Raw genomic sequence first — 57,442 nt, forward strand, 5'->3', positions numbered from 1 at the left:
CCGGAAGGGAACGGGTTCTCCGTGGGGGATCACGGCGCCCGATTGATTCCCAAGCGCTTGAGGGATCGCGCCGCGAGCCGACTGGTCGATCGGCTGTCAGATCCGGCCGATCGGCGCGCGAACTCGGCGCGGTGCCAAGGCATCGCGCCGGAGCGTTCGCTTCGAATGGATCCAACACGCGATCACGAAATTCATCGGTCGGGATCAATCGATCGGTCGGCCTGACCCGCCCGTTGAAGCGGTCGCCCTGCAGCGGCCAAGGGTGCATCGGGTTCCGTCTTCGTCTTCGGCCCGGTACACGAGTTCCGAAGCCGGAACCCGTGCCACCCGCTCACCTTTCGGAATGCCTGCATCGTCCTTCCGGGATGCATGCCGACACCTTCAACGGGCTCGTCGGCCTGGCCTTGTCTGGCTCAGCGCTGACGGATCAGGAGGCCAAGGGTCACGCCGACGAGCACACCGATGCCGAAGGCGGTGCCGACGGACTGCATGGGGTTGCTGCGGACGAGTTCCTCGGCTTCGCCGTACTGGTCGTAGAACGAGGCTCGGGCGTTTTCGTAGCCGCTGCGGAGCTGCTCGCCAGCGTAGTGGGAGGCGTGCTGGAAGCGTTCGGCGGCGGCGGAGAGGCCGGCGGCACCCTGGTTGATCAGGTTGTCGAGGTGCCTCTCGATGGCCTCGCGCGACTCGCCGGTCTTGCGCTGGATGTTGCCGATCAGTTGATCGACGTTCCCCTCGGCGAATTCGAGATCCTGGTCGCTGAGCTGACCCCACTTTGACTTAAGCTGTCCTTTGATCTCGTTCCAGTGTCCCTGAAGCGTTTGAGCATTCATTGTCGTGTCTCCTTCACGTTCGCGGTGCGACGGGTTGGCAGGCTCGTGTTGAGAAACCCGATCGGATCGGGGTCCGGGGCGATTTGTGTCGAGAACGGCCCGGGAGCACTCGGCCTCGGACCGGATCGAAACGTCCCGGCGGCAGACCCGATCGGTCATGGCCGCCGGGCTGACCGTGAGGATTTCGCTGCAACTGGAATGCCGAACCCGATCGCTGCGATGATTGCGGAGTCGGCATCTGACTTGCAAGATCAGTTCGTGTGTGTCGCTTCGACCAGGCGGTTCTGTCTGGCCGAGGGGTGTTCAGGTCTCGGCAACGACGGGACCTTCGCAACGAGCGTTGCGGAAAGACGAGACGACGCACTCGATCACAAGGCATCTGGGAGAGAGGAAGACCATCATGGCGACCCGCAAGAAAGGCTCGTCGACGAATGGACGCAATGTCCAGCAGCGAGCCCGAAACGAGCAGGAACAACTGGCCGAGCGGCTCTCGGAGCGGTCCGCCGAACTGGCCGAACAGGCCGAGTCGCTCGCCCAGCACGCACAGGAGATGGCCATGCACGCCGATCAACGCTTCCGCCGTACGGTCGAACGCCGGCCGATGACCGCCGTTTGGACGAGCTTCGGCCTGGGCGTGGGGCTAGGCCTGGCACTGGTCGCGCTGGTGCCGGCGCGCTCTCGGCACGCAGGGGGCGGTGGCTGGTCGCTGAATGACCTGTCTGGTTCACTGGGAGACCTGGGCCGCCGCGCCGAGCAGATGGGCCGGTCGGCTGCGCATCAGGCGTCGGACTACGCCCACGACCTGGGTCACTCGGTCTCGCGCCGTGCTCGGGACGCGGCCGGTTCGCTGGGCTTCTAATCGTCGGACCGACCGACCGACCGAGACGAGACAGAGACAGAGAGGAAGGCCGACCGTGGCATCGCCCCAAACCACACGACCCGATCAGGCTGAGGTCGAGCAACTGCGTCGCGAGATGGCGCGGATTCGCCGAGAAATTCACGCCGACGTGAACGTCGCGGCCGAACATCTGGAAGCGACCCTAAACTGGCGAGGCTACGTGCGCAGCGCCCCCTGGCCGGCGGCCGGAGCGGCCTTTGGTGTCGGATTCCTTGCCGCCTGGTTGCTGGTCCCTCGCCGCCGGATTCGGGTCGTCGAGCGCGAACAAGCCGCCTCGTCAGGTCGATCCCCCCGCTTCGAGAAGCCCGAGACGGAGCAGGTTCCGAGCAAGGGGGTGATGTCGATGGCGCTGGGCTTCCTGGCTCCGATTGCCTTGCGGGCGGCTCAGAATTACGCGATCCAATTCGTCGAAGATCGGCTGCTGGCCCCGTCTGCTGGGATGGGTCCGACGCCGGAGGAGGAAGCACGCCGTGTTCAACCGGATCACCCAACACCTGGGCGTCCCTTCTGACGCCCCCACCTCGGAACAGGCCCGAGAGGCCGCCGCGGAACTTTCGGCGAGGGCCCAGGAAGGGTACAGCCAGGCCCGCGAAGGGTTGGAATCGTTACTGGCCACGACCCGAGAACAGATCGTCCGCCACCCGGCGCGATCGCTGGCCGCGGCCATGGCCATGGGAGTTTTGATCGGATGGTTCATCAAAAGACGTTGACCTTTTTTGGCGTTGAGGTGCCCGACAGCCTGCACGGCAGCCTTTCCGAGTTGGGCCACGACATGCTGACGCTGGCCGACCTTCAGGTTCGGCTGGCGAAGACCGACCTCTCCGAGACGGTTCGAGAGGCCTGGTGGCCCGCGATCGGCCTGATTGTCGGTCTGGTCGTGCTGGCCACCTCCGTGCCGATCGGTCTGGTCGGCTTGGCCGAGCTGATTGTCTGGGCCGAGTGGCTCCCCCGGTTCGGTGCGTATCTGGCCGTGGCCGGAGGGGCGGCCGTGCTTTCCGGGCTGCTCGCGTGGCTCTGCCTCCGATCCCTCTCCCGAAGCGGCCACGCCTTCGAGCGATCGCGGCAAGAACTGCGTCGCAACGCCAACTGGATTGCCAAGGTCATCAGCGAAGGCGGCAGCTTCCGCCTCCGCCAGCCGCAGTATTGGAGCCGGTTCCGCTGAGAAGGGTGGGGGGCCGCTCGCGGACCCCCACGAGGCTCCAACGCTAAACAAATCCCTGGTCCTTGTAGCTCTCGAAGCCGCGCTTCGTCAGATCTGAAAGCTCCTGGAACAGGGGAGGATCGACCGAAGCAAAATTGAAGCAGGACTTGCCCTGCATGCGAGCCTTGAGGCGAGGCGAGAGAGATTCGAGCAGGCTCGGCGTGAGGTAGACGGGCATCAGGTAGAAGCCGACGTACGCCTTCTTGATCTGAACCGCGCCGAAGAAGAGCGGTTTCTTGCTTTATTGAAGATAATGGGTGCCGATGTATAGCTCCGTTTCGTTGTCTCGTTTCACATCGAGCGTCGCCGCGTAAGCTGCCAGGATCTTGCGAAGCTCGACGAAGACAGGATGAAGATCATTCATCGGATCATCCGGGTGAGTGGTGGTGGTTGCAGGGCTTGAGCTTCCCCGAGCGGCGGTCGCGACGCGCCCTGACCCGCAAGGTCGGCAGGATTGTGGCGACGATCGGATCACGGCGAACAGCAGTTTGGGGCGGTGGTGCGCGACCGCGAATTCACCCTCGGAACCCGCCGAACGCGCGAATCCTGGGCAGAGCCGAACGCGCAAATCAGAAAATTATTTGCGAAATTCATTCATTTCTTCCTGGAGATCGGTCCTCATGGGTGCTAGGGTCCCACAGATGACCGGATGCATTCAAGCGACAGGCAGGACGCCTCGTGAGATCCCATTTTCAGGAGTGATGATGATTGGAAACGGAAAGACCATCGTCTCGGCCTTGGTCTGGCTGGTGCTGGCCTCGGGCAATGCGTCGGCCCAGGAGGCGAAGGCCCTGAGCGAGTCTGAGTTTCAGGCGAACCAGGCCAATGGCGTGTATTCCTTTCAGATCCGAGTGTTCACGGCCAACGACGAGCGGGTCAGCGTTGGACCGAACAAAAATGAGATCCTGCGCTGGGGGAGAGACAATGCCTATCAGGAGCAGGAATGGATCTTCATCCCTGATGGGGATCGGTTCCAGATTCTCTCGAACAAGAGGGATCTGGAGGATCACTACATTGGCCTGAGCGGCCCGATGATCTCGCTCGACGGCAACGCCGGGGTCTGGTTCTTCTACATGCTGCCCAAGCAGGGGAGCCGGTTCAAGCTGGAGTGGCTCGGTTCGGATCGCACGCATTTGCGGCTCATCGAAGACTCAAAAAACGAGTATTTCACGGGTCATAATTTCGGGTTCAACAAGTGGTTGTTCTCTCGTTGGGGAAACATGCCCGGCCGGGACGTCGCGGGCGGAGCGAAGGCCCAGGTGTACCAGCTTGTGAGTCCTCGCAGGTTGCAGGTCAGCACCATCGCCCTGAATCCCCTGGATGTGATCCACAAGCCGGGAGAGATTGGCCCTCCCCCCGCGCTGGCCCAGCAATACCTGGACAACCAGCAGTCGTATCCGAAGAAGACCGATCCGATCGCGGTCGGGCAGAAAGTCGTGTCGGCCTTGCCGATGGGGCTGCTCGGCTACTCGACCAAGCACGCGCAGATTGAGGGAAGCCCGTACTACAAGATCACCCACTTCCAGTACTGGGACCGGACCGAGGCGACCTCGAAGGATCAAGCGTCTCGGGGTGGCCTGCATCGCCACTTCAAGGGGAAGTCCTCGACGAAGTTGATCCGGACGGCGATCGGCATCTCGAAGACGGACTACACGACGTTTACCGAGTCGTTCGAGATTGGCGCGGATCTTGGCGCCGAGTTCCTGTCCTCGACCCTGGGGCTGAGCGCGAAGGCCTCATGGGCCAGGGAGACCGGCACGTCCGAGACGAACTCGAGGGAGCGGGAAGTGGTCGACATGCAGGAGATTCCGGCCGAGACGCCCGACACCCTTTACGCCGACTGGAGCCTGGTCGATCGCTGGGAGATTGTCGACAGCTTCGGTGTCCAACAGGCGAGCTTCGAGGCCGTCAGTGAGGTCGTCCCGCTGCGGTATCCCGCGCTCGAGAAACGGTAAACCCGACGAGCCATCAGACGCATTTTTGTTTCTTGGTGAAGAATCCGGACCGTGAGCCGCCTCTGGGCTCACGGTCGATTTGCCTCACATCCCCTCGTCGAGACGGGGGGAGGAGGCTGAAGGATCAAGGTGGACGTGGGTCGCGCCGTTGCCACCGAGGGGGGAGCGAAGCTCGATGACACGATCGGCGCGGCTCTGGGTGAGGAAGGCGGTGAGATCGACGCCGAGGTCTCGGAGCGAGGCGAGGTGGTCGCGGCGGTGGGCGTCGTCGAGGGCGAGGGCGGCGCGGCTCTGGTCGGCGTCGAGGCGGGCGGCCTCGCGGAGCGCGGCGCGGCGGGCGTCTTCGGCCTTCAGCGCAGAGTCGAGGCGCTGGGCGTCGAGTTCGAGTTCGTGGGAGACCTCGGCGGCCTGCTCGACGCGGCGCTTGCCAGCGCGGGCGAGCTGGCTGTCGAGCTTGAAGTTTTCCAGGTCCTGGGCCTGTTGCTCGGTGGCGCGGTCGAGTTGCAATCGGGTGCGGGCCTCGATGGCCTGGTCGTGCATTTGCTGGAGGCGTTCGGCGGCGCCGTAGCCTCGGTAAACAACCTTGTTGATCCGATAGCCGCACTGAGCGGCCCGGCCGGTGAGCTGGCGGTAGGTGTCCAGTTCGTTGAGGCGCTCGGTGTTGCGCTTGAACGACTCGAAGTCGTGGCGGCCGGTGAAGTCGACGACGTCGCTGGAGGCGGCGTTGACGAAGTCGCCGATCGGGTCGTGGGTGGCGTCGAGCATCCGGTCGATGTCGATCAATTCGAAGAAGATCATCAAGCGAATGCGCAAGACGGCGTCGTCGGACGTGCGGACGTCGGAGACGTCGTGGTACATCTGGTCGGGCATCAACCAGAGCTTCTGGAAGATAAGGCCGTTGGGGATCTTGACGACCCCCTCGGAGCCGCCTTTCGAGGCGTGCCAGGAGAAGGTGTGCAGCCATTCGCCGGGCCGGGGCATGAACAGGGCCGGGCCGTACTCGATCCGGCGCTGGACGTTGGCGGTCCCTTCCTTCTGGCTGTAGACGACGACGGCCTCCTTGGCGGCGATCTGGAGGGCCTCGCGGACCTCGACCGACTCGTGCGATCGGGGGTCGAACCAGACCTCGGCGGGGCCGGGCAGGTGTTCCTGGCGGCCGTCTCGGAAGCGCACGATCAGGTAGTCGCCGGGGTGGGCGACGTGGTGGTGCATGGCCCGGAACTGATTCCGCCCCCGCCAGACCCGCTTCGGGCCGACGACGACGTCCATCGTGCCGTTCGACCGTCGCATCAAGACGCGCTGGCCTTCTTCAACCACGAAGGTGAACATGCCGGTCGAGCCTCCCGAATTGCCACTTGTATCCACCGTGTCGGAGTCGGAACGCGCGTTGAAGAAGGAGCCCTGGGCGGGGCCAGCCATCATCAACCGTAACGAGGGGCGATCTTGCGCCAATTCCCAGCGAGGAGGAGAGTCGCTCGGGAACTCTTGCAGCATGGAATCAACGAAGTCTTCGTCGTCGCTCGCGGCGACCGGGTGGGCAGCGGCGAGGGCGAAGGATTTCCGAGCCCTGGCGCGTTCCGGTTGATAAAGACGTGCCTGGTGTCGGGAGAGCGATTGTCGGTCGATTTGCTGGAGCCGGACCGGTCGGGCGAGGATGGATGTGAGCCGGTCGGCCTTGGCGATGTTCTCCGGGTCGAGGGCGCCGAGAAGGATGGTTTCTCCGTTCAGAGAAAGCGGGACGACCTCGTGTCGGAGGGCGACCTCCGAGGGAACGAGCATGGCCAGGATTTTGGGGTCGTGCTGGACGGCGGAGGCGATGGTGTGCACCGTCGCGGGGTCACGCTTCCGGGCGGACGTGGCCCCCCTGGATGGCGCCGGGGGGGCCGGCCCCTGCCCTCGGGTGGGCGATTCGTTGAGGGAGCCTCGGGTGGCGAGGTACTCATAGTGCATGAGGCGGTTCCCCCGTCTTGCCGACCGATCGTGGACCAGGCAAGGAGGCGTCTACGTCGTAATTTCCGACGGTTGTCTTTGACTTCAAACGATCCTATGTCAAAACGCAGCGCATGCGATGCTCAAAAGGACCAGCGAGTGTTGCACCACACTTGACCCATCATTCGCATTCAAGGTTCGGGGGGTCAAGCCTCCGGTGGGGGAGCGTCGGCGTTGGCGGATCGAATCAAGGCATCGGCCCATGCCTGATCCTCGTCCGAGAGCGGGGGGATGCAGGGGCGATCGTAGGCGATGCGCTCGCGGTACGATCCGGCGTTGTACGTATGTTCCAGAACCGGCTGGAGCGGCACGCGGAGGTCGGGATCGCCGTTGGCAAGCGGGACGGAGATGGTCGGCAAGGAGCGGCGGAGCGATCGGGGGTAGAGCTCGAACTCGTTGCGAGGGCGTTTGGCGCGGCTGACGCAGATGAGGTAATCGTAGGGGCCCTTGGGCTGGGCGAGACCTTTGGGCACGGCGACCGTGTGGCGGCCAGTGCGGAGTAAGTCGATTTCGATCAGATGGGTATCACTTCGCAAGACCTCACGCTGCTTGCTTCGATACGCCCTGCGGCCTGCTCCTCCTCGCTTGTTTGAAGGGCCGAGGAATTCGATCACCGCCACGATTTTCTGACCGGCAGAGTGATCAAGAATGGTGATGTACGCTTCCGAACTCTCGATGGGATCGGCTCGGACAATGAGGGGTGCGTCGTCACCGGCCACCGCGATCGTTCCGTGATGACCCCGTGACGTGGGAGTGCCTGTGCGCCGGACGAAGGCATCGGGGACGATGACACGGTCTCCTCCTTCGGTGAAGACGCGGGTTTCGGTCGCTGCGAGGTATCGAGGACCGAGAGCGGGTTGGATCTGGTCTCGGAGATAAACGATGAACTCGTTGTGAAAGCCCGGCCAGAGGCTCGGCTGTTCCAGGTACGGGTCCATGCCGGGAAAGATCATGGCCATGATTGGGAGGCTCGTCGATCGGGTGATCGGTCGCGCGGCGGTTCGAGAGTCATTGTAACGTAACGGTCAAAGCGGATCGGGTCATCTCTACCGGCGTTGTGCAACGGATGTTAAGCTGGCGGCAGCGACTCCCCGATCGACCCAGGCCCGAGGGCCGGAGGTCGAGTTGGGGAATCGATCGAACTTCACACTCTGATCGGCCCGAGGGAGCCCCCCTGATGCGCAACGGCAGCAAGTCCAACCGCCGAATCTTTCTGATGAACTCGGCCGCCGCCGCAGGAGCGGCATCGACGGTCAGCCTGACGAACGTCGCTCACGCCGCGGGCAGCGATACGATCCGGGTCGGTGTGGTCGGTTGCGGCGGCCGAGGGACCGGGGCCGCCGAGCAGACCTTGACGGCCGACGAAGGCTGCCGTCTGGTGGCCATGGCCGAACTGTTCGACGATCGCCTGGAATCAAGCCTGCAGACCTTGAAGGTCTCTCGCGTGGGTGACCGCGTGGACGTGACCGATGACTCGAAGTTCGTCGGCTTCGACGCCTACAAGGCGGTGATCGACTCGTCGGACGTCGTCTTGCTGACCACCACGCCCCACTTCCGGCCGATCCACGCGGCCTACGCCGTCGAAAAGAACAAGCACGTCTTCGTTGAGAAGCCGATGGCCGTCGACGGGCCGGGGCTCCGGATGTATCTGCAAGCCGTCCGCGACGCCGCCGAAAAAGGGCTGTCGATGGTCCACGGCTTCTGCTGGCGCTACCACTACCCCCGACGCGCCACCATGGAGCAGGTCTTCGGCGGCGCGATTGGCGACATCCGGACCATTGAAACCACCTACAATAGCCAGGGGGTCTGGGACCCGCGCAAAACCCGAGAGGAATGCGGCAGTGACATGGAGTACCAGCAGCGCAACTGGTACTACTACACTTGGCTCTCGGGCGATCACATCGTCGAGCAGGCCGTGCACGGCATCGACACCATGAACTGGGCCATGCGCAACGCACAGCCCGAGCGCGTTTGGGCGGTTGGCGGTCGGCAGGTCCGAACCGCTGAACGATATGGGAATATCTACGATCACTTCTCGGTCGTCTACGAGTATCCCGAGAACGTTCGCGGCTACCACCACTGCCGCCACTGGCCGAACACGGCGAACCAGGTGAAGGACTACATCCTCGGATCGACCGGCACCTGCGACGTCTTCGGCAACCGGATCGAAGGCGCAACCCGCTGGCGATACCGAGGGGAAAGCAACAACATGTATCAGACCGAGCACGACGAGATGTACGAAGCGCTTCGTGCCGGTCGGCCGATCAACAACGGCGAGGAAGCCGCCACCTCGACCCTACTGGCGATCATGGGCCGCATGGCCGCCTACACGGGCCGGGTCATTACCCCGGACGAGGCCTTGAACAGCAAGGAACGCCTCGGCCCCGAGTCGTACGAGTGGGGCGACGCCCCGAACTACCCGATCCCGATTCCAGGCGTGACCGACATCGCCTGATCGTCGGGTGTGGTCATCGTCCGGGGGAGGAGGGATCCGCTCCCGGACGTATTCAGGGATGCGAGCGCGAACTGCGCGCGATTCGAAACGGATCTCGACGGATTGCGATGAGGCGATCGTGAGCACACATCTCGCGCGCCGGGCCGGCCGAGTGACGGGGAGACTGCGCCGGGCCGTGACGCGGAGGCCCCTGCTGCTGGTCCCCCTGGTGCTGGGGGTGGTGCTGGCGGCATTGCTGGGCCCAGACCTGTTTCGTGTCATCCCGTGGCCGGTCCGGCGCATGGTGGGCATGGTCGTGTTTCTCGGGGTGGTTGGACTGGGGGCCGTCCGGTTGCTGACGATCCGGCCGGGGGATCGCTGGGTGTCGTCCCGCGTCGAGGGAGGCTCGCCCGGGTGGGTCGAGCGTCTCCTGCCCTGGGTGTTGGCGGGGGGGACGGCGACCCTGGTCTGGCCGTTGCTCTCGCGGCAGGGGTTGGGATACGGCGACTGGGATTTTTACTTGCAAACGTATGAGGCGGTCCGAAAGACCGTGCTCGAATCCGGTCAATTCCCCTGGTGGAACCCCTGGAACCGGGGAGGGTTTCCGCTGGCGGCCGACCCGCAGTGCAGCCTCGTACCGCTGGCAACCCCACTGGTGTTGCTGCTGGGGACCGGACCAGGTCTGAGGCTGGCGGCGGTCATTTGCCTGATGATCGCCGTCGAGGGAGCGAGGCGATTGGCCCGGCTCTGGATCGGCGATCCGTGGGCATCGTGTGCCGCGGGGCTCGTGTTCGGTCTGCACGGCGGGATGATCGTGTACACGGTTGCGGGCTTGTACATCCCGATGACCTTTTGCGCGATGCCCTGGATGATCCTCCACACCTGCCGGCTGGCCAATCGACCGGCCGAGGGGCTGGCGCTGGGGGGGTGGTCGGCGTTCAACGTGTTGAGCGGGATTTCGTATCCGACAATTTATGCGTTTTTGATCGTCGGGGCGTTTGCCGTGCGAGGTCTTCGGGTGGAACCCGGAGCGCGTCGGGTGCGGTTCCTTCGGCATGGGCTGATGGCGGTCGGCCTGATGCTCCTGCTCGCCGGCTGGCGGCTCGGGCCAATGGTTTCGGTGCTGGGAGACTTCCCGAGGACCGGGGGCATGATGATCGACCTGCGGCCGATCGCGTACCTGGAGGAGATGCTCCAGCGGCCGTCGATCGAGGCGCTGGGTTCGGTGTCGATCCCGATCTTCTGGGAGTCGAACTGTTTTATCGGCGTGATCGGCGTCATGTTCCTCTGCGTAAGCCTGGCCGGGAACTGGCGATGGTGGCACTGGCTGGCCCTGATTGCCTTCGCCCTGGGGCTGGGGTCGCATCGGATCACCCAGCCAAGTTACTGGCTGGCCGACTGGCCCATCTTCAAAACGATGCATGTGGTCACACGCTGGCGTATTGCCGCGATGCTCGGCGTGGGCTTGGCCGTGGCCGAGGGCGTGGCCCGAGTGCGAGCCGACACCCGACGCTGGCCGGGGCGGGTGGCGGCGGTGCTGGTCGTGCTGATGGGGGCGGATCTGATTGCCTACGGCCATCGGGCCTTGCCCGTGGGGCTGGGGCCGGTCCCCGAGGAATCGCGGTTCCCCGGCCCGCCGATCACCCGGCCGATCCAGGTGCAACACGGCCCGGCGTTTCCGAACACGCTGCGGGGGTATGGCACGATCCGGGGGATTCAGCCCATCATGGGGTACGACACCAACGGATCAACCGCTCGCAAATGGCCGAGGCACCCCGAGTATGCAGGAGAGTTCACGTCGGGAAACGTGCTGATTGAGCCGGAATCGTGGAGCCCGAACCGGTTGGTCTTTCGGGTCGAACCGTATCAGGAAATCGAGATCAATCAGAATCCTGGATCATGGTGGTGGGTCAACGGTCGGCAGGCCTTTCCCGAATGGCGGTGTGCCGAATGGGAGCGGTCGTTCGTGGTTCAAGCGGATGACCAGGGACGACTTGACCTTCAGATCGTTCCCGTCGGGCTGAAGCGAGGGTTGATGATGCAGGTCGCGGGTGCCTTGCTGCTGGTCTCGGCGTGGGGCATTCGGCGGCGTTCGCACCAAGGATAACGACACGGTCGACCGGGGCATTTGATTGGCAAACGCCCGGAGATCAATTGAAGGATTGCCGAGATGAGTACTTCGAAACAAACGATCGTGATTGTTGGCGGCGTGGCTGGAGGCGCTTCGGCGGCGGCCAGGGCCAGGCGAATCGACGAGCATGCCCAGATCATTCTGTTCGAGAAAGATGAGCATGTCTCCTTTGCCAATTGCGGCTTGCCCTACTACATCGGTGGTGAGATTGCCGAGCGGAAGAAGCTGCTGGTCGCCCCTCGGGAGATGCTGGCCGCGCGGTTCCATCTCGATGTGAGGACCCGGCAGGAGGTGCTGAGCATCGACCGCCAGGCAAAGTCGGTCACGGTGCGCGATCAAAACTCAGGAAATGAATATCAGCAATCGTATGATGCGCTAATCCTTGCTCCCGGCGCCGCCCCGCTGGTGCCGCCGATTGAGGGGGCGACCGCACCGGGCGTCTTTACGCTGCGGAACCTGGAAGACACGGATCGGATCAAGGCGGCGGTTGATGCCTCGGGCGAGAAGCGGGCTGTGGTGGTCGGGGCCGGTTACATCGGCCTGGAGATGGTCGAACAACTGGTGCATCGCGGGTTCCAGGTCGCATTGGCGGAGCTGCAACCGCAAATCTTACCGCTGTTCGACCCGGAGATGGTCCAACCAATCGAACAGGACCTCCGCGACCGAGGGGTCGCGCTGCACCTGGGAGACGGGATCGAGGCGATTCTGACCGGCCCCGACGGCAAGGCGCGCGGCATCCGGCTCAAGAGCGGCACGGAGCTGGAGGCCGGGGTGGTGATTCTTGGCATCGGCGTCCGGCCCTTGCTGGACCTGGCACGCGGGGCAGGAATCGAGATCGGCCCTGGCGGCGGGATCGGCACAGATGAGTTCATGCGCACGAATGATCCGTCGATCTACGCCGTCGGCGATGCGGCCGAGTATCGTTATGGGCCGACCGCTTCGCAAATGCGGATTGCCCTGGCCGGGCCGGCGAATCGTTCGGGAAGGATCGCGGGAGAGCATGCCGCCTCGGGCAAGAGCCGGCCGATGGCCGACGTCTTCGGCACGGCGATTGTCCGGGTCTTCGACCGGGTCGCCGCCATGACCGGCCTGACGATGACCCTCGCCCGACGGCTCGATCGACCGGCCCGGAGCGTCGTCGTCGTGGCCAACAACCACGCCGGATACTACCCCGGGGCCGAGCCGATCACCTTGAAGCTTGTGTATGATCCGGAGACGGGCCGGGTGCTTGGAGCGCAGGGCATGGGGGGCGAGGGAGTCGATAAGCGGATCGACGTGATCGCCACCGCCATGCATTTCGGTGGCACCGTGGCCGATCTGGCCGGGCTCGACCTGGCCTATGCCCCTCCCTTCGGCGCGGCCAAGGACCCGGTGCACATGGCCGCCTTTGCCGCCTGCAACCAGCTCGATGGGCTGACCGACTTCATCGAGCCCGACGCCGATCTGTCCGACGTGCCCCAGTTCGTCGATGTGCGGACGACGCAGGAAGTGGCTGAGGTGCCGTTCCCGGGAGTTGATGAGATCATCAACATTCCGCTCGATGAGCTGCGCGACCGGGTCGGAGAGCTCGATCGATCGGCCGAGACGGTCGTCTCGTGTCGGACGGGAGTGCGGTCGCACGTGGCCTTGCGGATGCTTCGGCAGCTCGGGTTCGAGAAGGTCAAGGCCGTCTCGGGAGGGGTCATGATTCGGCAGCGGGCCTGGCGCGAGCAGCACTGACCGCCTCACTTGCCTCCGTGATCGTCCCGTCCGACTGGGCGATCAGGCGGCGGCTCAAGGTTGGGCTTCGACCTCGGTTGGTCGAGGACCGGGAGCGAGCTGCGCCAGGCGATCACAGAGGGAGCCAAAATCAAGGGGCTTGGCCAGGTGCTCGTCGAACCCGGATTGAAGTGCTCGGTCGCGGTCGTCGGGCCTGGCGTAGCCGGTCATGGCGATCAAGAGGGCCGACGACGTGGTCGGGTCGGCTCGTAGGGCCCTGGCCAGTCCGTAGCCGTCGATCGGGCCGGGCAGGCCGATGTCGGAGAGGATCACCTCAGGGCGTTCGCGACGGGCGATTTCCAAAGCCTGCTCGGCATTGGAGGCCACGGAGACGTGATGCCCTTGATTCCCGAGTAAACGGCTGAGCATGTGAGCCATATCGCGCCGATCATCGACGACCAGTAATCGGAGCGTGGGAGGCAACGAGGCCGAGGAGGGATTGGGAGCGTTGGCGACCATGACGGAGGACTCCTCGATTGCGTCATCCGCGGCGTGCCGGAGCGGTAGGACGAGTCGGAAGGTGCTGCCCTGCCCTTCGCCTGCGCTGGCGGCCTCGACCCGGCCGCCTTGCAATTTCATCAGGTTCTTGACCAGGGCCAGGCCCAGCCCAAGGCCCCCCTGGCTGCGGTTCCGGCTGGCGTCGGCCTGCCAGTAGGCGTGAAAGAGGGTGGGGAGGACCTCGGGCGCGATGCCGATGCCCGTGTCGGTGATCTCCACAAACGCAGATTCATTGTCGCTTCCGACGCAAACCGTCACCGAGCCGCTGGGCTCGGTGAACTTCGAGGCGTTGTGCAGCAGGTTGCTGACGCACTGCGCCAGGCGGGTCGGATCGGCCTCGACTGGCAGGGCCGTTTCGGGCAGATCGACGCGAAGCTCCAGGCGATGCTCGCGGAAGGGCTCCACGACGGTGTCGAGGGTTTGCGAGACCAGCTCGGAAAGGTTCAGCGGCTCGGGACGGACGAGAATCTTTCCGTGGTTGATTCGGGAGATGTCGAGCAAGTCCTCGATCAGCCGAGCCATGTGGTGCGCCTGCCGCTCGATGATCGCCGACAGCGTGCCGTCGGCATCGTCGCTGCCGGCCTGCAGGGCCTGGGCCGCGGCAAGGATCGGGCCGAGCGGGTTGCGCAACTCGTGGGCGAGCACGGCGAGGAACTCGGTCTTCATCCGGTCGGCCTCGCGGAGTGCCTGCTCGGAACTGCGGCGATCGGAGATGTCAATCGTCGAGCCGACGACCCGGACCAGGCGTCCCTGATCGTCTCGAAGGCAGACACCCTTGTCCCAGACGTCAAGGTAATGACCGTCTCGGTGTCGGACGCGATACTCAAGGCTGTAATGCCGGCGGTGCGGGTCGGCCTTGAGCCGATCCATGTCCGCGACGACCTGAGGGCGGTCGTCGGGGTGGATCCGATCGCGCCACCAGAGGTTGGTCGGCTCGGCCTCCTCGGGAGTGATTCCGAGCAAGCGGAGCAAGCCCGACGAGCGTTGCACGAGGCTGGTTTCCACCCGCCAGTCGTAGATCAGGCCATCGACCGCCTCGGAGGAGAGGCGGTACAGCTCCTCGACATCCTGGAGTTCGCGGAGGCGGGCTCGGGCGTCGGTCACGTCTCGGGCGATCAGCCCCAGACCGTGGCCGAGGGGAACTGCCCGCACGTCGAGCCAGCGATCGGCTTGACGCGAGACGATCTCGAACTGGACTGGCTGGCGATTCTGCCGAGCACGGCGGAGCGAGGCCCTGGCCGGGGGATCGGCCAGCTCCGGAATTACGGTTTCGAGCCGCTGCCCGAGCATCGCGTCGCGAGGCAGGCCCAGCAGGGCCTCTGCCGGGGCATTCACCGACACGCAGCGGTCGTCCTGATCGACGACGAGGCACACATCGCCGAGCGCTTCGATCAGCGTGGCCAGGCTCGACGACGCGTCGTCCGAGGGATTCGACGAGGAGATTTCGTGGGAGGGCTCGGCCCGAGTCCCCTTCTCCGATTCGACCGGTTCAAGGACCCCGAAGATGCGATCCGGGTCGCCCATCGACTGGGTCATGGCCGTCAAGACGCGGTCTCGGACGAGGAGGGTCGAGCCATCGGAACGAGTCAAGCGGTAGGCAACGGTGACGGGTGTTCCCGAGGCTCGTCTGGCGTAGGCGTCGGCCACGTTGGGGCGGTCGTCCGGGTGGGCGAGATCGACCCACGAGCAAGGCCGGCCGGTCAGCTCGACGACCGATCGCCCCAGCCATCGCTCGCAAGACGGACTGACGGAGGTCAGTCGCTGGTCTGTGACCGAGGCGATCCAGAAGATTGCGAAGTCGTCGTCGCGAGTGGTCGGATCGGTGGGAGTGTCGCCGGAGGAGTGCGAGGGATCGGCTGACGGGACTTCGGGCACGTCGGGGTCGAGCATGGCCAGACCGTTCCAGGCGATCGGGCGTCCTTCCACGTTTGAGACAGGTTCGACACGGGCGATCACGGCTCGGGAACGGCCGTCGAGCCCCGGGCCGACCCGGAAACGTGTCGAAAAGGGGGTCCCCGAAGCGAGGGCCGCCTGCCAGTCCGATCGAATCCGAGCGGTCTCGTCCGGATGCAGGGCATCGAGCCAGCCGAGGCCGAGGGACTCGGCCGGGGTCTGTCCGGTCCAGGCGTGCCATCGTCCGCCGACGACGTCCATCAGGCCGTCGGGGCCGGTGGTCCAGGACAGGCCAGGGAGCCGGTCCGAGGAATGACTCCATTCAGACCCGGTGGTCCGGGCCGGTCGCCTGGACTGCTGCTCCTGGGAGGGTGTCATGGTCACGTCGCACATCATTTCGAACAAGTCGACAACCGCACGACGCACCGTCGTGGGCCATCACCAGAGCATGATGAAGTGGTTGGTCGCCCTGGGATGCGGAGCGGAACGACACACCAACACGGGCCAGAGTTTGACAGGCCCAAAATTCACGGCGACGGGAAGATCATGTTTGAGGAAGCCATTCGTCTTCAAAGAATCGCACAAGACGATCCTAAAGAAGATCGGCTCCGCCTCGCAAGGGAAACTCGTGTGAATTCCAGAGGAATCGGTGGCCAGGCGAGCCAGGGGATGGTGCCGCGCGTCCCGTCCCGGCGGTACTGCGTGGTCGAGCCGAGCCGTGCGGTTTTAGTAGGAGCTGATCATGTCAATATGAACGATGCCGTCGTACAAAAACGGCGAGGAGATCGGCCGGAAGCCGAATCCTTCGTAAAACTGTTGCAGATAACTTTGAGCGCGAAGATGAATGGTCTTGCCCGGAGCGATCTGCCGACAGCGATCGATCGCCTCGGCCATCAAGGAGCGGCCGACCCCCCTGCCCCGGACGGAACGATCGACCACGACCCGGCCAATCGAGGCCTCGGCCTCGGCTCCCGGACGGCGATCGAAGACGCGAGCCGCGGCAATGAGCCGACGCGCGTTCGCATCGTCTTGCCAGCCCAGCAGGTGCCAGGCGATCGGGTCGAGCCCATCGGCGTCGAGATAGGGACAGGATTGCTCCACGACGAACACTCGCTGGCGTAGGGCCATCGCCTCGTACAGGTGCTCGACCGATAGCCCCGAGAAGGGGGACCATTGCCAGGAGATGGCCTCGGGTGTCATTGAACAGGGCTCCGCGGGGGAAAGGTCGGCCGAGGGACGTGACGTATCGTTGCTCCGGCCCGTTTCTGCCCGTAAGATGGCCAGCGTGCAAGGCAAAGTACAAGCGATTCGGACCCGATGCCGGCCGATTGCATTGCGACGACCCTATTTTTCGACCGACGGGGAGCCCCCGACCCGATGGCGACCACCAGCTATTATCTGGCCCTCGACCTCGGCGCCGAGAGCGGCCGAGGATTGCTCGGACGCTTCGATGGCCGGCACCTGACGCTTGAGGAGATCCACCGCTTTCCGAACGGCCCGGTCCGGATGCTCAACACCCTGCACTGGGACCTCCCTCGGCTGTTTGACGAGATCAAGGTCGCCCTGCGCAAGGCGGCCTCGGGCGGCGCGAAGCCCGAGGGAATCGGCCTCGATACCTGGGGCGTTGACTTCGGCCTGATCGGTCGAGGGGACACGATCCTTGGCAACCCGGTCCACTACCGGGACGCTCGGACCGAGGGGATGATCGAGCTGGCCTGCTCGATGATCCCCCGGGAGCGGATCTACGAAATCACCGGCCTGCAGTTTCTGCCGATCAACACGGCGATTCAACTGCTGGCGATGAAGCAAGCCGGCTCCCCCCTGCTCGACGTGGCCGAGACAATGCTGATGATGCCCGACCTGCTCGGCTGGCTCCTGACCGGCCGCCGCGCGGGAGAGTTCACGGATGCCTCGACCACCCAGTTGCTCGACGCAAACGCGGGGACCTGGTCGGACGAGCTGTGTCATGGCCTCGGTCTGCCTCGGCAGATTCTCCCTGAATTGATCGCGCCGGGAAGCGTGCTGGGGACCGTCCGTCGCGACGTGGCGGACGAGACCGGTCTGGACCCCAACACCTCGGTCATCGTTCCCGCAACGCACGACACCGGAAGCGCCGTCGTGGCCGTGCCCGCCGCCGGCAAGGGGCCGGGATCGCCCCCCGACTGGTGCTACCTCAGCTCGGGAACGTGGTCGCTCATGGGGGTCGAGATCGCCCGGCCGATCATCACGCAAGAGACGTATCGGTATAATTTTACCAATGAGGGTGGGGTCGACGGCACCTTCCGATTGCTTAAAAACATCATGGGCCTGTGGCTCGTGCAGGAATGCCGGCGGACCTGGGCGCGATCGGGCCGAGAATACTCGTATGAAGACCTGATTCCGCAGGCCGAGGCTGCGCCGGCGTTCCGGTCGCTGGTGAACCCCGATCACCCGATGTTCCTTCCTCCCGGCGACATGCCTGCCCGGATTGCCGCCTTCTGCCGGGACACCGGCCAGCCAGTCCCCGAGGATGAAGGGGCCTTCGTCCGATGTGCGCTGGAGAGCCTGGCGTTGACGTATCGCTGGGTCATCGAGCGGCTGGAGGAGATCACCGGCACGCCGATCAAGACGATCCACATCGTCGGCGGCGGCGCCCGCAATGCGTTGCTCAACCAGTTCACGGCCGATGCGACCGGCCGCCCGGTGCTGGCCGGGCCGGTCGAGGCCACGGCGATTGGCAACCTCTTGATGCAGGCCCGCGCCCGAGGGCGGATCGGCTCGCTGGCCGACCTGCGCGAGGTCGTCGCCGGGTCGTTCCCCGTGACCACCTACGAGCCGAGCGACTCGGCCGCCTGGACCGACGCCATCGGCCGCTTCAACGAACTCCGAGGCCGATCCTGAGCCGAGGCGGCCTTCAGGCAAACAGGGAGCGAACGGGTCGGCCGGTGGCGAGCGGGTGGGGTCGGTCGGTCGTGTCGTGCAGTTCGAGGCTCGGGTCGAAGCCGAATCGCCAGTAGATGGTGGCGGCCAGGTCGGCCGGGGTGACGGGGTCGGAGGCGGGATAGGCCCCCAGGCGGTCGCTCGAACCCAGGACAAAGCCCCCCTTGACCCCGCCCCCGGCGAGGACGGCGCTGTAGCAGTCGGGCCAGTGGTCGCGGCCGGCGTCGTTGTTGATGCGGGGGGTGCGGCCGAACTCGCCGAGGGCGACGACGAGGGTCGAGTCGAGCAGGCCTCGGGCGTCGAGATCCTCGATCAAGGCGGCCAGGGACTGATCGGCCACCGGCACGAGGTGGTCGCGGTGCTGGTCGAAGACCTTGAAGTGGGCGTCCCAGTTCTGGCCTTGCTGACGGAAGTCGTACACGTTGACGAAGGGCACCCCGGCCTCGACCAGGCGACGCGCCATCAAAAGGTTTTGCCCGCGCATCTCTCGGGCGATGCCCAGCTCGGCCCCGTTGCCGCCGCCACCACCCGCGCCGACGCTCGCCGGGGGATGGTCGTAGCCGTAGCGGTCGCGGACCTTCGGGTCTTCCCGGTCGATCTCCAGAGCCTTGCGGACGTGCTCGGAGGCAAGCAATCGATAGGCCCGGTCGTACGAATCGGCCAGGGCGAGCGGCTCGCCGCGGAGGGTTGCTCCTTCCATCGCGTCGAGCAAGGCCCGGCGACGCCCTCGACGCGTCGGGGGAAGGTCGGCCGGAGTTCTGAGCAAGGCGGCCTGATACGACCGATCGGCCATGTCCACGAGGACCTGGAACGGGTCGTAAGCCGAGCCAAGAAAGCCGCCCCCCTGGCACGGCACATCGACCACGTTGTGAAAAACGAACGGCAAGGCGGCATGCGGAACGGCGAGCCCTTCGCTGCGTCGCAAGTAGCTCAGGGCGCCGCCGAAGCTGGGATAGAACTGCGGCTCGGGGGAGAAGAGTTCCTGATCTCCTTGCGGGGCGGGTCGGCCGGTGAGGGTTTCCATTGAGGCCGAATCGTGCAGGCGGTTGCCGTGGGTCATGCTTCGAATCAGGGCAACCTTGTGCATGACCGTCGCCATCTTCGGCTGAAGCTCGGAGACGAACACGCCGGGGGCCGAGGTGGCGATCGGCCGGAATTCGCCCCGGACTTCGAGCGGGGCCTCGGGCTTCGGGTCGAAGGTTTCGAAGTGGCTTGGGCCGCCGTAGTAGAAGACCAGGATGCAGGCCCGGATCGGCGGCGGATCGCCCGGCGCGGTCGATCGACCGCCCGACGCCTGAGCCGCCCGCATCAGGCCGAGCAGTCCCAGGCCGCCCAGGCCCCCCGTGCGCAGCAAGGCCCGCCGCGAGATTCGAGGGCCGGGGCACCGGACTTGGGGCTCCGATCGTGTGGTCATCGGCGCTTCTCGTCTTGATCCGATTGAGGCGGGGCGAAGGCGTCGATCACGCTTCTCACTTCGGTCACGGTAATGAGCAGGATCGCTCGTTGCCAAGCACATTTTGAACAAACGTGGGAGAAAAAAGGATTGCCTGGGACCCTGGGCAAGGGTCTGGGATCGTGCCCTGGGGCGTTGGATCGGGGCCGAGGCGTTCATGGGCTCGGCGGATTGACGTTCTGCTCGGACATCGACCTCCAGCATTCGGCCGTCAGGCGGTAGAGGACGTGAGGAAGGTCGGCGTACTCGGTGTCGCATTCAAAGGTGAACCCGGCCTTTTCCATGACGCGTCGCGAGGCGAGGTTCGTCGGCTGGGTGAAGCAGACGAGGGACGGGAGGGTGAGGGTTTCGAAGCCGACCTCGACGCAGCGGCGAGCCAGCTCGGTGGCCAGGCCGCGCCCCCAGTACGAGGGGAGGAAGGCGTAGCCGATCTCGACCTCATCGAGCCCGGCGATGACGACGTGCCGCAAGCCCCCTCGGCCGATGAATCGGCCCGAGGAGCGGTCTCGGATCGTGTACCAGCCGAAGCCGAAGTGATTCCAGTGGTCCATCAGGCGCCCGAAGATCGCCTCGGTCTCCTCTCGCGATCGTACGCCCTTGAGCGTGGCCATGACGACGGGATCGGCATTCATGCGGACATAATCATCCAAATCGGCCCAGGAAGGGCGTCCGAGGCGAAGCCGAGCCGTGACGATCGGAGCGATGGCGGGATCGATCATGACGTGCCTCGCTTGGGCCTGCGTCAACACGAACGGAGCCCCGCGACGGCACATCCGCCGGGGGCTCCGAAACCTCGAACCAGGACGAGGGGCAGCTTACGGGGTCGCGTCGCCTGCAACGCGGTCGAAGATCAGGCCCGGATCGTTCGGCGGAGCGCCGATCGGCCGGAAGGTAAAGCGGTCGGGCCCCCCGGAGATGGCCTGGCCGATGAGGTCGCCTTGCTCCTCGCTGCGGAGGATCAAGGTGTCTCCGTCGATTCCGTAGGGGCCGGTCAGAGTGGTGGCTTCGCCCTCCTTCGGCGTCACGACCCAGGAGAAATTCCCTTCCTCGTCGATGGTCAGCTCGAAGCGAACCTGATCGTTCGGCTCGGCCCGCCATTGGCCGACGAGGTCAGTGGCGGGGGCGTCGGCGTCGGCGTCGGCCTCGGCATTGGCCTCGGCATTGGCCTCGGCCTCGGCATTGGCTGGGGCGGCCGGGGCGGGAGCGGGTTCGGCGACCGGCGCGGGGGCTGCGGCCTGGGCGTCGGCCGGGGCGGGGGTGCTGCTCGCGGGAGGCTCGGCAGGGCCGGTCAGGGCTTCGAGCATCCGAGAGGCGACCACGTCTTCCGGCTGCTGGGTGGTGACGACCTCAAGGGCCCGGACTGCCGAGTCGTCGTGGCCGAGAATCAGGTAGTGATAGGCCAGGACGAAGTGCGAGGCCGGGTCGTTGGGGTTCTGTCGGCAATAGGACTCAAGGTTGCGAAGCTGATCGGTGTAGTACGTCGTGTTCTTGTAAAGGCTGCTCATGGTGGTCCAGTCCCAGCCGGGAGCGACCGCGAGCAGGGCGTTCAGCACGGCAGCGGCGTTGCGGTAGTCGCCCAGGGCAAAGAGGCAGAGGGCGCGGAACTCGTGCATGATCGGGTCGCCGGGCGTCAGCCGGAGAGCCTCTTCAATCTGAGAGAGCGCCCGGCCGTTGTCGTTGTTGGCGAAGGCGGCGCGGGCCTGGTCAAAGAGCTGATAGGCCTGCTGCTGTTCGGGCGTCAGTTGCGGTTCGGCCGGGGCGGCGTCGGCGTTGGCGGGGGCCTGGCCGGGATCAGCCGTCAGGTAGGTTTGCACGACGATCGGCTGGGAGTAGTCGTAGACCGGAACGGTGGCGACCGGCGCGACATAGTACGGGTTCAGATACGAAGCGCTGTAGTAGCCGGAGGTCCACGACGACAGGCTGTTCAAGGCCCAAATGCTGGTGCCGAAGGCCAGGGGGATCGACCAGGCATTGGCCCACGAGTTGTTCCAGCAGCCGTGATACCAGCCGTGGTAGACCGGCGGGACATAGCGGTTGTACCAGGCCCCGGCCCACTGGTTCGCGCCCCATCCCCATCCGGGTCTTCCCCAGCCGCCGCCGCTCCATCCCCAACCGGGGCTTCCCCAACCACCGCCGCCTCCCCATCCCCATCCGGGACGGTTGACGTTGATGTTTGTGTTATTCCAGTTGATGTTGTTTTGATTGAGCCAGTTTTGGTTGTTATTGATGATGTTGTTGATGTTTCCCGAACCAATATTCGGTCGGTTGCCTCCCCCGATGATCGGTCGATCGCCGCCGCCGAAGATGGGGCGATCGCCACCGCCGATGTATTCGGGCAAGGTCGTAATGCCGCCACCGGGCCGTCCCGGTCGGTTTCCCCCGATGATGGGTCGATCGCCACCGCCGGGCCGTCCCGGCAGGGTGGTAGGCCGATCGAAGCCGGGCCGTCCGGGAAGCGTGGTGGGTCGATCGCCACCGCCGGGCCGTCCCGGCAAGGTGGGTCGATCGCCGCCGCCGGGTCGTCCCGGCAGGGTGGTGGGTCGATCGCCGCCGCCGGGTCGTCCCGGCAGGGTGGTGGGTCGATCGCCGCCACCAGGGCGTCCGGGAAGCGTGGTGGGTCGATCGCCACCGCCAGGGCGTCCGGGAAGCGTGGTGGGTCGATCGCCACCGCCTGGCCGTCCCGGCAAGGTGGGTCGATCGCCGCCGCCGGGTCGTCCCGGCAGGGTGGTGGGCCGATCGCCGCCGCCAGGGCGTCCGGGCAGGCCGGGAGTAGGTCGGGTGGTGCCGATGCCTGAGCCGGGGCGGTTACCTCCGGGGCGACTGGGGAGGGTGGTGGGCCGATCGCCACCGCCAGGTCGACCAGGGAGGGTGGTAATGCCGCCTCCGGGACGACTGGGGAGGGTGGTGGGGCGATCGCCTCCAGAGATGTTGGGGAGCGAGGGACGGGTGGCGCCCCCGACGCCAGGTCGATCGCCGCCGCCCAGACCGGGAATCGACGGCCGAGTGCTGCCGCCAGGACGACCCGGAAGCGTCGTCGGAGGGGTGAATCCCCCGCCTCCGGGGCGATTCCCTGGGCTGGGGCGATTCCCACCCCCTGCGAGGTTCGGCAGCGAGGGACGGGTCGTCGCTCCCCCGGCGCCGGGAGAGGTCGGACGGTTCAGGTTCGGCAACGAAGGTCGGGTGGCACCGCCGCCCGCGCCTGGGGCTGAGGGCCGCGACAAGTTCGGGGCCGAGGGTCGCGACAGGTTCGGGGTGGAGGGGCGGGTGGAACCGATCCCCCCGCTCGGCCGGTTCAGGTTCGGCGTGGACGGTCGGTTCTGAATCGAGCCGGGCCGTGTTGTGGGCAGGTTTGGTCGCGTTGTGGGCAGATTTGGTCGCGCGCTGGGCGTGCTCGGGCGGGTGGTCGGACGCGCTGCGGAGAAGTTGGGACGTGCGCCGCCGGCAGCACCCATTGAGGGGCGCGCACCGCCCCCGGGACGCGAAGCGCCCAACGAGGGGCGGGCGCCTCCGGTGGGGCGGCCGGCGCCCATTGAGGGCCGCGCACCGCCCCCTGGGCGACCGGCCCCGATGGAAGGGCGTCCGCCTCCGCCGCCGCGACGCTGGGCAAAGGCCAGAGAATCGGGCCAGAAGGCCATGAGCGTGGCGAGGATCGCGATGGCCACGGCCGGGAACCGTCGGGGAGTGGTGGTCATGGGTGCGTCGTCCGAATTATCGAGGGGCCGTGGGAGAGATCACGTCGTCCGCCTGAGTGCTGAGTTGAGGAGTCGAGCAGCAATCCGTTGATGAAATCGGTGTTGATGGAAATCGGTCTCGAAGGTCAGCCTCCCCGGCTGTCCGGTCACGCTCGGAACAGCCGGAGCGGCAAAGGCTTCGTCTGGAATCGGAACCGGTAAACCAAACCGGTTCCGATTCGCATTCCGCCATGTCTTATTCCTTGGGGGCGGGAGGTTGTCGCACGATGGTCACCTCAACATCCGGTTGCACGACCCCGGCAATCACGCGGTCGAGCGAGCTCCAGAGGAAGCGGTTCTCATCGATGGGAGTTAGGTAAAAGGTTGCCGATCCGGTGACACCTTCGGGCAAGACGATCTCGCTCTTGACGACCCAGGCTGAGCCGTCGGTCGACCATCGCCCTTCGGAAAATCCGCCGTCGCTGTCGAAGTTCCACGAGCGGATGACCCCCTGTGCGGCGTCCCAGCCGATCCGCTGATTGGTCTTGATGAGGTTTTCGCCGTCTTGCTCGATCGTGTAGCCGCCGACGAGGAAGTTGCCGTCGTCGGACCAGGCGAACGAGACCGAGACGTTCTGATCGGCTCCTTCGCTGACCCAGTCGCCGACGAGCCAGGAGATCGGTTCGAGAAAGTCGCGAGCGGTCGGCAAGGGCTCCTCGGCGGTTTGCCTCATGCTGGCGATCTTCCAGCCGTCGCCCGTCTTGATGAGCACGGCAAGGTAGCGGTTGCGGGCGCTGGCCTGGTCGGAGGTGGTGGTGATGGTCACGCCGTCCTCGATGGCGAGCGACGGGCCGACGAGGCGAAATTCCTCGACCTCCCGGGCAAGCTTCGCCTCGGGGAACTGCTCAAAGAAGCGGCCGAGGATCTCGGTAATCGCGTCCTGACCTCGGTAGAGGTTGCCGGCCTCGTCCACCAGCTCGGCTTCTGCGGCAAACAGAGCGGCCAGGGCCTTGGCGTCTGCCTGGTTGAAGGCCGCGTCGAACTGTTCCGCGAGCTTCTTCGGAGCGTCGCCATCGGTCTCCTGGGGAGCCCCGAGCGGTGCAAGGATCAGGCCCACCAAAGCCATCGTCGCGACGTGGGTCATCATGGTTGCCTCGTGAAGCAAGATGCAAAGAAAAGAGAAACCAAGGGGGCTCGGCGGCGGCCTGGGAACGGCCGATCGAAGGGTTTGGACACGCGCCCCCGGTCCAACTCGCACTCCTTTGAATCTAAGCCACGAAGGTTCGGGTCGGAAAGAAGGGATTCCCGCAATTTTGCCGAGACCCGATCGAGCGGCCTGTCAGGCAACCCGAGTCGGAGTCTTCAAGGAGTGGGAATCGCAGGTCGCGTGCCACCGCGTTTCCTGAGCGCGACCGAATCGCCTTCGCGTTCTCCCTGGCCAGTGGCAACGCTCCCGGCTCGGCGCAGAGTCGGACCCCTTGCCGTCGCGCGTCTCGAACACGTGGTGAGACATTCGATTACGCGACACAAAGCTTGATTTCAACAGAGATTTCGATCGCCGAGCCGGCCTTGCAGCCTCTCCGAGACCGCAATTACACAACCCTTGTGATCATCGCCGGGACCATCCCCGAGGACGAGGCGATTCGCCTTGGCCTCGCGTCTCAACACATTCGGCACACCAATCCGAGGGAGCCAGAAACCTCACGTCTACCACCGTACAACGCGGGAGAGGGGCCAGAAACCTCCCCTCTCCCGCGTGAGCAAAGGACCGGCCCCGACACTGACCCGGCAAGCCGTTTGGGGGCAAACCGGGGCCGACGGCTGCCGGGATCGGTGATCGGATCGATCGCACGATCAGGCCACGTCGGGCCGGAGGGCGAGGGTCATCTGACCGCTCGCTCCCATCGTCCGCATCTGGGGACGAAGGGTCATGTCGACCACTCCCGATCCCTGTGCGCCGGCCAGCGCGCCGGTGGCGTCAACCACCTCGTACCGAAGCCGAGCGGTGGACGCATCGGGGTCGGCAAGGCCCGGGACTCGGCTGGCCTCCAGGGTCATGGTTCCGCGTCGGGTCGTGATCGTGTAGGTCAGGGTTTCCGCAGCAGACGAGGCATTGGCCACGTAGTCAGCGTTGATCCGGGCCGGGCCGAGCCCGCGCACCTGGCCGATCCCCTGCAGCCGGAACGACCCGCTGGAGCCGTCCGGGGCGATCTCGAGGCGGTAATTGCCCCGCATCGTGCTCGACAGGTCAAGGTTCTCCAGGTTGATCGCCGGACCTGCGGTCGGTCGCGCCGTGGGAGTGGCGAACGGCCGCGCCGTGGGGGCCGCAAAGGGCCGGGCAATCGGCCCGCTCTCGCCCGCGGCAATCGGCCGGGCGAACTGAGGAGCGACCGGGCGGGCCGTATTGCCGACTGCCGGCCGTCCTTGCTGGGTCCACACTTGCCCGCTCTGCGCGGCGGGGTTGTTGGTGCCGGTCACGGTCTGCGGCGGGACCTCGGTGGTGGTCACCATGCCACTCTGCGCGGCCGGATCATTGGTGCCGGTGACGACCTCCGGCGGTGCCTCGGTGCTGGTTGTGGTGACCATGCCGCTCTGGGCCGACACATCGGCCACTGGCACCGTCGGCAGCGCCACCGACAGAAAGACCAGGGAATCCAGTCCCTCGACCTTCGGGCTCATCGACTTTGATCGACGCATGGTTCCTCCGTGCGATCGCTCGCCGTCCTCATGGCTCCGGGGCGTTCGGGAATTGCATTTGAGCGTTCACGAGTCGAGGAGGCCCCGGACCTCCGACCCCGCGCTCACCGAATCGACCCCCTTCGCCCTCCGGGCTCGGGAGGCCATCGTCGGGCGGACTCTACCGACGCCCGCCGGTCATGTCAACGTAAGTCTTTTGAGGTAAAGCCTCTCGGTAAATCTCGCTCAAAACTTGAGCGAAAGTTGCGGGCCAATTTGCCCCTCAGGACCGTTATTCGAAAAGAATACGGAACCAAGGGGCCCTGCCATCGCATTCCTTTGACGACGGTCCACACGGCGGCAGAAATAGGGAAAGGTCGTGCCGATGGCGATTGAGCGTCATGCCGGGATCCTTCAATCGTTCCGCACCCTGTTCGGCCCGGGGACTCTGGCCGGGCGATCCGATGAGGAATTGCTCGATCGGGCCTCTCGGCGGGACGACCCGGCGGCGGAACAGGCCTTCGCGGCCCTGATCGAGCGGCACGGGCCGATGGTCCAGCGCGTCTGCCGGTCGCGGCTGATCGACCCGAACGACGCCGATGATGCCTTTCAGCGCGTCTTCTGCCTGCTCGCCCAGCGGTCGCGGACGCTCTGGGTGCGGGACTCGCTGGCCCCCTGGCTGTTTCAGGTGGCCTTGCGCGTCTCGGCCGGGGTCCGGGCCGAGGCCTCTCGCCGTCGCGACGTCGAGCGCCGATACGCCGAGCACGCCCCCCGAATCGCCCCCGCCCGAGAGCCCGACGACCTCGCCCCCCTGCTCCTCGACGAGGTCGGCCGCTTGCCCGAGCGGTACCGATCGGCCATCGTCCTCTGCGATTTGCAGGGCTTGACCCACGAGGAGGCCGCCCGCCGCCTCGGCTGGCCGATCGGCACCGTCAAGAGCCGCCAGGCCCGCGCCCGGGATCGCCTCCGCCGCCGCCTGATCGGCCGCGGCCTGGCCCCGACCGCCCTCGTCGCGATCACCTCCCGCTCGGCCCCCGCCGCCATCCCCCGCGCCCTCGCCGAACGCACCGTCCCCCTCGCCCTCCAATCCGCCGCCTCCTCGATGGGCGTTGCCACCGGGGCGGTTTCCCTCGTCACCGGAGCCCTGACGATGCTGACATCCCACCCGATCGCCACCCTCGCCGGCGGCTTGCTGCTGACCGGCGCCGCCGTTGTTGGTGCGGTTGGCCTGGCGAGGCAGGACGATCAGGCCCCTCAGCAGACGATCCCGGTCGCCGGAACAGTTACCGAGGGGCCGCAACGCTTCAAGGGGATTCCCCGCAAGTCCCCCGAACCCGCGACGGATCGTCCCGAACCGATTGACACGGTGTCTCCTAACCCCGCGACGATCCCCGTCACCGTCTCCGGCCGAACAATGGGCCTTGACGGTAGACCGATCGCCGGGGCGTCGGTCCTCGTCGCGGGGCTCGACCCGACGACGGGGTGGGCCGAGCTGGGACGGGCCGTAACGGATGTGGACGGATCGTACCGCGTCGAACGAGCCAAGGTGCCCGTTGTCTCCGGAGTGAATCGACCGAACCAGGGCCCTCACGAGGGGCCATATGCCGAGGTCCGAGCTGTCGCGACCGGTCCCGACTTCGGCACCTCGTGGTCGCGATCGGTTCGGATCGACGTGAAGGGGGGAAAAGAGGGCGAGTCGATCGTGGCGGACCTCGTCCTGCGCTCCTCGGCCCCGATCCGGGGGACCATCGTCGATGAGCAGGGAGAGCCGAGGAAGGGAGTCGAGGTAAGCGTCCGCGTTCTCGAATTGCTCGAACCCGCCGAGATCGAGGAGAAAGCGATCGCCTATTCCGACCTGATCGAATTACTCCCCACTGACCTGCACCGGGCTACAACCGGGCCGGACGGTCGATTCCGGATCGACGGTCTTCCGGCAAAGGCCCTGCTCCGGCTCACGCTCCTGCTTCCTGGCTTCGAGCGGGCCGAAGGTTGGTTCATGGCGTTAACGCTGCCTGACGCCGAGGACGATGTCGATTCGAGGCTCGACCTCGGCACTCCGACGATGAGCGAGGTGCTGATCGGCGACTTCGTCCTGACTGTCCCGGAGCCGACCCCCGTGCGGGTCCGAGTCGTCGAGGAGGTGTCGGGCGAGCCGGTCTCTGGAGTCCTGGTCTATTCGTTGAAGGAGATGCAGCCTGGTCATCCGATCTCCTCCTCGGGGACAAGCGACGAGGAAGGATTCCTGACGCTCGGCCTCCCGGCCGGCCAAGAGTTTGACCTGATCGCTGAGCCCCCGGTCGACTCGATCTTCCCGCAGCCGGTTTCGGGAGCTGCCGTGCCCGAGGCCCGGCGGATCGTTGTTCCCGCTGATCAGAATGATGACGTGGTCGAGATCCGCCTCAGGATTGGCTGCGAGCTGATCATCGAGACGACCGACGCAGAAACCGGCGAACCCCTGGCCGAGGCGCTCTACTGGCTGGTCCCCGAGGACGACCCGGACGAACCCCGGCCGATCGGCCACTCTCCCTTCACGCCCGGCTTCAACCGGCTGGAGCAATCCGGCGACCGGCTCCGCGTCGTACTCCGATCCGAGCCCGGCCGCACCTTCCGCGCCCGGTTCGCCGGGTTCCCCGGCCAGCGTCCGCCCGCGTTCTCCCCCGAAGCCCGCGAGCTGCCCCCGAGGTTCGAGGTCGATCCCCCCGAGAGCGAGCCGTTTGAGCTGATCGGCGGCGAGACGATCCGGCTCCGGTTCACCATCCGGCCGGTGGCTGAATGAAACCGGATGCCCTGCAACCGTGAGGATTCCGTCCCGGGGTGGCCGGGGTCGAGCGGAGCGAGCCCCCAGTCGAAGGCCGAGGATCCGGGGGCTCGCTCCGCTCGACCCCGGCCACCCCAGAAGGTCGGCCTCCAGGGAAATCGGCCTGAGATGCCTTCGTGTGGAATCGTGACCGAGGCGTGCCGAGGGCTGTGGCTGTAGGTGCGGCCCCGGCGATCTCGGCAGTCCCTTCGAATCGGGATCCATCGCCAGAACGCGGATGCGGGATCAGGACACCGGGTCGCTGCCGGGGGCGTTGTCAGGTCCGGGGGTTTGGATGCCCCGACGACGGCCGCGTTGCTCGGCGTGGAGGGTGACGGCCTTGAGGTAGGTGTCGGCCACGTGGTTCGGCAGGAGGTCGCCGAACTGGGCGAGGAAGGTCCAGGGCTCGCCGACGTGGGAGAACCCCTCGGCCATTTTTGAAGACGGGAGGAGCGGGACCGTGTCGGCGAGGTTGGCGACGCGGTAGGCGTTGGGGACGAGCCGGGCGAAGGACTCGGCGAAGGTGGCGTCGCCGACCCGGGGACCGGCGTAGGTGTAGAGCCGGAGCCAGTCGGACGGGCGATCGACCTTGGCGGCCACGTCGATCGCCGTCAGGGTGGCCAGGGCGGCGCCGAGGCTGTGACCGGTGATGTAGCAGGGTTTCGATGGGTCAAGTTCGGCGGCCACCTCGGCGGGGGTTCGGGAGGGGCCGCCGTCTCCGGCCCAGGTCCGGAGGTTCTGGCCGGCGATGTTGGAGAAGCCGAAGTGGACTCGCCCCAGCGCCTCGCCGGTCACGGGGTGGCGGGCCTCGGTCTGAGAACTTCGGAGATTGCTGAGCCACTCGGCCTGGGTCTGAGTGCCCCGGAAGGCCATGATGTGATCGCGCTCCGACGTGAGCACGAAGCCGAAGAAGACCCGACGGCGGAATTCGCGGCGGACGATGCGAGGGACCGTCTCCCGAAGGGTCCGTCGGACGGGGCGGAGGACCCGCTCCAGGGGGCTTTCCAAAGCCAGGGTCGCGTCGGTCGGCTCGGCCACTTCGAGATAACGCTCCAGGTGTTCTTCCTCGGCCTCGAAGGTGGCGATCTTGGTGTAGCCGGGAAAGAACCGTTGGAAGCCGTCGAGTTCGGAAAGATCCCCGTTGAAGCCCGGCACCTCCAGCGCGGTCCGGTACTGAGAGACGGCCAGCCGGCACGACCGGATCAATCGGGCCGAGGCCTCGCGGTCGTAAGGGACCGGCGGGGGTTCGGGATCGGGTTCGGTCGAGTCGAGCAGACGGCCCAACTCCTCTTGCCAGGCGGCCTCGGAGGCGTAGGCGGCCTCGACCACGTCGGCATATTCGGCCAGCGCGTCTCGTGAGTCCGGATCGCCCTTTGCCTGGCGGTAGCGGTACGACTCGAATCCTCCCGAGATTCCCAGCCCGGCCCCCAGGCCGGCGAGCAGGGCCCGCCGTCGGTTCCACTTGGTCATCCCCGATCCTCCTTCGCCTGCGGCGCGACGCCCGAGGCGTGCGGCCGTTCCGCCCGCCGACGACGGCGCAAGGCCAGGTGGATCTGCCTCGGGTCAATCCGACGGGCGCTCAGGTAGAAATCGTTCGCCGTCCGACCGATGCCGAACGTCAATGCGAATCCGCCCGCCGCCTTTGCCCAGCCGAGCATCAGCGGAACGTACAGGCTGGTCAGATAGACGAGAAAGTAAACGAAGAGCATCGACAGAATCGCGCTCAAGATGCCGAGCACCAGAAAGACCCGAGCCAGCGGCCCCTGTCCTCTGGGAAACCCCCAGCGCTTGCCGATCGACCGCACCATCACCAGGTTGAGCACCACCACGGCCCCAAGCTGCACCTCCTGCAACCAGGGAACCGTCGGCAGCAACGAGACGATGGCCACGATCAGGGCGTAGTCCATGATCGTGTGGTGGACCCGCTCATTCATCCTGAGGGTCGACTCGACCACCTCTCGGATCGATCCCATGCTCGGCGGCCGATTGACCTCCACCGCGTCTCCCCTGACCTGGGGGTCCGACGTTCGAGGGGGCTGATCCTTCACAAAGACACGTGCTCCTGCGTTGATTGGAACGCTCGACGAGCAAGATCCTCAACGGCACGACGAGAGAAGGGTGCAGTGAGTTGGAGTCGGCCCACCCATTGGGTGGTTCTTGCGACTCTATAACGAAATTGAAGGATTTGTGAACCCCGGTTTGGATCGGGCAAGCTGTTCGTAGAGTGTGGCGAAGCGATCGATCATCATGTCCGCACGAAAATGGGAATCGACCCGATCGCGTCCGGCCTGGCCGAGCCGTTGCCGCAGTTCCGGCTCATCGACGATTCGGAGCAAGGCGCGTGCCAGGGCGGTCGCATCGCCGATCGGGACGAGCAGGCCGGTTTCGTCGTCCACCACCACCTCGGTCGTCCCCGGCGCGGCGGTCGCGACGACAGGCTTCCGAAACCGCATGGCCTCAAGCACGACGTTGGGCAACCCTTCGAAGCTGCTCGGCAAGACGAGCGCATCGGCCGCTTGCATCAGTCGGGGGACGTCGTCGCGGTGGCCGAGGAATCGGACGCGACCGGTCGGCCGCAGGTCGAAGGCGTCGGCCACTCCCTCCAATTCCTCCCGAAGTGGCCCGTCTCCGGCAATGAGGGTGATCAGGTTCGGCCGGACATGCTGCAAGATGTCGGCCGCCTTGAGCAGGTCGATCACCCCTTTTTGCGGGTAAAGCCGCCCGGCAAACAGGAGCATCGGCGCCTCGGCGGCGATCCCCAGCTCGGCCTTCAGGGCGGCCGGGTCGACGCTCGGCGGCTCCTCGTCGGCAATCCCCGAGGGGATCATGGCCAGGCGATCGGCGGGAATGCCCACCGTCTCCCGGTAGAAATCGACCACCGCCTGCGAGTTGCCGACGATCCGATCGGTCTGGCGGGCCAGGCGGAGATCGATCCAGAAGTGCGCTCGCGTTTTCCAGAGATCGGCCGCCATCTCGGCCGTGATGACCACCGGCACCCCGGCCCTCTGCGCCGCGATCCGGCCGTAAACGTTGGCGGCGAAGATCCAGGTCTGCACCACGTCGAACCGCCCCGCCTTCATCAGGCGGGTCAGTCGGCTGAGCGCTCCGAGATCAACCTTGTGCCGCTTCTCGATCGCATGGACGGGGATCCCCGCGTTTCGAAGATCAGCTTCCAGCGGGCCAAGCCGGGTCAACGCCGCGACCTCCACATGGAAGCGGTCTCGGGGCAAACCGGCGGCCAGGAGGACCATCTGTTTCTCGGCTCCCGAGCGGTCGAGCGTCGGGATGACCTGTAACACATTCAGCACGGCGAATCCGTCCGAAGTTCAAACTTAAAGGCAAGCAAGGTCGGGAGCAACGACGGGCGATTGTCGCCGCTCGATCCCATCGGCTCAAGGCCGACGCTCGTCGACCAGGGCTCGGAACAGCTCCAGGTGTTGCCGGGCGACGACGGTGACCGAGTACGACCCCTCGACCTTCTTCCGGGCCGATCGGGTCATGTGAAAGGCGCGATCGAACTCGGACCACTGCTCGACGATCACGCGGGCCAGCCCTTCCGGGTCGTCTACCGGGGCGAGGCGGCCGTCCTTGAAGTCGGAAATGAGTTTACGGTTGCCCGGAATCGACGAGGCGACCAGCGGAATCCCCAGCGCCATGGCTTCAAGCAAGGCAACGCTCATCCCTTCCTCTCGCGACGGCAGGACGAACAGGTCGGCCTCTCGAAGGGCGGCGGTCGGGTCGCTCGTCGGGCCGGGCAGGTCGATGACGTCCCCCTGGCCGAGCTTGCCGACCCCTGCCCAGAGCGACGGGCCTTCGGGACCGTCGCCGTAAAGGATCAGATGAGCGTTCGGGAACGTTTTGCGGACGATCGGCCAGGCCTCAATCAACGCCTCCAGCCCCTTCTCCGGGGCCAGGCGGCCGACGTAGGCCGCCGTTGGGGCGCTTCGCCAGTCGTCCCGACGACGCCAGGGAGTCTCGGGCACAGGCACGCCGTTGGGAAGGCGGTGGATGATCGACGGGTTGTAGCCGGCGTCGCGCAACTCGTCCTCGATCGGCTTCGAGATGGCGACGATGGCATCGGCCTGCCTCGTCCGCTCGCCGATCGTCCGACCGAAGTTCCCCCACGATTGCCAGGCCAGATCCCCCGTCGCCCCGGCCCCTTCAGGACGCAGGACAACCGGAAAGCCGAGCCGCCGACCGACCTCAACGGTCACGTAAGCGTCATGCTTGAGCATCGACACATACGCCAGCTCAGGCGGATGCTCCTCCAGCCAACGCTCCAGGTTCTTCATGTAGCGCCAGGTGCCGACGAACCGCAGGCGAGACGTCGCCAGGCGTCGAATGGTGCACGATCCTCGATGCGTTGCCACCTCCTCGACCTCGGGCAAACCCGATCCGGGCGGCAGGCTGGTCAGCACCGTGACCTCATTTCCCTGCTCGGCCAGGGCGGGGGCAAGGTAGCTGAGCACTTTTTCGGCCCCGCCGATCAACGGAGGGAAGCGTCGGGAGATCAGGGCGATGCGCACGGTGGGGGGCTCGGGTCGCGGCCGTCGGAAGTTACTCGCCGGTTCGAGGGGATGCCTCGTGGGCGTTCGGATCGAGCACGGCGATGTAGGGCAGGTGCCGATACTCGTCATCATAGTCGAGCCCGTAGCCGATGACGAACGCATCAGGAATGGCAAACCCAACGTAGTCGGGCTCCAGCGCCACCTCCTGCCGCCCTTCCTTGCGCAGCAACACCGCCGTGCGGACGTCGACCGCCCCGCGCTCAAGAAGCTTCGGCACGAGCGACGCCAGGGTGTGGCCGGTATCGAAGATGTCGTCGAGCAAGAGCACATGACGCCCTTCGACCTCGGGGGCGAAGGCGTCGTTGATCGTTAGCGATCCCCGCTCGGTCACGGCCCCCTTGTAGCTGCTCGCCTGCAAGAGCGCGACCCGAAGCGGAAGCTGCACCTGCCGGATCAGGTCGGCCAGCAAGATCACGCTGCCGGTCAGGATGCCGACGATCGTCAGCGGCTTGCCCTGATAATCGTGTTCAATCTGTCGGCCAAGCTCGGCCACCCGCTCCCGAATGCGGTCCTCACTGATCAGGATCTCCACGCCAGGGGGTCCTCATGTGCGTTCGAGCGCCGATGAGGGATCATCCGCCCGGTGCGGCGGCCCTTCGTTTCGCGCTGCTCGTGGTGTTCGCTCCGGCCCACGAGTTTACTCATAGACGCGAGCCGCCGACAGGGCACTGGCGAACAGTTGCCACGAGGGCCGATCCGGGTCGAACGCCCCCTCGCCGTTGGGCGCGGCCTTGCCGCAATCGGTCAGCCAGGCGGCCAGGGCTTCGAGGAAGTCACCGAGGGCCGAGTTTTCCCAATCGGCCTCGTTGGCGTCGAGGTCATCGAGCAGGCTTCGAATGTGCTCGACCAGGTCCGCTCGTGACTGGGCCGATTCCGGGAGATTCATACGAACTCCTCCTCCTCCCCGCACCCGGCCGTGACGGGACGGGACATCACGCAACGATACGAGAACAATCGGACCGACGACCACACTGATCGGCTTGCCGATGATTCATCGTACCGTCAAGAGGCAATCGGGCCGAGGGGGATGGCCGTCGCGCAACCTAGATCGGGGAACGAAGCCTCCTCCAACCAGGATCGCTCCTGGAGGAAAAAGGCTCCGCTCCCCCGAGGGAAGCACAGCGTCCAGGCGAGCCAACGAAATCAGGCTCGCCGAACTTAGACCTTCGCTGCCGCGACCAGTCGGCGGCGTCGGGCGAAGCCGAAGGCCCCCAGCCCGAAGGCGGTCCAGAGGATCACGGCCGAGGGCTCGGGAATCGGCGTGCCGCCAACGCCCAGATCAGGGCCGCCGGGTTCGGTCGGCTCGGGCTCAGGCTCGGGAGAGGGGAGATCGAGGACCGAGAGGCTCAGGCCATCGACGGCCGATTTCAAGAGCCAGCCCACCGCGTCCTGCGCCAGGTTCAGCTCGAAGTCGAACATGCCTCCCGGCTCAAGCTGGCCGATCCGGTTGCCGTCGGCGTCGACCAGAGGGCGGAACGGCACGGCGGCCGAGGGGTCGGTCTCCGGCTCGTAGCCGAAAAGCAGGAACATGCGCTCCATGTCCTCGTCGCTCGGGTCGCTCGTGAGGAGGACATAAGACGTCGAGACATCGATGCCGGTCGAACTGGACAGCGCCGTCATGGGGCTGCCCTCGATGACTGCGCCGGTCTCGTCGGTTCCGATGACCGGCGGGATGATCGTGTCGCGAGGCACCAGCTCGAAGTACATCTCCGAGACTGGTGAGGCCGTGGTGTTCGTCAGTCGGAAGGTCATGGGCTGAGTCGGCGACGCCGTCGCGGGCCGACCGGTGGCGGCGATCACCACGCCGAGCATGGCCAGCAATCCGAGCAGGCGGTGAGACATGGGCGCGAGCCCTCCTTGGGTACGCGATGGTGTAGGGACCGATCCGAACAAAAGGCCGTATCCCCCCGCCGTCCGGTTCTGACGCGATCCGAAGTCTTCGCGCTCGCCGTGCGAGTGGAGCGAAGGGTGGTCCGCGGGACTCCCCGGTCGGGAAGACCAGAAGGAGGCGCTTGGTTCAAAAGGATGTGAATTCAAAATGAAGGGCGTCGCTGGACCGGGGATCGAGCCGTACGCGAATCGGTGGGATCGACCGGGTGCACGTCCGGGGCGGATCGGGCTCCGCTCTCGGGCGGGCGTACTATGAAAGGGATTGCCAGGACGGTCAAGAGCAATTGTCGATCCGATCGTTTTGACCGGCTTCGACCGGGTTGAGCCTCCCCAGGCGTCCTGCCGATCGAATAAGCTGGCGGCAGGGGCGTCGAATCCGGCGAAGGACCACCTGCACTATGCCCGATCCGCACAGCGGCGTCGTCGAGGCGCCCGACGAAGCCCTGGTCGAGCTGGCCCGCGCCGGCGATGCCGACGCCCGCGAGGAACTGTTCCGTCGCGGGCGAGAGATCGCCTTTCGCGTTGCCTTTCGCCTGCTCGGGAACGCCGAGGACGCCATGGACGCCGTTCAGGACGGCTTCATCAAGGCGTTTCGCAACCTTGACGCCTTCGACGGCCGCAGCGCCTTTCGTACCTGGCTCTTACGGATCGTGACCAACGCCGCCCACGACCTCGGTCGTCGCAAACGCAGACGCCCTGCCCTCCGCCTGGCCGATCTCGACACCGACTCCGGCGGTTCGGGCCCGCCCGGCTCCTCGGTCGCCGAGCCGAGCATCGAAGACGATCCCAGCCAGGGGCTCCACCGCGACGACCTCCGCCGCGCTCTCGACGAGGCCCTGGCCCGGCTCAGCCCGACGATCCGGGAAACCTTTGTCCTTTTTGCCGAGGCTGAACTCAGCTACAAGGAGATCGCCGATGCCCAGGGCGTTCCCATCGGCACCGTCATGAGCCGCCTCTACTACGCCCGGCAGAAGCTCCAGGCCATCCTGGAAGGGATCGAGGCAAGCCCTTAGAGCGTTATTCGTTTGTCTGTGAACGGACAGGGACATGGGAACTGGCTCCGAGTCGCCGAGGTGCCTGTCCCCCATGTCCGGCACCCAGCCCGGCCCGTCAAGGAAGCGGGGACTGGCGTCGAGTCTTCGAGGTGCCTGTCCCCCATGTCCCGGCGAGCCGCTCCGCTGAATCGAAAACCGCTCTAACCTTCGAATAAGTCGCGATGATCCGGCGTCGAGCAGGTAGGCCGATCGTCTCGGAAGACCCTTTCCAGGCATGCGGCCGAGCGTTATTCTCGAATCCGAACCGAATGCCCTGGAAGGGCTTCTGTCATGGCCGCGGCGGTTTGGCCGCCCGATTGAACCGGAGGTTCGCAAACCCACGATGCGTTGCCGAGACGTTTCCCGAGCCATCGCCGCTCTGCCGAGCGCGATGACCGAGTCGGAGATTCAGGCCCATCTGGCCGCGTGCCCGCAATGCGCGCGGATGGCCGAAGGGGTCCGACGCCTCGATCGGCTCTGGGACGCGACCCGGCCCGAGCTGCCCTCGGCGGCGTCCTGGGAATCGGCCTGGGCTCGGATCGACCGTGAACTGTCGGCGGCCCCGGAGCCGGTGGCCTCGACGTCCTCGACCCTCCCAAGAACCGTCCGCCTGCCCATCGGCCGTCTGGCGATCGGCCTGGCCCTGGCCGCCGCGGCGGTTCTGCTGGCCTTGAATCTGCCCAGCCCCGCTCCGCAGATTGCCGAGAACGGCCAGCGCAACGGCCCGGTCTTCGGCACGGTCGACGTGCCGGTCGGCCACACGGTGCTCTACCATGTCGATTCCGACGAGCACCAGGTCGTCCAGGTCAGCGAGCCGATGGGCTCGGGAGAGGATGATCTGACCTTCTTCCGCCAGTCTGAGCTGGGTCTTGATGCGGTCGACTATTTCGCCCTCTTCGGCTGGTTCGAGGCCTTGCCCGCCCTGACGGCGTCGGCCCCTTCTGGTCCTGGAGAGACGGCCAGCCCCTTTGACTCCCGGCCCTGAATCCCATGAACCACGCCTTCGACTCTCGAGGTTCGTTCTGGTCGGCCCGCCACCTCGCTCGCCTGGTGCCGAGGCGAGCCGGATGGCATGTGCTCGCCCTGCTCCTGGCGGTCGCCGCCATCGGCCCCGCCTTGCTCGCCGATCGCAGCCTTGGCCAGCCCGGAGACCAGCCTCGCCCCGAGCGCGACGTCACCCTCTTCGGCCTCCGGGCCGATCCCGGTAAAGACCGGATCGACCCCCTGCTCTCTCCCTACGCCGCCCCCTTGCGCAAGCTCGTGCCCAACCACGGCTTGACCCTGCTCGACGCCGCCAGCCAGCGGCTCTCGTCCAATCAATCCGTCTCGTGCGACCTGGGCGATGGCCAGACCCTCAAGGCTGTCCTGCTCGACCCAATCGGCGATGACGGCAAGGTGCACCTCCGCGTCCAGTTGCTCGACGACTCCCGGACCCGTCCCGTCTTCGTCACCGACGTCCGTACCCCTCCCGATCAACTGGTCTTCCTCGACAAATCGCTGGAAGGCTCTGATGCCCTGCTCTTGATCGGCGTCGGCGCCCGCTAATCCGCCCTGAAGTGAAAGGGTTGGCTCCGGTTCCGTTCGCGGAACCTGTCCCACCCTCAGCCGCCGCATGGCGAACCCATTCACAGGCTGGTGGCTGTCCAACCGGGACGGTGTTGCCGCAAAAGGCGCGGAGGGAGAGACCGCACCGAAACCACGAGTCGCCCCGCGACCTCGTGAGACGCCCCACCGGGGCCGATCATGGGGTGGGGGGAAAGCGGTTCGACCAGAAACGGCCACCGATCAGAACGCCGGGTGCCCCCGGGAACGAATGTTGCAAACGTCCGGCCGCGAACTGCCGAACGCTTGAGCCGATCGTGCTCACCTCGTAATAATAGGAAGGTGTGCCCGGAGGCCCGACTTGGGGGTGATCGGGCGGCGATCGAAGGACGGACTGCGGCTCCCTATCCGGCGGAGGTGCCTTGATGAGTGACTGGAACGACCCGGAACTGGCCGCGATGCGAGATCGCTTGATCGCGGCCCTCCGTGGATACGGAAAGGTCGCGGTCGCCTTCTCGGGCGGGATCGACAGCACGGTCGTTGCCCAGGCTGCGCAGTTGGCCATCGGAGACGACGCGATCGCCGTGACCGCCGTCTCTGACAGCCTGGCCGAAGGGGAGCGCGAGGAAGCCGAGATGCTCGCCCGGCAGATCGGCATCCGTCATCGGGTGATCCACACCTCGGAATTCGAAGACCCGAACTACCTCCGCAACAATCCCGACCGCTGCTACTTCTGCAAGAGCGAGCTCTACGGCCGCCTCGCCCTGATTCGGGCCGAGCTGGGGGTCGATGCCGTGGCCTCGGGGGCGAACCTCGACGATGCTGGCGACCACCGACCCGGCATGAAGGCCGCGGCCGAGAACGGCGTCGTCCACCCGTTGCTCGAGTGCGAGCTGTCCAAGAACGACGTCCGCAAGCTGGCCAAAGCCTGGGGCCTGCCGACCTGGGACAAACCGGCCACCCCGTGCCTGTCGAGCCGGATCGCCTACGGCGAAGAAGTGACCCCCGAGCGCACCCGGATGATCGACCAGGCCGAGCGATGGCTCCGCGCCCGGGGGCTCCGGATCGTCCGGGTCCGCTACCACAAGGGGGACATGGCCCGCGTCGAGGTTCCGCTCGACGAGCTGCCGATGATCGCCTCGGCCGAAGTTCGCACCGAGATGGTTCGGGCCTTCAAGGACCTCGGCTTCAAGTTCGTGACGCTCGACCTCGAAGGGTTCCGGTCGGGGAGCAATAACCTGGTCATCCCCTCCGAGAATCTCATGAAAGGGCTGGTGATCCCGGCCCCGGCCCCGGCTGGCGGCCGCTGATCGGGCCGGCCCGTTGTCGTGGCTCACGAACCTCTTACCAGACGACCGGGGGGGAATGGGCTCCTTCCATCCCGGTCATGTGGTCTGATCGATTCTCGCTCCCACTTCGATCGTTTGCCGTCCGTTCGGATTCGAACCTCCATGCGATTCGGACGGCCCCCTCGAAAGGATCGCGCTGTCATGGCCAAGGCGACCTGCCGATGCGGTCAACTCCTGACCGTGCGCGATGATCGAGAGGGCCGGGTCGTCTGCCCGAAGTGCGGGGCAAAGGTCCGAATCCGGCTGAATCCAGGGCCGGATCTGACCCCGGCCGATGGCTTCCTTCGCTTCAGTTGCGCCTGCGGCCGACGCCTGAAGGTGCCTGCCGCCTCGCCGCCGTCGCACGGCAAGTGCCCCGATTGCGGGCGGATCGTTCCGGTGCCGGGCGTCGGCAGCGGCCCGGAACAGCGCACCGACGAGCTTTTACCCGAGGAGGCCCGCTTCCTCGACCAGTGGGCCGCCGAGCACCGCGATCGCGGCAGCCGGAAACCGGAGAATGTCCCCTCCGGGCCGAACGCTCCGCCGTCGAACCATCCCCAGTCGCCCGTTGAGAAGGTGGAGGCCGGTCTGCGGATCTGCCCGAAGTGCAGTCGCCCGGTCCACCTCGGGGCCGACGTCTGCCGCCACTGTGGAACCTCCGTCCCCCGCCGCTGAGGCCAGACTGGCCGGCAGCAGCGGGCATTGAGGCTGGAATCCCCGAGCCGAGCGGCTTAGCCTTCGGGGTCGTTGCCGGCCTTCGGCGCGGCGGCGAACTCGTCGGCGGTCATGGTCGTCAGCGTCCGGTTGAGGAGGAGGACCGAGCCCCCTTGCTCTGGTGCTTCCTTGACGTAGGCGAGAATCGCCTCGTCGTCGGTCGTGCCGATCTCCTCACCGGTGTCCGGCAGGGTGGCTCCCCATCGGACGACGAACTCACCGGTCCGGATCCGCTCGAAGCCCATCGGCGCAGCCATTTCGAGCGACGGAACGGCCTGGATGTCCGCGAAGCTTCCGGGCGCGGTCCCCTTCTCGATCTGATACATCCGCAGCAATTCTCCCACATCCAGCAGGTTCGTATCGCGGAACTGTTCCTCGGTGGCGGGCGTATTCCCCCCGCCGCAGCCAGGCAAGGCCAGACTCACCGCAGCGCAAAGCAGTCCGAACGCCACGATCCGAGTCGTGGCAAGGCGAAGACGCATCGACGAAAACTCCGTTGAGAACGAATACAAAAAACAATCAAGCAGGAATGTGTCGAATTCACAGAAGCGACTGGGGTCCGTGGCGCGGACCCCAGCCCTTCCGTGATCAAGGCTTCCGAAGTCTCCGAGAGGAGACGACGATCACAATCAGAGCTGGTCGGCGCTGATGACCTCCGCCCCTTGGCGGCTGCCGACGGCTCGCCAGACGTCGGGGTTGACGGTCTCCTTGATGAACTTGACGCTTCCGTCGCAGTTGGCCGCGTTAACGCCGCCGGGGTGGTAGCTGCGGGCTGCGGCGTGGTTCTGAACGTAGTTGCTCGACCCGCAGTCGGAGAACCGGCTGTTGGGGGTCAAGGTGTGGCTGTAGAAGCCGTTCTGAGGCAAGGAGCGGTAGTACTGCTGGCCTCGGTAGTAGATGCGGGTGCTGTAATTCGGCATCAGGTAGAAGCAACCGCCCTGGTCGGCCAGCGGGGTGACCAGATTGTCGATCACGACGTTCTGAATGTAGACGTTCAGCGGGTCGGTTGTCGGCACGCCCGAGGAGGCCAGCGTCGAGGCGGCGGCATACGAGCGCCGGGTCTCGGAGAACATGGCGGTGTTGCTCGTGCCGTCTCGGATGGCCGCGAGCTTCACGGCACCCAGGGCCCTGCGGTACTCCGGGTTCACGGTCGTCTGGCCGGGCAGGAAGCGGGGGGCCGACCGATTGATCTGGAAGTTGAACACGCCCAGCCGGTTATTGTTCGGCTCCTGGAAGGTGAAGCCGCTGCCGTACTCCGACGACGCCGTGTTGCCGGTGCTGGCCACGTAGTTGGCGTAGGCGAGGGTGCCGTCCATCTTCGTGTTGTGGATGTCCGACGGGCAGATGTAGGCTGACACCAGGGATGTCTGCGCCGTGAAGTTCGCGGCTGTCGGCCCGAACAGGTTCAGGTTGATTTCCAGGTTAAACGCCGCATAGGCGGCCGATCCTTCCATGAACGGCAAGAGCTGGGCCAGCGGGGTGGCCCGCCCGCCGCAGGTGCTGGTGGTCGGCGCTTCGGCGGTGCCGCACGGGCCATTTCCCGGAGGCAAGGTCCCGTAGGTGCTCTCGAAGTTCAGCGCCGCCAGGGCAATCTGCTTCAGATTGTTCGTGCACTGGGCCCGCCGCGCGGCCTCTCGGGCCGACTGCACGGCCGGCAGCAACAGGGCGATTAAGACGCCGATAATGGCGATGACGACGAGTAATTCGATCAAGGTAAACGCACGACGGACGCTGGACGCCCGACGCGAGAAAGAAGCGCGAATCATAGTGAGCGAAGATCCTTAGGACGGTCTTTCGTTCAGATCTCGGAGGGGGGGCAAGTTCTCAGGAGGGAGGGCGTACCTTGGTGGAGCGCGGACCAAAACGGCTCAACCATCCTCGGTGGAACCGCTGGCCGACGGTCATAAAGGACAGCGTGAGGACACTGCCCCCGGCAACTCGGATCGTGACAGACAACCGTGACGAGTGAAGATGCAGGAGGGAAAGCTCCATGCGGGGCCGATGCACATCAACCCCACATGAAGTTGGCGTATTGTAGAAGTGGTTTGACCCGAATTTCTAGAGCAACCGCACGCATTTTCGCCGGTCATGCTGCCTGCGGGAATCACGAACGCGCCTGGCCACCGACGCCTGGAGGCTCGGCTCGGTGGGCCTTCAGGACGCAAAGCGTTCGAGGTCTTCTCCTTTGGGAATCACGGTGATGCCCCCCTCGGTCACGGTGAAGCCCCGAGCGCGGTCCAGCTCCGGATCCTCTCCGATCGAGAAACCGGCCGGCACCCGCACATGCTTGTCGAGGATCGCCCGGCGGACCCGCGCGTGTCGGCAGACCTCCACCCCCTCGAACAGGATCGCATCTTCGACCAGCGCGAAGCTGTTGAGGCGCACATTCGGCGACAGCAGGCTGCGGTGCGCCCGGCCTCCCGAGAGAATCGAGCCGTTGCAGACGATCGAATCGTAGGCCGCCCCGACCCGGTGGTCGACCGCGTGCACGAACTTCGGCGGGGGCAACGACGGCTGAAACGTGTGGATCGGCCAGGAGGGGTCGTACAGGTTCAGGCTGGGGTCGACCTGGATCAGGTCCATGTTCGCCTGGTAGTAGGCGTCGAGCGTCCCCACGTCTTTCCAGTAGGCTGCGGCCTTGCGGTTCTCGTCTCGAAACGAGTAGGCGATGACCGAGTGCGAGTCGAGAATCCGAGGGATGATGTTGTGCCCGAAGTCGTGCCGGCTCTCCGAGTGCTTGGCGTCCTCGAACAGGAGCTCGAACATCGTCCGGGTCTTGAACACATAAATCCCCATCGAGGCCAGGGCGATCTCCGGCTCACCGGGCATCGACTCGGGGTCATCGGGTTTCTCGGCGAAGCCGATGACCCGGTTCTGCTCATCCACGTGCATTACGCCGAAGTCCCGCGCTTCGAGGCGGGGGACTGGCAGGCAGGCGATCGTCAGGTCGGCGTCGCGGCGGCGATGCTCGGCGATCATGGACGCATAGTTCATCTTGTAAATATGATCGCCGGCCAGGATCAAGGTGTCCTGAGTGTGCTCCCGTTCGATCCGGAAAATGTTCTGGTAGATGGCGTCGGCCGTCCCGGCGTACCAGCTCTCGGCAATTCGCTGCTCCGGAGGCAAGACCTCCACGAACTCTCCCAGGTTCGGTGCCAGGAACTTCCACGACTTGTCGATATGCCGGTTCAGGCTGAACGCCTTGTACTGCGGCAGGACGAGGATCTTCCGAATCCCCGAGTTGATGCAGTTCGACATCGTGAAGTCGATGATCCGATACACCCCGCCGAACGGAACGGCAGGCTTGGCCCGGTCTCGGGTCAAGGGATCGAGTCGCGTGCCCTTGCCGCCGGCGAGCACGATGGCGATGACATCCTTCATGATTGCACAACCGAGCCGATTGCCGGGGAGACCGGGGCTTGACGCCGCAGCCCTGCGAGCGTCATCCAACCATTCTCATTCTGCGCGAGGAACCTTCCGGAACCAAGCACCTCGCCCCATCAAGCCCGAACGATTGCAACGCCCTCTTGCCCCCGGAAACCTTCGCAACACGACGTTCAAAGAATCTCGCAACCGGCATAGGCAGACAAACCGATTCCGAATAGAGTACTGCGTCTTTCAGGACAATCGGACCAATCCGCGATCTCGACACGACCCTTGCGACGGGAGCGCGACGGATCATGACCGCGCCACCGCCGATTCCGCCCGATCGAGCCCGATGGCTCGGCGTTATTGTGCTCGCCGTGCTGGCGCTCGCCGCCCGCCGGACCGAAAGCCCCGAAGCCTTTGCGAACTCGACCTTTCCCCGCGTCGACGACGCCCGCGAAGGGCTTCATCAGGGAACGATCGAAGTCGACGGCCATTTGTGGCCCTTTGCCCTTCACGTCCCGACCGACTACGAAGACGATCCCCAACGCCAGTGGCCCCTGGTGCTGGCCCTTCATGGCGCCTCCGGGTCGGGAGCCTCGTTCCTCGACGAGGCCGGATGGGACGAGCTGGCCGATCGGGAAGGGGTGATCATCGCCGCCCCCTCGGCCCTTCCCATGCGACCGAACGTGAGCCCCGGACGCGCCTTCAACCCAAGGCTCTGGAACACCGGACAGCATCCCCCCGATCGCCCTCGGAGCCAGATCGACGACCTGGCCTTCTTCGACGCCCTGCTCGTTGAGGTCACGCGCCGATGGCGGATCGACCCCGATCGCATCTATGCCGCCGGGCATTCCAACGGCGGGGCCATGGCGCTTCGGCTCGCGGCCGAGCGGTCCGAGGTCTTCGCCGCCGTCGCCTCGGTGGCCGGCCTCCGCTACGTCGAACCTCCCGAAGACGCCCGAGGGGTCTCCATGCTCACCATCTTCGGCGGCGCCGACCCCATCTTGCCGACCGAAGGAGGGCTGTCCATCCTCCCCTGGGAAGTGCGACGCACCCCCGAGATCCTTCCCGAGCTGAAACGCTACGCCGCGCAAATCGGGTGCCCCGACGTGCCGACGGTCATCGAACACGATGGCCCGTTACACTCCTTCTTCTACCCTCCCAGCCCCGAGGGCCAAACGCTCGGGTTCATCGTGCTCGACCGCCACGGCCACGCCTGGCCGGGAGGGCACGCTCAACTGGCTGAGCCCCTGCTCATCGGCCCCCGGAACGACCTGATCGACGCCACGGCCGTCATCTGGAAATTCTTCGCCCACCGCAGACGTCGATCGAGCGAAGACTGAGCACAGCCCCGTCCCCCCCTTTTGAAGCCTTCGCCAGGCAGCGCCAGAGGTTGGCACGGGTTCTGTCCCTGGAACCCGTGGAGCCGGACGTTGAGGCGTGGGGTTCGTGAAGGCATTTTTCGCCAACGCCCCACGGGTTCCGCGGACGGAACGAGTGCCACGCGTTCAGCTTCCGGGACGCATACCGACCTCTTCAACGGACTGCTCTGGCAACCCGAACCCCCGTTGCCCATCATCGCAATTGGGTTCGCGATCATTGCGAGAAGATTTTCCGGGCTGGTTCCCGGAACCCCTGACCGTGTGATACCTTCGGTAATACCCGAGAAACCGGCCCGGCCGATCGATCAACCGACCAACTGATCGACCTCACCAGGGCCGGACCGAGCCTGGCCTGCGTTGAGCGCTCATCCCTGGAGTGACTGCCCGATGATCCCCGCCCTGTCTCGATCCCTCCTGCCCCTGGCCTTGCTTTCGCTTGGTCTCTCGGCCGCAATGGCCGCCGCGGCCCTCGGGCCGGTCCCACAGAACGACGACGACCCGCTGAAGGCAATCCAGACGGAAGCCATCGCCTCGAAGGGCGAGCCCCGCGATCGCCCTTACCACTTCGGGTCCCAAGGCCCGGGCAAGGAATTTTCGAACCACACGAGTCACACGAACCGCCTTGTCCCGGTCTTCACCCTCGGCAAGACGGTCGACCTCAACAGCATCACCGGCGAGAACAGCTCGTACCGCAACGCCGAGCGCCTGCAAGAACTCTACGGCCAGCTTCCCGAGCACACCCTCGACCCCTCGGCCGAGTACGGCGACCAGGCCGATCTCTACCGCCTGCAAAAAGAGGCCGTTGAGCGCGGGGCCAAACAGCTCTTCGTCGTCCTCTTCGACGGGCTCGACTGGGAAACCCTGACTGCCTCGGCCATCGTCAAGTCGGGCGATCCGAACGCCGGGTCCGCCCTGCTCGCCGGAGAACTCGGTCCGGCCTACCAGGCCGACGGTTCGCTCGCCGTCGGTTCCGTCGTCACCAGCCCGACCCACAGCGGAGCCAACCTCGACGTCGACCGCCAGACCATCTCCTTCCCCGATGACGTCCTTCGAGGTGGCTACGACCCCCGATTCGCCGGCCGGGGGCCATTGCAGGCCCCCCAGCTCGACGCTCCCGGATACCTCCGCGGCCAGTCGGCCACCCCGAGCGAGCTGGCCCAGATCCACGACCACGGCGGCGTCCCTCACGCCTACACCGACAGCTCCTGCAGCGCCGCCGAGATCGCCGCCGGGGTCAAGAGCTACAACAACAGCGTCAACGTCGCCCCCGACGGCTCCTTCATGACCCCCCTCTTCCACGACCTCCAGCGCGACGGCTGGAAGGTCGGCACCGTGACCAACGTGCCGATCAGCCACGCCTCTCCCGCCGCCTTCTACGCCCGCAACGTCGACCGGGACGACTACCAGGACCTGACCCGCGACATGCTCGGCCTGCCCAACATCGCCACCGAGCGCGGCGCGCCCGAGGTCCCCGGCCTCAACGTGGTCATCGGCACCGGATTCGGCCAGACGGGCAACCTTCAGGCTCTTCAGCGCCGCCAGGGATCAAACGCCGTGGCCGGCAACGTCTACCTCACCGATGACGACCTGGCCGCCATCGACGCCGAGCGCGGCGGCCCTTACGTCGTCGCCCAGCGCACCGAAGGCGCCAACGGCAACGACGTGCTCAGCGCCGCCGCCGACCGCGCCGCGTCCGAGGGGCTCCGCCTCTTCGGTTTCTTCGGCACCGAGTACGGCCACCTGCCCTATCAGACCTCCAACGGCGGCTACGACCCCTCTCCCGGCATCTCCGGCGAGGCCGAGCAATACAGCCCGGCTGACATCGCCGAGAACCCGACCCTCACCGAGATGACCCAGGCCGCCCTCACCGTCCTTGGCCAGAACCCCGACCAGCCCTTCGCCCTCTTCGTCGAGGCCGGAGATGTCGACTGGGCCTTGCACGACAACAACCTCGACAACGCCGTCGGCGCAGTCTTCTCGGGCGAGGAGGCCATCCGGGCCATCATCGACTGGGTCGAGCAGCACAGCTCCTGGGACGACGCCGCGATGATCATCACCGCCGACCACGGCCACTACCTCGTCATCAACGACCCCGAAGCCCTGGCCGGCTCGGCCCGCTGAACCAGCCCGTTGCAAGGTGTTGGCATGCTTCGGTCAAGGGGTGCGGCGTGGGGTCGGTGGGAACCTCCTTCCCGAGCCCGCCCCTTGCTGAGCAGGATGGCACCGGGTAGGGTGGCACGGGTTCCGTCCTCGGAACCCGTGGGGCGTTGACCCCGCTCACGGGTTCCGCGGACGAAACCCGCAGCACACATTCCCCTTCCGGACCGCATGCCGATCGCTTCAACGGGCTGGTTCGCTGAGCCAAGACCAATCGCAATGCCCACCGGCCTCGATCGCGGCAACCCGTTCGAACCTCCCTCGGCCCCCTTGCGCGGCGGGGGAAGGCCTGAACCCCCTGCGACGCGCCCGTCTCCGGGCCTCGTCCTGATGATCGCCGCGTCAAGTGTCCCGGTCGTGGTGATGCTCTCGCACTTGGGCCTCTGGCTGCTGGCCGGGTGGGAACTGGGGCACCCCCCTCGGCCGTCGCTCGACGACCCGAAAGACATCACCATCTTGAGGTTTGTGTACCTCCCAGTCGTTCTGCTCGGGGGACTCATCCCACCGGCCATCATCGTCTGCGCCGTTGTCTGGGTTTTGTTGCTCTGGAACGCGCTGCGAAGGAGGAGCATCGGTCGATGGTTCCCGGTCGTGCTCCTGCCGCTCGTCTGGATCGGATTCGTCGCCTGGGTCCGGTACGACCCGGGCCAGATCCTCGTCTGGATTGCCGACTGATCATCCCGCGTTGCGGGAGAGCCTCACGCGATCGTTCGGGAAGGGCTCCGGAGCGTTGCGGAGCCCCCATCGCTGCGATACCGTAAGGGCCTGTGTCAATCGACGCGTCTTCATTTCGTTGAACCGATCATCGACCGGAGGCCCCTCATGTCGACCCCGACCGACTCTCCTGAATCAACTCCCACTCCCACCACCCCTCCCGTCGCTCCCGTACCGGAGGCATCGGCCAGCCCGACAAAAACCAAGGCCAAGGTTTCGCCGGCACGCAACGCCATCTCGATGGTGTTGCTCATCGTCCTCCTGATCGTCGGCGGGCTGGAGCTGAACGCCCTGTTCCAGTTCAACAGCGCGGTCGATCGCCTCGACAAGGCGCTCGAATCGAACGAGGACGACCTGTTGCCCCTGACCCAGGTCGAGGAAATTCTCGGCAAGAAACCCGACGGCCCCTTGCAGGACGACCAGCCTGGCATGCAGTCGACGACTTACACCTGGCGAGGAGCAATCCGCTCGCATGTCCTCGTCGGATTCTACTCCTACGGCGATGCCCCCGGCATGGTCAAGTACGAGATCGGCTCGGCCGTGGCGACCGATCCCGGCGGCGATTGATCCCCGTTTTGCTCCTTGGTCAGACGGCTGAGTTCCTCGTCTCCGCTCCCCGGTCTTCGTGGGAAGGTCCGCACTCCCCGTTCGAGGAAGCTCTGAACGCGTTCCGGAAGGGAAACGGGTGGCATGGGTTCCGTCCTCGGAACCCGTGCGTCGTTGGCGGGAAAGACCCTCCCGAGCCGGCCCTGCTCACCGGGCAGGGTGGCACGGGTTCCGTCCTCGGAACCCGTGGGTTGGAGGTGGGCCCCCCCTCTCTTGAGCCCGCTGATCCAGGACCCCGCTTACGGGTTCCGAAGATGACGGAACCCGTGAATGATGATCGCTTGGCCGTTGCAGGGCGAGGGCGACCGCTTCAACGGACCTTTCGGGTGCGACCCCGGCCGCCCATCAGAACAGATCACTGCGTCAGCTCGACTTCGGGCGGCAGTGGCGGAGCGATCGAGCGAGGAGCGGCGGGGGGAACCTCGTCGGGAGTGACCGAGGCATGCGACTCGCGGTACGGCGCGGCCGGCCTGGGCCGGGGGCGGGACCGTCGCTGTTCGAACTGCTCAGGGTTCTCGGGCTTGAGCAGGCGAGGGGGATCGGTCGTCAGCAACTGGTCGAGCGCGACGTATTCCTTGACCAGCGTGTCGATCCTCGGGTCGCGCCAGGCGCCGAGCGTCACAAGCGAGGCGGCGACCAGCAGACCGGCGGCCAGCCCTCCGGCCAGGGGAAGCGCCCAGGCCCGATGCGGTTCGAACCCCCAGGCCGTGCGGGCTCGGGGGCGTCGGGCCTGGCGTAGCCGCCGTGACAGGTCGGGCCAGAGCGACGGAGCATCCGGGGCGATCGGGTCGTCGATCGCCCCGGCCGACAGCACCCGCTGGCTGGCGCGCAGCGCTTCCAGACGATGCCGACACTCGGGGCATCGGACAAGGTGGCGGTCAACCACCCAGCGGTCCAGGCCGAGGCTGTCGCCTCCGGCCAGGAGCGGGAGGCGGGCCCGGACCCATGCACAGGTTTTAATCGGCATGAGGGGCCTCGGGGGAAAGAGCGTTCATCGGGTCGGTCCCTCCTTGGTCCTGCTGCGCCATCCGGCGTTCCCAGAGCCGGCGGAACTGATCGCGGGCCTTGGCCAGTCGCCATCGGACGGTGGCCTCGCGTCGGCCAACGATCGCGGCAACCTCGGCCGACGAAAATCCTTCCAGGTCTCGCAAGACAAGAATCGTCCGGTCCTTGACCGGAAGCTGTTCTAACACGAATCGAACTTCCTGCGCCAGCTCTTCTCGGGGTCGGGGGTCGGGGTCGAACACGTCGAGGCTCGACGCGTTCCGCGGGTCGTCCTCCTCGCGGCGGCGGTCGACCGGCAGTGAGGTCATCGGCGGGCCTGATCGCCTGCGAAGCTGATCGACGCCCAGATTCACGGCCACTCGGAACAGCCACGGACCAAATCGCCGACTCGTATCGAAGCGATCGAGCCGATGATAGACACGCCAGAGCGTTTCTTGCGCGAGGTCTCGGGCCAGTTCGTGGTCGTGAACCAATCGGGTCAAGACGCGAAGCAGCTTACGTTCGTAGCGTCGGACCAAGGTGGCAAACGCCTCCTCATCCCCGTCCCGGGCCCGTTCCACCAGCCGGGCGTCGCCCGCCTCCTCGGCCAGGCCGGGACGGGACGCCACCAGGCCGGACTCGGCGTCCGAAGGGTCGGATGCCGGGGCCTCGGAGCGAATTCCGAAGGATTGCGGAGCCATTTCCATCGTCGGATCAGGTTCAGGTCGCATAAACTAAGTATACGGAGGGAGGGCCCGCCCATGTTGGAGGATTCGACACCTTCCTTTTCCGATTCGACCTCGAAACCCCGTCTCGAGCCCCCGGCCACCGCTCGGGAGTTGGGCATCGGTCTCTGTCCGCCCGACGATCGGGCCGAAGCCCTGGCGGTCCTCTATCACCGGCTCTCGGCCTCGACTCGGGCCAACATGATCGTCGAGTTGCTCCGTCAGGAAGCCCGCGGCCAGCTCGACCTCTCCGGGCTCTGGATCGCCTCGCGCAAGCGTCGGATCGTCGGAGCCATGCTCACCCAAACTCTTGCCGGGCGCGCCATTGCCATCTGGCCCCCAGTCATCGCCCGATCCTGGGGAGCCGCCTCCCTCGCCTCGTCAATGGTCCGCGAGGCCCTGCGCGTTTCCGAGGCCCAGGGGATCCGACTGGCCCAGGCCCTCGTCGAGGACAATGCGCCGAAACAGACCGCCCTCGACCTCGCGCGCGGCGGCCTCGCCTACGTCACCGACCTGCTCTACCTCGGACGACCAACCCACGACGTCCTTCCCATTCCTCCCGGTGTGCCGCCCTTGGAATGGCGAGGATATACTCCCGATCGGCATGACAGGTTCGCCCGCATGCTCGAACGGTCGTACCAGGGCAGCCTCGATATGCCCGAGCTGGCCGGCCTGCGCAGCTTGGACGATGTCCTGCAAGGGCATCTGGCCCGGGGATCGTTCGATCCCGATCGCTGGCGGCTGGGGTGGCTTGAGGGCCAGACAGAGCCGGTCGCGGTCTTGCTCCTGCTCGCCGGATCGGAGTCAACCTGGGAGGTGTCCTACCTCGGCCTTGCTCCCGAGGCCCGCGGTCGAGGGCTCGGGCGTCGCGTGCTGGCCCATGCCCTGGAACTGACCCGGCCCCATGCGCATCGCCTGGAGCTGGCCGTCGATGTGCGCAACCTTCCGGCCGATCGGCTTTACCAGCGGTGCGGATTCCACGCCTTTGTGCGCCGGAGGGTCCACCTGGCAGTCCTGGGCAGACGCGGACCCGAGGGAGCGGGATCGCCCCCCCTTCAAGACGGATCCGTCATCGGCTGAGGATCGTCTCGACGCAGAATGGTACCTTCCTTGACGTAAACAACCGTCTCGGCAAGGTTTGTGGCGTGGTCCGCGATGCGCTCCAGGTTGCGGGCGATGTTGATCAAATGCAACCAGATGGTTACCTGGCCCGGATCCTGGCGGATCGATTTCTTCAGATCCTTGAGGATCATCTGACGACGGTGATCGATCTCCCGATCCCCCTTGATCACCTGGCGAGCCATCCCCGTATCGCCCCGCGTCAGGGCGTCGAGCGCATCGCGGACTTGCCCCAGCGCTTCGACCCCGAGAAACTCCATTTGAGGAGGCAGCGGCACCGGCTCGTCGCGACGGGCCAGCTTGCGGGCTCGCTTGGCAATGTGAGCCGCCAGGTCCCCCATCCGCTCCAGTTCGTAGCTGATCTTCAGGGCTGAGGTTACGAGCCGAAGGTCTGAGGCGACCGGTTGGTGCAGCGCCAGAATCCGCAGGCAATCCTGCTCGATCCGGACCTGCCAGTGATCAATCGTCGGCTCGTCGGCCTTGACCTCGTTCGCCAGCTCCACCTTCCCGGCGCAGAGGGCCTGCACGCTCGACCGCAACGAGGTTTCCACCACCGCGGCAAGCTTCAAGACCTCGCCCCAGAGCACTTCCAGATCGCGCACCAGGTGACGATTCAAGTACGAACGCGGTCGATCAACTCCGGTTCCCGTTCCGGTTTCCGGTTCCATCATCATGGGTGCGACTCATCTGCGCTGGCGTTCGGACCTTGCTTGGAAGACCGGCTTCACCGCGTGAGGTGTGAGACGTGATGGGATGCACCTCCCGTGCCGATCATTACTCTACGGAAGCCCCAGAAATTCATCAATGCAGATCGGTCTGGTTTGGCGAAATCCCTCGGTGTGCTCACACGGCCTTCATCAAGACATCACGAGAGGACGCGAGAAAAGAGCATTCCGGCCTGGGACATCTGAGAAAACGATAGGTGGCATTGTACACGAACGTCTCGATTTCTTCAAACGATTCAAGGTCTTCCGGCAAAAGAGCTCGCCTCGGTCCCTTGTGCCTCAGCAGGAAACCGGGGGAATGCCCAGCGATCGATTCAAAGCGACCCAGGTCCCCCGCCCGATCGCTCGATCGCCGCGCACGACAGAGCCCGGAGACGCGCGAAGGTCATCGCCGAATCTCCGGGCCCTGTCAATCGTGACGTCGCAATTGCCCCTCAGGTCGCCCTGAGCGATCAATACCGCTTGCCTTGCAGCGGCGGGCCGACACCATGCAACGGGACGTAAATCAGATCGGGCGGCACCAGATCGCCAGGCCGATAGTATCCGAGGTCATACTCGGCCTCGCTCGGCGTGTCCATAAGTGCCTTGTAAGGCCAGGTGACAATCTGAGCGGCCATCAGCCCGGCTGAGAAAAACGGCTGGGCGAGCTGGTTCCGCTGCTGGCTCTGCTTCGGGTCGTCGAGCGGGTAGGACAGGAAGCGGCCGACCGGACCAAGCTTCTGCTCGACACTCTGCCCGTAACGCTCCAGCACCGGGTCCTGGAAGTAGAGCGGCAGGTGACAGGTGGCCGCGGCCGACCAGTACTTTCGACTCGGCGCGAATCGTCGAGGAGGCATCTCCACGAAGTCCTCGGCCACCGGAATCGACTGAATCGGCCGAATTTCCGAAGGGCTCGGCGGTCGAGGGAGCTCGATGGCGAGGCTCGACAGTTCGTCTTCCTCATACATCGGCATCAAGGGATCGTCCGGCAGCGGAGCCGGGTCGAACCCTTGACGCTCGGCCTCCTCCTGACGACGGACGATTCTCATGACCTCCTCCCGTTGCTCGGGAGAGAGCAGATCACGCGGCGGCGGGCTGTTCCGGCGACCCAGGCCGTTCAGCTCCATCGCTCCCCTCGACTCGCGGCCCGATTCCCGAGCCGACAGGGTGGTCGGCCTCGGCGAGGGCGTCCGGGACGGACTGGGAGCCGCCATTGCGGGCCCTTCCTGCGCGGGAATCGCACTCGGAACGTCACGCGAGGGAGCCGCCCCACGCTGGCCCAGCTCCATCAGCTCCTCAGCCGAGGGAGGCAGGGCAGGCAATTCGTCGGGAGGGCTCGGCGGGGTCGAGGCCATCGGAAGGGGATCAGGGGGAGCCGCTCCCAGAATCGCCGTCGGCGACTCGATCGTCGGAATCCCCGGCTCCTCGGGCAGTTGCGGCAACCCGAACGGCGCCGCGGCCGCTGCCGCCGGAGGCTCGCTCGGCAGCATGGGCAAATCGCCTGGCATGGCTGCGGCTGTCGGCACGGTGTTCGACACCGCGGGAGCGGGGGCGGCCGAGGCGATCGGCGGCAGTTCGAGCCCTTCCGGACCCGGCAACGACTGGGCGGCCGAGGGCAGCACCCGAGGGTCGATGCTGATCGGTTCGGGGGGGATCGGCGGAGCCAGGTCCGGGGACACCGAAACCTGGGGGGCCGGAGCATTCGGCGCCGGGCTCGGCCGCTCGCCTCCGGTCAAGAGCACGCCGTCGGTCGAGCCGATCGCGCCGGGTTCGGGTCGAGGAGGCTCGGCCAGCGCGATCGCCCCCGGCATGGCTCCCGATCGGCCTCGGCTCGGACTCCGTCGAGCCGTCACCTCGCGCGACGCCTCGGGCGATCGCATCCCCTCGCGGGCATCTTCGATCCCCTGGCGCAGTTCCCGTTGCTCGGCGTCGGGGAGTTCCCCGATCCTCGCCTCCGCCTCCCGGAACAAGGTCAGGGCGCGGAGATACTCGCCGTAGCGAAGATAATCTTGCCCGTTGCGGAGCAGGTGCCGGGGCGACCGGGCCGAGGCCATCGGGTCACTCGATCCAATGGCCGGCGGGGCCTCGGGAGCCGAGGGGCTGACACTCGACCGGACCACCGGCCGATCGCCATCCTGCGCGAAACCGGAGGAGACGCCGGCCGCCACGGCGGCCGTCAGCAGGGCTGTGGTCATGGTTACGACCGGAGAGAGACGACGCACACCGAGCCTCCTTGCTTGCCCTGAGCGGGGGCTTCCCCGCGCCGTGGCCGGGTCGAGTCCGAAGCCATGAGCCCGATCGCTCACGGCTCCACGCGATCCCGATGCTTCCGTAATTCAGACGGTCAACCGACCAAAGTTCCCGAATCCTTCGAGCAACCTGGGCCGATCGTGCCCCATCCTTCCCAATCCATCGGGCCTGGTCGGGGCGAGAGATGTGTTGGTCCTTGGCCTTTCGTTCGGGACGCCGCCCCGACGCTCAGACCGAATTGCGGCTCGACTCCCCCTCAAACGCCGGGCTGGTGTAGTTGGGGGCTTCCTGAGTAATGACCACATCGTGCGGATGACCTTCCGAGACCGAGGCCCCCGTCACCTGGATAAACCGGGTCTTGGTCCGCAGCTCCTCGATCGTCCGGGTCCCGCAGTAGCCCATCCCGGCCCGAAGGCCCCCGATGAGCTGATACACGTAATCGGCCAGCGGCCCCTTGTACGGTACGCGGCCCTCGACTCCCTCCGGCACGTACTTCTGCGAGGCCGACGGCTTCCCGTCCGGCCCCTTCTGAACATCCTGCCGATAGCGGTCGGCCGACCCCTTCGACATCGCACCGATCGACCCCATCCCCCGGTATCGCTTAAAGCTCCGACCCCGGTAGATGATCGTCTCTCCCGGGCTTTCCGCCAGCCCCGCGAACAGGCCGCCAATCATCACGCAATGCGCCCCGGCGGCCAGCGCCTTGGCAATGTCTCCCGAGTAGCGAATGCCCCCATCGGCGATGATCGGCACCCTTCCGTCGGCCGCCTTGGCGCAGTGGTACACGGCCGTAATTTGAGGCACGCCCACGCCGCTGACGACCCGCGTCGTGCAGATCGACCCCGGCCCAATCCCCACCTTCACCGCGTCGGCCCCGGCGTCGATCAAGGCCCGGGTCCCCTCGGCGGTCGCCACGTTCCCGGCCACCACCTCAATCTTGAAGTCGCGCTTCACCTGCCGAACCGTCTCGATCACGTTCTTGCTGTGCCCGTGCGCCGAGTCGACCACGATCAGGTCCACGTCCGCCTCGATCAACGACGCCACCCGCTCGAAGTCGTACACGCCCACCGCCGCGCCCACCCGCAACCGCCCGCGAGAATCCTTGCAGGCCAGCGGGTACTTGTGCAGCTTGTCGATGTCCTTGATCGTAATGAGCCCTTTGAGCGTCGCGTTCTCGTCGACCAGCAACAGCTTCTCGACCTTGTTCTTGGTCAAGATCCGGTCGGCTTCGTCCAGGCTCGTATTCTCGGGGGCCGTCACGAGGTTGGTCTTGGTCATGACCTCCTCGACCGGCAGGTCGTCTCGCTCCAGGAACCGCAGGTCGCGCCGGGTGAGAATCCCCCGCAGCTTCCTCCCCTCGACGACGATCGGCACGCCCGAGATGTTGTGATCGCTCATCAACTCCCGCGCCTGGGCCACGGTGGCCGTCGGCGGCAGGGTGACGGGATCGACAATAATGCCGTTCTCCGACCGCTTCACCTTGTCGACCTCGATCGTCTGATCCTCGATCGACAGGTTCTTGTGAATGATCCCGAGCCCCCCCTCCTGCGCCAGCGCAATGGCCAACTCGGCCTCCGTCACCGTGTCCATCGGGGCCGAGAGGATCGGGATGTTCAGGTCGATCGAGGCGGTCAGCCGGGTCCTCGTCTCGACCTCCCTCGGGAGCAGTTCCGACAGCGCCGGCTCCAGCAGCACGTCGTCAAAGGTCATCCCTTGGTAGGCGATGCGGTCTTGCATAATCGGGAAATGCCTCCGAACCGACTCCCCGAGCGTGCCGAGCGAGCGGTCAATCCTTCGGTGCCTTTCCCATCATATTAGAACGGTCTGGCCTCCGTCCGGCAACGCCAACCGTCCAGAGCCCTCGCCGGGAATTGCCATCCCACACAATCCCCTGTCCTTCTCATCGGCCCGTCCCCGATCCGCCTTCACCTTTTTGCTCGATTCTGTCGATCGGCGCGGTTGTGCCGCCGTTCCCTCGGGTGGTCCTGGTGCAGTCACCAGTGCCACCTGGCTGCAAATTCGGTTCTTGACACCTTATTTCCTGCGTTCGGTCGTTGTTTAAATCAGATGGTTCGGGAAATCCCGGGGTCGTTCGCAGGCGACTTGCTCCATGACCTGTTGCAACTGACGTTTCAGCATGTAGATGCAGTGACCGCCGCCGCGTTCGCCGAGGGCGGCCACGCCGTACATGAAGGTTCGACCGAGAAACGTGAAATGGGCACCCGCAGCCAAAGCGGTGGCCACATCCGCGCCGGTCCGGATCCCCGAGTCCATCATGATCGCCATCTTCTCCCCGAAGGTTTTCACCAGTTCCGGAAGCGCTTCCACCGTGGCCTGGCCGGCGTCTAGCTGACGTCCTCCGTGGTTGGACACGATGATCCCGTCGGCACCGAGGGCCAGGGCCTTCTCGGCATCTTCAAGAGTCACCACCCCTTTGACCACCAGGCGGCCCTTCCACTTGTCCCGGAGCGATTTGACGCGGTCCTCGGAGAGACGCCCGCTGAAGGTTTTGTTCATGAACTGACCGAGGTGTTTCATGCCGCGCCCCGGGGGAATGTAGGGTTTGAGGGTCTGAAATTCGGGGGCGCCGGCACGGAGCTGGGAAAAGGCCCAATGGGGATGGGCGATCATTTGCAGCACGTTGCGAAGGGTCATGCGAGGCGGGATCGAGAGCCCGTTGCGGATCTCCTTGGGACGGTACCCGAAGGTGGGGGTGTCGGCCAGAATCAGCAGGGTTTGGCAACCGGCGGCTTCGGCGCGGTCGAGAATTTTGTCCCGGATCTCCTGCTCGGCCGGGTGATAGAGCTGAAACCAGAAGCGCCCCTCGGTCAATTCCGCCACCGTCTCGATGCTGGCCGTGGCGACGGTGCTCAGGCAAAAGAGGATGTTGTTCTCATGCGCTGCCCTGGCGAGGATTTCCGTCGCTCGGGGCCACATCAGTCCTTGCAGGCCGATGGGGGCAATCCCGAACGGCGCGGCGTAGGTCTGCCCGAACAGCTCCGTCCTCAGGTCGCTGCCCGGATAGTCTCGCAGATAATAAGGACGCAACAGCAGCTCTCTGAGTTTGGCGGTATTGCGTTCAAGGTTGATCTCGGAGTGACATCCGCCTTCCAGATAATCCAAGGCAAACCCCGGAATCCGCCGCCGGGCCCTGCGGCGGAGAAACTCGACAGAGGGGACCTCGGATGAGAAATCGTTATCAGCGGACATGGAGGAGGACTCCTGCAGAGGGTCCATTCGGACATTGCGTCGG

Annotated in this window: 48 protein-coding genes; 20 read left to right on the forward strand and 28 right to left on the reverse strand. The window is 65.9% G+C overall.

Features of this window, described 5'->3' with window-relative positions:
• Positions 1-413: 413 nt before the first annotated feature.
• Entirely contained in the window at positions 414-830 is a 417-nt protein-coding gene (locus HG800_RS17715) for a CsbD family protein (protein WP_169977988.1), read from the reverse strand.
• Between the two features lie 400 nt (positions 831-1,230).
• Here HG800_RS17715 and HG800_RS17720 point away from each other — a divergent pair, with 400 nt between their 5' ends.
• From HG800_RS17720 to HG800_RS17735, 4 genes are read left to right on the forward strand one after another with little or no spacing between them, the layout of a single operon-like run.
• Positions 1,231-1,689 (forward strand): hypothetical protein, encoded by a 459-nt coding sequence (locus HG800_RS17720; protein WP_169977989.1) that lies wholly within the window; start codon positions 1,231-1,233, stop codon positions 1,687-1,689.
• 55 nt (positions 1,690-1,744) lie between these two features.
• On the forward strand, positions 1,745-2,239 hold the full coding sequence (locus tag HG800_RS17725) for a hypothetical protein (RefSeq protein WP_169977990.1): 495 nt from the start codon (positions 1,745-1,747) through the stop codon (positions 2,237-2,239).
• Positions 2,199-2,438, forward strand: coding sequence for a hypothetical protein (locus HG800_RS17730; RefSeq protein WP_169977991.1), 240 nt, complete (start codon positions 2,199-2,201; stop codon positions 2,436-2,438). Before HG800_RS17725 ends, HG800_RS17730 begins: the two co-directional genes overlap by 41 nt.
• The gene (locus HG800_RS17735; RefSeq protein ID WP_169977992.1) at positions 2,417-2,890 is read left to right on the forward strand and encodes a phage holin family protein; all 474 of its coding nucleotides are present in this window, start codon (positions 2,417-2,419) and stop codon (positions 2,888-2,890) included. The genes HG800_RS17730 and HG800_RS17735 overlap by 22 nt, the downstream gene beginning before the upstream one ends.
• Positions 2,891-2,933: 43 nt before the next feature.
• Here the strand turns inward: HG800_RS17735 and HG800_RS26995 are convergent, their stop codons facing one another.
• Together HG800_RS26995 and HG800_RS28040 are read right to left on the reverse strand one after the other, a co-directional pair.
• A complete protein-coding gene (locus HG800_RS26995) occupies positions 2,934-3,107 on the reverse strand; it encodes a hypothetical protein (protein WP_206352336.1) in 174 nt (57 codons plus the stop codon).
• Between the two features lie 63 nt (positions 3,108-3,170).
• On the reverse strand, positions 3,171-3,293 hold the full coding sequence (locus tag HG800_RS28040) for a hypothetical protein (RefSeq protein WP_261345953.1): 123 nt from the start codon (positions 3,291-3,293) through the stop codon (positions 3,171-3,173).
• A 337-nt stretch (positions 3,294-3,630) separates the two neighbouring features.
• On the opposite strand from HG800_RS28040, the gene HG800_RS17745 reads away from it, so the two are divergent.
• The gene (locus tag HG800_RS17745) at positions 3,631-4,884 is read left to right on the forward strand and encodes a hypothetical protein (protein WP_169977993.1); all 1,254 of its coding nucleotides are present in this window, start codon (positions 3,631-3,633) and stop codon (positions 4,882-4,884) included.
• An 84-nt stretch (positions 4,885-4,968) separates the two neighbouring features.
• Here the strand turns inward: HG800_RS17745 and HG800_RS17750 are convergent, their stop codons facing one another.
• Both HG800_RS17750 and HG800_RS17755 read right to left on the reverse strand, forming a co-directional pair.
• Positions 4,969-6,834, reverse strand: coding sequence for a GspE/PulE/PilB domain-containing protein (locus tag HG800_RS17750; RefSeq protein WP_169977994.1), 1,866 nt, complete (start codon positions 6,832-6,834; stop codon positions 4,969-4,971).
• Between the two features lie 185 nt (positions 6,835-7,019).
• A complete protein-coding gene (locus HG800_RS17755; protein ID WP_169977995.1) occupies positions 7,020-7,832 on the reverse strand; it encodes a DUF4058 family protein in 813 nt (270 codons plus the stop codon).
• A 218-nt stretch (positions 7,833-8,050) separates the two neighbouring features.
• Here HG800_RS17755 and HG800_RS17760 point away from each other — a divergent pair, with 218 nt between their 5' ends.
• The 3 genes from HG800_RS17760 to HG800_RS17770 all read left to right on the forward strand — a co-directional run bounded on the left by HG800_RS17760 (position 8,051) and on the right by HG800_RS17770 (position 13,157).
• Positions 8,051-9,328 carry a Gfo/Idh/MocA family protein gene (locus HG800_RS17760; protein ID WP_169977996.1) on the forward strand — a complete coding sequence of 426 codons (1,278 nt, stop codon included), beginning with the start codon at positions 8,051-8,053 and terminating at the stop codon, positions 9,326-9,328.
• A gap of 118 nt (positions 9,329-9,446) precedes the next feature.
• Entirely contained in the window at positions 9,447-11,414 is a 1,968-nt protein-coding gene (locus tag HG800_RS17765; RefSeq protein ID WP_169977997.1) for a hypothetical protein, read from the forward strand.
• Positions 11,415-11,477: 63 nt separating this feature from the next.
• On the forward strand, positions 11,478-13,157 hold the full coding sequence (locus tag HG800_RS17770) for an FAD-dependent oxidoreductase (protein ID WP_169977998.1): 1,680 nt from the start codon (positions 11,478-11,480) through the stop codon (positions 13,155-13,157).
• Positions 13,158-13,211: 54 nt separating this feature from the next.
• Here HG800_RS17770 and HG800_RS17775 read toward each other — a convergent pair whose 3' ends face one another.
• Together HG800_RS17775 and HG800_RS17780 are read right to left on the reverse strand one after the other, a co-directional pair.
• Positions 13,212-15,965 carry a hybrid sensor histidine kinase/response regulator gene (locus HG800_RS17775; RefSeq protein WP_235963784.1) on the reverse strand — a complete coding sequence of 918 codons (2,754 nt, stop codon included), beginning with the start codon at positions 15,963-15,965 and terminating at the stop codon, positions 13,212-13,214.
• Between the two features lie 348 nt (positions 15,966-16,313).
• On the reverse strand, positions 16,314-16,787 hold the full coding sequence (locus tag HG800_RS17780) for a GNAT family N-acetyltransferase (RefSeq protein WP_169978000.1): 474 nt from the start codon (positions 16,785-16,787) through the stop codon (positions 16,314-16,316).
• A 177-nt stretch (positions 16,788-16,964) separates the two neighbouring features.
• Here HG800_RS17780 and HG800_RS17785 point away from each other — a divergent pair, with 177 nt between their 5' ends.
• A complete protein-coding gene (locus HG800_RS17785) occupies positions 16,965-18,467 on the forward strand; it encodes a rhamnulokinase (RefSeq protein WP_169978001.1) in 1,503 nt (500 codons plus the stop codon).
• Positions 18,468-18,480: 13 nt separating this feature from the next.
• Here HG800_RS17785 and HG800_RS17790 read toward each other — a convergent pair whose 3' ends face one another.
• From HG800_RS17790 to HG800_RS17810, 5 genes are all read right to left on the reverse strand, one after another.
• Entirely contained in the window at positions 18,481-19,920 is a 1,440-nt protein-coding gene (locus HG800_RS17790; protein ID WP_169978002.1) for a DUF1501 domain-containing protein, read from the reverse strand.
• A gap of 194 nt (positions 19,921-20,114) precedes the next feature.
• Positions 20,115-20,678 carry a GNAT family N-acetyltransferase gene (locus HG800_RS17795; protein WP_169978003.1) on the reverse strand — a complete coding sequence of 188 codons (564 nt, stop codon included), beginning with the start codon at positions 20,676-20,678 and terminating at the stop codon, positions 20,115-20,117.
• A 96-nt stretch (positions 20,679-20,774) separates the two neighbouring features.
• Complete coding sequence (locus HG800_RS17800) at positions 20,775-23,651, reverse strand: tetratricopeptide repeat protein (protein ID WP_169978004.1); 2,877 nt, start codon at positions 23,649-23,651, stop codon at positions 20,775-20,777.
• A 235-nt stretch (positions 23,652-23,886) separates the two neighbouring features.
• Complete coding sequence (locus HG800_RS17805) at positions 23,887-24,777, reverse strand: SgcJ/EcaC family oxidoreductase (RefSeq protein WP_169978005.1); 891 nt, start codon at positions 24,775-24,777, stop codon at positions 23,887-23,889.
• Between the two features lie 707 nt (positions 24,778-25,484).
• On the reverse strand, positions 25,485-26,327 hold the full coding sequence (locus tag HG800_RS17810) for a hypothetical protein (protein ID WP_169978006.1): 843 nt from the start codon (positions 26,325-26,327) through the stop codon (positions 25,485-25,487).
• 364 nt (positions 26,328-26,691) lie between these two features.
• Between HG800_RS17810 and HG800_RS17815 the strand changes: the two genes are divergently transcribed.
• Positions 26,692-29,082 carry a sigma-70 family RNA polymerase sigma factor gene (locus tag HG800_RS17815; protein ID WP_169978007.1) on the forward strand — a complete coding sequence of 797 codons (2,391 nt, stop codon included), beginning with the start codon at positions 26,692-26,694 and terminating at the stop codon, positions 29,080-29,082.
• Positions 29,083-29,349: 267 nt separating this feature from the next.
• Here the strand turns inward: HG800_RS17815 and HG800_RS17820 are convergent, their stop codons facing one another.
• The 7 genes from HG800_RS17820 to HG800_RS17850 form a co-directional block, all read right to left on the reverse strand.
• On the reverse strand, positions 29,350-30,573 hold the full coding sequence (locus HG800_RS17820; RefSeq protein ID WP_169978008.1) for a lipase family protein: 1,224 nt from the start codon (positions 30,571-30,573) through the stop codon (positions 29,350-29,352).
• Positions 30,570-31,151, reverse strand: coding sequence for a hypothetical protein (locus HG800_RS17825; RefSeq protein WP_169978009.1), 582 nt, complete (start codon positions 31,149-31,151; stop codon positions 30,570-30,572). Before HG800_RS17825 ends, HG800_RS17820 begins: the two co-directional genes overlap by 4 nt.
• Before the next feature lie 117 nt (positions 31,152-31,268).
• The gene (locus HG800_RS17830; RefSeq protein ID WP_169978010.1) at positions 31,269-32,411 is read right to left on the reverse strand and encodes a glycosyltransferase; all 1,143 of its coding nucleotides are present in this window, start codon (positions 32,409-32,411) and stop codon (positions 31,269-31,271) included.
• Between the two features lie 84 nt (positions 32,412-32,495).
• Entirely contained in the window at positions 32,496-33,629 is a 1,134-nt protein-coding gene (locus HG800_RS17835; protein WP_169978011.1) for a glycosyltransferase family 4 protein, read from the reverse strand.
• 31 nt (positions 33,630-33,660) lie between these two features.
• Positions 33,661-34,203, reverse strand: a complete 543-nt coding sequence (gene hpt, locus HG800_RS17840; RefSeq protein WP_169978012.1) for a hypoxanthine phosphoribosyltransferase — start codon at positions 34,201-34,203, stop codon at positions 33,661-33,663.
• 105 nt (positions 34,204-34,308) lie between these two features.
• Positions 34,309-34,557, reverse strand: a complete 249-nt coding sequence (locus tag HG800_RS17845) for a DUF7660 family protein (protein WP_169978013.1) — start codon at positions 34,555-34,557, stop codon at positions 34,309-34,311.
• A 272-nt stretch (positions 34,558-34,829) separates the two neighbouring features.
• Complete coding sequence (locus HG800_RS17850) at positions 34,830-35,513, reverse strand: PEP-CTERM sorting domain-containing protein (RefSeq protein WP_169978014.1); 684 nt, start codon at positions 35,511-35,513, stop codon at positions 34,830-34,832.
• 446 nt (positions 35,514-35,959) lie between these two features.
• Here HG800_RS17850 and HG800_RS17855 point away from each other — a divergent pair, with 446 nt between their 5' ends.
• The 5 genes from HG800_RS17855 (at position 35,960) to HG800_RS17875 (ending at position 40,140) form a co-directional block, all read left to right on the forward strand.
• Entirely contained in the window at positions 35,960-36,574 is a 615-nt protein-coding gene (locus HG800_RS17855; protein WP_169978015.1) for an RNA polymerase sigma factor, read from the forward strand.
• Positions 36,575-36,938: 364 nt separating this feature from the next.
• The gene (locus tag HG800_RS17860) at positions 36,939-37,580 is read left to right on the forward strand and encodes a hypothetical protein (protein WP_169978016.1); all 642 of its coding nucleotides are present in this window, start codon (positions 36,939-36,941) and stop codon (positions 37,578-37,580) included.
• Positions 37,581-37,585: 5 nt separating this feature from the next.
• Positions 37,586-38,140, forward strand: a complete 555-nt coding sequence (locus HG800_RS17865; RefSeq protein ID WP_169978017.1) for a hypothetical protein — start codon at positions 37,586-37,588, stop codon at positions 38,138-38,140.
• Positions 38,141-38,562: 422 nt separating this feature from the next.
• Positions 38,563-39,447 carry an ATP-dependent sacrificial sulfur transferase LarE gene (gene larE, locus HG800_RS17870; protein WP_169978018.1) on the forward strand — a complete coding sequence of 295 codons (885 nt, stop codon included), beginning with the start codon at positions 38,563-38,565 and terminating at the stop codon, positions 39,445-39,447.
• A gap of 180 nt (positions 39,448-39,627) precedes the next feature.
• Positions 39,628-40,140 carry a hypothetical protein gene (locus tag HG800_RS17875; protein ID WP_169978019.1) on the forward strand — a complete coding sequence of 171 codons (513 nt, stop codon included), beginning with the start codon at positions 39,628-39,630 and terminating at the stop codon, positions 40,138-40,140.
• Positions 40,141-40,196: 56 nt separating this feature from the next.
• Here HG800_RS17875 and HG800_RS17880 read toward each other — a convergent pair whose 3' ends face one another.
• The 3 genes from HG800_RS17880 to glgC form a co-directional block, all read right to left on the reverse strand.
• Positions 40,197-40,661, reverse strand: a complete 465-nt coding sequence (locus HG800_RS17880; RefSeq protein WP_169978020.1) for a hypothetical protein — start codon at positions 40,659-40,661, stop codon at positions 40,197-40,199.
• A 147-nt stretch (positions 40,662-40,808) separates the two neighbouring features.
• Positions 40,809-41,945, reverse strand: a complete 1,137-nt coding sequence (locus HG800_RS17885) for a DUF1559 domain-containing protein (RefSeq protein ID WP_169978021.1) — start codon at positions 41,943-41,945, stop codon at positions 40,809-40,811.
• Between the two features lie 388 nt (positions 41,946-42,333).
• Complete coding sequence (gene glgC, locus HG800_RS17890) at positions 42,334-43,560, reverse strand: glucose-1-phosphate adenylyltransferase (protein WP_169978022.1); 1,227 nt, start codon at positions 43,558-43,560, stop codon at positions 42,334-42,336.
• A 299-nt stretch (positions 43,561-43,859) separates the two neighbouring features.
• On the opposite strand from glgC, the gene HG800_RS17895 reads away from it, so the two are divergent.
• From HG800_RS17895 to HG800_RS17910, 4 genes are all read left to right on the forward strand, one after another.
• Entirely contained in the window at positions 43,860-44,891 is a 1,032-nt protein-coding gene (locus HG800_RS17895) for an alpha/beta hydrolase family esterase (RefSeq protein ID WP_169978023.1), read from the forward strand.
• Positions 44,892-45,317: 426 nt separating this feature from the next.
• Positions 45,318-47,051, forward strand: a complete 1,734-nt coding sequence (locus tag HG800_RS17900; protein ID WP_169978024.1) for an alkaline phosphatase — start codon at positions 45,318-45,320, stop codon at positions 47,049-47,051.
• A 255-nt stretch (positions 47,052-47,306) separates the two neighbouring features.
• The gene (locus HG800_RS17905; RefSeq protein WP_169978025.1) at positions 47,307-47,762 is read left to right on the forward strand and encodes a hypothetical protein; all 456 of its coding nucleotides are present in this window, start codon (positions 47,307-47,309) and stop codon (positions 47,760-47,762) included.
• A 147-nt stretch (positions 47,763-47,909) separates the two neighbouring features.
• Positions 47,910-48,368 (forward strand): hypothetical protein, encoded by a 459-nt coding sequence (locus tag HG800_RS17910; protein WP_169978026.1) that lies wholly within the window; start codon positions 47,910-47,912, stop codon positions 48,366-48,368.
• Positions 48,369-48,762: 394 nt separating this feature from the next.
• On the opposite strand, the gene HG800_RS17915 is transcribed toward HG800_RS17910, so the two are convergent.
• The gene (locus HG800_RS17915; protein WP_169978027.1) at positions 48,763-49,374 is read right to left on the reverse strand and encodes a zf-HC2 domain-containing protein; all 612 of its coding nucleotides are present in this window, start codon (positions 49,372-49,374) and stop codon (positions 48,763-48,765) included.
• On the reverse strand, positions 49,364-50,122 hold the full coding sequence (locus tag HG800_RS17920) for an RNA polymerase sigma factor (protein WP_235963774.1): 759 nt from the start codon (positions 50,120-50,122) through the stop codon (positions 49,364-49,366). Before HG800_RS17920 ends, HG800_RS17915 begins: the two co-directional genes overlap by 11 nt.
• A 30-nt stretch (positions 50,123-50,152) precedes the next feature.
• Here HG800_RS17920 and HG800_RS17925 point away from each other — a divergent pair, with 30 nt between their 5' ends.
• Positions 50,153-51,196 (forward strand): GNAT family N-acetyltransferase, encoded by a 1,044-nt coding sequence (locus tag HG800_RS17925; protein WP_169978028.1) that lies wholly within the window; start codon positions 50,153-50,155, stop codon positions 51,194-51,196.
• On the opposite strand, the gene phoU is transcribed toward HG800_RS17925, so the two are convergent.
• From phoU to HG800_RS17945, 4 genes are all read right to left on the reverse strand, one after another.
• Positions 51,172-51,909, reverse strand: a complete 738-nt coding sequence (gene phoU, locus HG800_RS17930) for a phosphate signaling complex protein PhoU (RefSeq protein WP_169978029.1) — start codon at positions 51,907-51,909, stop codon at positions 51,172-51,174. The genes HG800_RS17925 and phoU overlap by 25 nt on opposite strands.
• Positions 51,910-52,412: 503 nt before the next feature.
• On the reverse strand, positions 52,413-54,161 hold the full coding sequence (locus tag HG800_RS17935; RefSeq protein WP_169978030.1) for a hypothetical protein: 1,749 nt from the start codon (positions 54,159-54,161) through the stop codon (positions 52,413-52,415).
• A gap of 256 nt (positions 54,162-54,417) precedes the next feature.
• Complete coding sequence (gene guaB, locus HG800_RS17940; protein WP_169978031.1) at positions 54,418-55,926, reverse strand: IMP dehydrogenase; 1,509 nt, start codon at positions 55,924-55,926, stop codon at positions 54,418-54,420.
• 321 nt (positions 55,927-56,247) lie between these two features.
• Positions 56,248-57,399: an alpha-hydroxy acid oxidase gene (locus HG800_RS17945; RefSeq protein ID WP_169978032.1), complete on the reverse strand. Its 1,152-nt coding sequence runs from the start codon at positions 57,397-57,399 to the stop codon at positions 56,248-56,250.
• Between the last annotated feature and the right edge of the window lie 43 nt (positions 57,400-57,442).

The sequence above is a fragment of the Tautonia rosea genome (assembly GCF_012958305.1).
In the GTDB taxonomy this organism is placed as follows: domain Bacteria; phylum Planctomycetota; class Planctomycetia; order Isosphaerales; family Isosphaeraceae; genus Tautonia; species Tautonia rosea.

Bases quoted from the DNA above. Each gene is read 5' to 3' on its own strand.
- HG800_RS17790 (WP_169978002.1), bottom strand. From the start codon at position 19,920: ATGACCACACGATCGGAGCCCCAAGTCCGGTGCCCCGGCCCTCGAATC.
- HG800_RS17755 (WP_169977995.1), bottom strand. From the start codon at position 7,832: ATGGCCATGATCTTTCCCGGCATGGACCCGTACCTGGAACAGCCGAGC.
- HG800_RS17875 (WP_169978019.1), top strand. From the start codon at position 39,628: ATGGCCAAGGCGACCTGCCGATGCGGTCAACTCCTGACCGTGCGCGAT.
- HG800_RS17865 (WP_169978017.1), top strand. From the start codon at position 37,586: ATGAACCACGCCTTCGACTCTCGAGGTTCGTTCTGGTCGGCCCGCCAC.
- HG800_RS17780 (WP_169978000.1), bottom strand. From the start codon at position 16,787: ATGACACCCGAGGCCATCTCCTGGCAATGGTCCCCCTTCTCGGGGCTA.
- HG800_RS17910 (WP_169978026.1), top strand. From the start codon at position 47,910: ATGTCGACCCCGACCGACTCTCCTGAATCAACTCCCACTCCCACCACC.
- HG800_RS28040 (WP_261345953.1), bottom strand. From the start codon at position 3,293: ATGAATGATCTTCATCCTGTCTTCGTCGAGCTTCGCAAGATCCTGGCA.
- HG800_RS17920 (WP_235963774.1), bottom strand. From the start codon at position 50,122: ATGCGACCTGAACCTGATCCGACGATGGAAATGGCTCCGCAATCCTTC.
- HG800_RS26995 (WP_206352336.1), bottom strand. From the start codon at position 3,107: ATGCCCGTCTACCTCACGCCGAGCCTGCTCGAATCTCTCTCGCCTCGC.
- HG800_RS17735 (WP_169977992.1), top strand. From the start codon at position 2,417: ATGGTTCATCAAAAGACGTTGACCTTTTTTGGCGTTGAGGTGCCCGAC.
- HG800_RS17815 (WP_169978007.1), top strand. From the start codon at position 26,692: ATGGCGATTGAGCGTCATGCCGGGATCCTTCAATCGTTCCGCACCCTG.
- HG800_RS17775 (WP_235963784.1), bottom strand. From the start codon at position 15,965: ATGACACCCTCCCAGGAGCAGCAGTCCAGGCGACCGGCCCGGACCACC.
- HG800_RS17855 (WP_169978015.1), top strand. From the start codon at position 35,960: ATGCCCGATCCGCACAGCGGCGTCGTCGAGGCGCCCGACGAAGCCCTG.
- HG800_RS17925 (WP_169978028.1), top strand. From the start codon at position 50,153: ATGTTGGAGGATTCGACACCTTCCTTTTCCGATTCGACCTCGAAACCC.
- HG800_RS17745 (WP_169977993.1), top strand. From the start codon at position 3,631: ATGATGATTGGAAACGGAAAGACCATCGTCTCGGCCTTGGTCTGGCTG.
- HG800_RS17750 (WP_169977994.1), bottom strand. From the start codon at position 6,834: ATGCACTATGAGTACCTCGCCACCCGAGGCTCCCTCAACGAATCGCCC.
- HG800_RS17760 (WP_169977996.1), top strand. From the start codon at position 8,051: ATGCGCAACGGCAGCAAGTCCAACCGCCGAATCTTTCTGATGAACTCG.
- HG800_RS17905 (WP_169978025.1), top strand. From the start codon at position 47,307: ATGCCCACCGGCCTCGATCGCGGCAACCCGTTCGAACCTCCCTCGGCC.
- phoU (WP_169978029.1), bottom strand. From the start codon at position 51,909: ATGATGATGGAACCGGAAACCGGAACGGGAACCGGAGTTGATCGACCG.
- HG800_RS17900 (WP_169978024.1), top strand. From the start codon at position 45,318: ATGATCCCCGCCCTGTCTCGATCCCTCCTGCCCCTGGCCTTGCTTTCG.
- HG800_RS17810 (WP_169978006.1), bottom strand. From the start codon at position 26,327: ATGCGTCGATCAAAGTCGATGAGCCCGAAGGTCGAGGGACTGGATTCC.
- HG800_RS17715 (WP_169977988.1), bottom strand. From the start codon at position 830: ATGAATGCTCAAACGCTTCAGGGACACTGGAACGAGATCAAAGGACAG.
- larE (WP_169978018.1), top strand. From the start codon at position 38,563: ATGAGTGACTGGAACGACCCGGAACTGGCCGCGATGCGAGATCGCTTG.
- HG800_RS17915 (WP_169978027.1), bottom strand. From the start codon at position 49,374: ATGCCGATTAAAACCTGTGCATGGGTCCGGGCCCGCCTCCCGCTCCTG.
- HG800_RS17720 (WP_169977989.1), top strand. From the start codon at position 1,231: ATGGCGACCCGCAAGAAAGGCTCGTCGACGAATGGACGCAATGTCCAG.
- HG800_RS17800 (WP_169978004.1), bottom strand. From the start codon at position 23,651: ATGACCACCACTCCCCGACGGTTCCCGGCCGTGGCCATCGCGATCCTC.
- HG800_RS17770 (WP_169977998.1), top strand. From the start codon at position 11,478: ATGAGTACTTCGAAACAAACGATCGTGATTGTTGGCGGCGTGGCTGGA.
- glgC (WP_169978022.1), bottom strand. From the start codon at position 43,560: ATGAAGGATGTCATCGCCATCGTGCTCGCCGGCGGCAAGGGCACGCGA.
- HG800_RS17805 (WP_169978005.1), bottom strand. From the start codon at position 24,777: ATGATGACCCACGTCGCGACGATGGCTTTGGTGGGCCTGATCCTTGCA.
- HG800_RS17880 (WP_169978020.1), bottom strand. From the start codon at position 40,661: ATGCGTCTTCGCCTTGCCACGACTCGGATCGTGGCGTTCGGACTGCTT.
- HG800_RS17850 (WP_169978014.1), bottom strand. From the start codon at position 35,513: ATGTCTCACCGCCTGCTCGGATTGCTGGCCATGCTCGGCGTGGTGATC.
- HG800_RS17895 (WP_169978023.1), top strand. From the start codon at position 43,860: ATGACCGCGCCACCGCCGATTCCGCCCGATCGAGCCCGATGGCTCGGC.
- HG800_RS17820 (WP_169978008.1), bottom strand. From the start codon at position 30,573: ATGACCAAGTGGAACCGACGGCGGGCCCTGCTCGCCGGCCTGGGGGCC.
- HG800_RS17795 (WP_169978003.1), bottom strand. From the start codon at position 20,678: ATGATCGATCCCGCCATCGCTCCGATCGTCACGGCTCGGCTTCGCCTC.
- guaB (WP_169978031.1), bottom strand. From the start codon at position 55,926: ATGCAAGACCGCATCGCCTACCAAGGGATGACCTTTGACGACGTGCTG.
- HG800_RS17785 (WP_169978001.1), top strand. From the start codon at position 16,965: ATGGCGACCACCAGCTATTATCTGGCCCTCGACCTCGGCGCCGAGAGC.
- HG800_RS17845 (WP_169978013.1), bottom strand. From the start codon at position 34,557: ATGAATCTCCCGGAATCGGCCCAGTCACGAGCGGACCTGGTCGAGCAC.
- HG800_RS17860 (WP_169978016.1), top strand. From the start codon at position 36,939: ATGCGTTGCCGAGACGTTTCCCGAGCCATCGCCGCTCTGCCGAGCGCG.
- HG800_RS17945 (WP_169978032.1), bottom strand. From the start codon at position 57,399: ATGTCCGCTGATAACGATTTCTCATCCGAGGTCCCCTCTGTCGAGTTT.
- HG800_RS17885 (WP_169978021.1), bottom strand. From the start codon at position 41,945: ATGATTCGCGCTTCTTTCTCGCGTCGGGCGTCCAGCGTCCGTCGTGCG.